Origin of the sequence: Pseudoalteromonas luteoviolacea NCIMB 1942 (assembly GCF_001625595.1) — a bacterium.
Taxonomy (GTDB): Bacteria; Pseudomonadota; Gammaproteobacteria; order Enterobacterales; family Alteromonadaceae; genus Pseudoalteromonas; species Pseudoalteromonas luteoviolacea_A.
Map to the genome: position 1 here is coordinate 1 of NZ_AUXT01000177.1, position 55,230 is coordinate 55,230.

Genomic DNA, 55,230 nt, shown 5'->3' on the forward strand with positions numbered 1-55,230 from the left:
TTAACTGATCGGCATTAAGCTAAGAGCTGGCTTTTTGTTTTTCTTCAAAACAACATTTATGGATCAAATCGGTGATTATCTTTTGGCTTGGTTTGATTTTTTCCATCTCTAAATGTTCATCAGGCTGGTGGGCTTGAATTATGGAGCCTGGGCCCATGACCAAGGTTTCACACCCTAGCTGTTGCAAGAACGGCGCTTCAGTGCAGTAGTTTACCGCAATCGCTTTTTGGCCCGAGAGCTTCTCAGCAAGTTTTATTAGGCCGCTGTCCGGTTTACCATTAAATGCGGGGATCGGATCATGGAGGTCGATGACATCAACACTCCGTGGGTATTGTTCATTAATAGGTTGAATGGCTGCTAGCAGCATTTGCTGGAGTTCTACAATACTTAGACCTGGCAGTGGGCGGATATCGATATGAAGTTCGCAACAGCCACAGATCCTGTTTGCATTGTCCCCACCATGAATATGTCCTAAATTGAGAGTGGGGTAGGGTACAGAAAAATGCTCTATTGAATATTTATTCTTTAATTCTTCTTTTAGTTGTAACAGCCTAGATGTGACTTGTTGCATGATCTCGATGGCGTTTAAACCGCGATCAGGATCTGAGCTGTGTCCCGAGCGCCCAGTAATACGAATAGCACTGCTCATATGACCTTTATGTGTAAACACAGGTACCATATCGGTAGGCTCGCCAATGACGCAATAGTCAGGTTTTAGTTGCTGGTGTTTGGCTACCTGTTGAGCACCCGCCATGGTTGTTTCTTCATCCGCAGTAGCTAATATCAAGACAGTTGACTTTTGTTTTGCGTGCTCAAGCTGTGCAACAGCCTCAAGCACAAAAGCGAAAAACCCCTTCATATCAATAGCGCCGAGACCATAGAGCTTATTCTCTTTTTGACTTAATTTAAATGGATCTGAACTCCATCTCGTGTCGTCGTATGGCACGGTATCGGTATGTCCTGCTAGCATAAGACCACCAGCAGTTGCAGGTTCATTGAGTGGAGCGCGTTTCGCAAGCAAGTTAAATTTACCTGGAGCATTTTCAAGTTCCGAGATTTCTACAGTAAATCCAAGTTCGCGACACCAAGTTGCCAAAGTCTCGATAACAGCTTTGTTACTTTGATCTAAGCGCTTATCAATTGCACTAATTGATGGCAGTTCAATGAGGTTTTTGTACATATCAATAAAGCTGGGAAGAGGCATAATACTCCAAAATATTTATTCAAAGATGTTGCATAAAAATTTATACTTGTTTAGTATGAATATCAATTCATTTTTAAAGAATAATTATTGAGGGTTGGCAAATGCGACGAACATTTCATCTTTAGCAAATTTGACCCCCTACTTAATCAAATAAACGAGTTATCGATGTTGAATGTTTCTATTATAGGCGCCAGTGGATATAGTGGTGCAGAATTAGCCCAATTATTAGCCAACCACCCCCTATTTTGTTTAAAAGGGTGTTTTGTTTCTCAACAAAGCTTGGATAAGGGTAAGCAGCTCAGTGAGTTGTACCCGGAACATGCTGGGTTGCTGGACATTACTTTGCAGCCTTTGAATGAAGAAAGTTTTGAGCAAATCTCAGCTGTTTCGGATTACGTCTGCTTGTGTACAGATCATAAAGTCAGCGTGGACTTGGCGCCGAAGTTTCTCGATTTAGGCGTGAAGGTATTTGATTTATCGGGCGGGTTTCGGTTAGCTAACTCGTCACTCTACGAGCAATATTACGGGTTTGCGCATGCCCATCAAGAGTTACTCGAACAAGCACAGTATGGACTTGTAGAGTGGAATCACGCAGGCATTAAGCAAGCGCAGCTGATTGCTGTTGCTGGCTGTTATCCTACGGCTGCACTCAATGCACTCAAGCCTTTAAAAAACGCGGGGTTAATTGCTGATGCGCAAATCATTATCAATGCTGTTTCAGGTGTTACTGGCGCAGGGAGAAAGGCCGCGCTTAAGACGCAGTTTTGTGAAGTTTCGCTATCACCTTACGGATTATTCAATCATCGTCATGGTCCAGAGATAACGCAGTATTTAGATCACCCAGTTTTGTTTACGCCACATTTAGGTAATTTTTCTCGTGGTATTCTCGAAACGATCTATGTTCAGCTTGCCGATAATGTTACTGAAAGTGATGTTACTGCTGCTTATCAAAGCCTTGCCGAAGAACCGCTCATCCGGTTGAAGGGTAGCGCGCTGCCTTCAATCAAAGGGGTCGCTGGCACTCCTTATGTTGACATTGGTTGGCAACAACAGGGAAAGCAACTCATTGTCATAGCTGCAATTGATAATTTACTTAAAGGTGCTGCTGGTCAGGCTTTACAGTGTATGAATATTGTCAGTGGTTTCGATGCGACTAAAGGATTAAAGGATTGATCATGAGCGACAAGCAAATATGGGTAGTTAAAGTGGGTGGCGCTGTACTTAATACTGAGCAAGCAGCGCTTGAGTTGTTTAAAGTACTGGCCCACGTGAGTGAACAAGAGGGTAAGCAATTTGTCATTGTGCATGGCGGTGGTGCTTTGGTTGATAGCTGGTTACAAGATGCTGGATTTGCAACTGCAAAGCATCAAGGGCTCAGAATAAGCCCAAAAGAGCAAATGCCATACATTGTTGGCGCACTGGCAGGGTGTGCAAATAAGCAATTAATGGGGCAAGCAATTGTGGCGGGTTTGAAGCCGGTTGGCACCTGTCTCTTTGAAGCTGGGCTGATGACTAAACAAAAGCTTAAGGCACTTGGGCAAGTAGGGACTTGTTACGCTGAGGAAGACCTTGGTTTGCTTGAGCAATTATTGAAATTTGGTCGGATCCCTTTAGTGAGTTCTGTTGGCATTGGTGAAAATGGCGCACTGTACAATGTTAATGCAGATGAAGCTGCTGCAGCCATTGCGCAAACTATTAATGGTGAGCTTATCTTAATGACTGATGTAGAAGCGGTTTTAGATGCGCAAAAGCAGCCATTACACACCTTAGACGCAAGTCAAATTTCTACGCTAATCGATGAGAAGGTTATTGTGGGCGGGATGGAGGTCAAAGTTAAGACCAGTCTTCACGCTGCCCAACATTTACGACGGGGTGTATACATTTCCAGCTGGCAAAAGCCAGAAAATTTAGTCGCCTTAATCAAAGGCGAACATGTCGGAACTCAAATTTTACCTTAGGAAAAATAATGGAAAATGTATTTATTAATGGCTTGGAGTTTGACCAAGCTGCGCTACTTAAACTGCTTTCTCTCGCGCATCAAATAAAAGCTCAGCCTCAGGATTTTGCTCAAGCTTTAGCGGGAAAATCCGTTGTAACTTTATTTGAAAAGCCCAGTTTGCGAACTCGCTTGTCCTTTGATATTGGTATTCATAAATTAGGTGGTCACGCAGTTTACTTGGATCAACAAAACGGGGCGATGGGCAGCAGGGAGTCAGTCAAAGACTTTGCGTTGAATATTTCAACGTGGGCTGATGCCATTGTAGCTCGAGTAAATCACCATAGTACACTGACAACCTTATCTGAGTATGCATCAGTTCCGGTGGTTAATAGCTTATGTGACCTATACCACCCTTGTCAGGCGTTAGCTGATTTCATGACGATACAGGAAGTATACGGCGATGTAAGCGGCTTGAAGCTCGCTTATCTTGGTGAAGGAAATAATGTGACTCACTCGCTCATGCTATTAGCCGCATGTTTAGGGACAGACTTTGTCTCTGTTTGTCCGAAAGGCCATTCGCCAGATGCGCAAATAGTGAAGCAAGCAGAGCAAATAGCAGCGGTAAATGGTGCCAGTATCATGGTAAGCGACCGCGTAGAGGCCGCAGCAGGCGCGAACATTTTGTACACGGATACTTGGGTATCTATGGGCAGTAACGTTACTTTGGAGCAAGCCAAAGAGGTGTTTATGCCCTACCAAATAAATCAACAGTTGGTGGAGCAAACTGGTGCTCAAACCATACTACATTGCCAACCAGCACACCGAGAGTATGAAATAACTTCTACGGTTATGGATGACGATAAGTCAAAAATTATTCAACAAGCAGAGAACCGGATGCATGCCCAGAATGCGCTACTGGTTACCTTGTTAAACAACCAATTTAAATAAAGGTTTCAAAGTTATGAGCGAAGTGAAAAAGGTAGTACTAGCGTATTCTGGTGGTTTGGATACGTCTGCAATCGTGCCTTGGTTAAAAGAACATTACGGTTGCGAAGTGGTCGCATTCGTCGCCGACGTCGGTCAAGGTGAAGAGGAGCTGGCTGGTGTAGAAGAAAAAGCGCTTGCTTCAGGTGCGAGTGAATGCCACATCGTAGATTTAAAAGAAGAGCTTGTAAGCGATTATATTTACCCCACTTTGCAAACTGGTGCGGTGTATGAAGGCACCTATTTACTGGGTACTTCTATGGCACGTCCTATTATTGCTAAAGCCCAAGTAGAGGTCGCTCGTAAAGTCGGGGCTGATGCTTTGTCACATGGGTGTACAGGTAAAGGTAATGACCAAGTTCGATTTGAATCTTGCTTTTCCGCACTGGCCCCAGATCTTCATGTGATTGCACCTTGGCGGGAATGGGAGTTATCCAGTCGAGAATCGCTATTGGACTACCTGGCTCAGAGACAAATTCCTTGTTCAGCATCTGCGACGAAGATTTACAGCCGAGATGCAAACATTTGGCATATTTCTCATGAAGGTGGCGAGCTTGAAAACCCATGGAATCAGCCAAGCGATCAAGTCTGGACTTTAACAACTTCCCCAGAGCAAGCGCCAGATCAAGCTGAATTTGTATCCTTATCCATTGAACAGGGGCAAGTCGTTGCTGTTAATGGAGAGCGTTATAGTCCATATCAATGTTTAGTGAAGCTCAATGATATTGCCGCTGCACACGGTGTTGGACGTGTTGATATTGTTGAAAACCGTCTAGTCGGCATGAAGTCCAGAGGTTGCTATGAAACGCCGGGAGGCACTGTGATCATGGCTGCACTTCAAGCAATTGACGAATTAGTGCTAGATAAATCAAGCCGCAAGTGGAAAGAAACGCTCTCTAGCGAGTTTTCTCATTTGGTTTATGACGGGCGCTGGTTTACGCCACTGAAAGACTCCATTTTAGCTGCTGCACAGGCTTTGGCGGTACCAGCCTCCGGGGAGGTTGTATTAAAGCTATACAAAGGCCAAGTTACAGCTGTACAGAAGCAGTCTACAAATAGTCTTTACAGTGAAGACTTTGCGACATTTGGAGAAGATGATGTTTACGACCAATCTCATGCTGAGGGATTCATTCGTTTGTTCTCATTATCAAGCCGTATTGCAGCGCTGAATAAACAGAAATCGTAGTAGAGGAGTAAGATAATGGCATTATGGGGAGGTCGTTTCTCTACAGGACCAGATGAAGCATTTAAGCAGTTTAATGATTCTTTGCCGTTTGATTATCAGCTAGTTGAGCAAGATATTATTGGCTCAATCGCATGGGCTGGTGCATTGAAGCAAGTTGAAGTGCTCTCACATGATGAGTGTGACACGGTAATAAGTGGTTTAAGTGCGTTACTAGAGGAAGCCAAGCAAGCACCTCAGCAAATTGCAAACAGTGGCTATGAAGATATCCACTCATATGTTGAGGCAAAATTGATAGAAAAGGTGGGGGAATTAGGGAAAAAACTACACACAGGACGTAGCCGTAACGATCAAGTCGCCACTGATTTTCGCCTCTGGAGCCGCCAAACCGCGCTACAGGTAATGCAAGCGATTGAAGATTTAAAAACAGAGTTTGTTGCGTTAGCGGAGCGTGAATTAGGTACGATTTTACCAGGTTACACCCACTTGCAACGAGCTCAACCTGTGTTATTCAGTCACTGGTGTCTCGCTTATGTTGAAATGCTCGAGCGTGATAAATCGCGCTTAGCCGACGCGATAGATAGACTAAATGAGTGCCCGTTAGGGAGTGGAGCTTTAGCTGGTACAGCGTATCCAATCGACAGAGAGAAACTTGCGCAAGAGTTGGGCTTTAGAAATGCTACACGTAACAGCTTAGATGCAGTTTCAGATAGAGACTTCGTCGTGGAATTACTTAGTTGCGCGTCAATATCTATGATGCACCTTTCTCGGTTGGCTGAAGACATGATTTTTTATAACAGTGGTGAATCAGGGTTTATTGAGTTATCGGACAACGTTACATCTGGGTCATCACTGATGCCGCAAAAGAAAAACCCTGATGCATTAGAGCTGATCCGTGGAAAAACGGGTCGTGTTTTCGGGGCATTTAGTGCCATGATGATGACATTAAAAGCATTGCCTCTAGCCTATAACAAAGATATGCAGGAAGACAAAGAGGGTTTGTTTGACGCTTTACCTACTTGGATTGCATCTCTTCATATGGCACAAGCGTGTATTAAAGGTGTCAAGGTTAATGGTGAAGCGACATTAGCAGCTGCTAAAGGTGGTCATGCAAATGCCACTGAGCTTGCAGATTATCTCGTCGCTAAAAACATCCCATTCAGAGAAGGGCATCATATTGTGGGTCAAATGGTACAACAAGCCATTGCGCAAGGTAAAAACCTCGAAGAGCTTACGCTTGACGAATTCCAAAGCATTTGTCCACAAATTGAAGAAGATGTTTATCCGCGGCTAGAAATTGCCGCATGTATTTCTGCGCGACAAGCATTGGGCGGCACATCTTTGCCGCAAGTCAAAAAAGCGCTTGAGTTTACAAAGTCTTGAGGATTCCCCCCTGACATTGCACAAAATTATAAGGTGCCGCTATAAGTGTTCTTAATTTGAGAAATGACTTATCTGCGGGGCCTTTTATTTTCGAGCAGGCCAGCTCTTATCGTGGTTGTATGGTGAGTTGTTTTTAGTGCGTTTTATAAACATGTTTGTGTTTTTTAACTTAGGTGAACTTTTTGTTTTTTTTATATATCATGTGGCCTGGGTATTGCAGTGTATTACCCATCAATATAGCTATCCGTATGAATTATTTCATATGATAAAATAGCCTTAATATTTATAAAGGGAAAACAATGTCTATTTTTAAGCGTAAGCGTACCAATTCATCTAATAGTACTAGCAAAGCTAAGGTGCTTTCTGATAATGTTATTGAAAGTGAAGCAAATTTAAGAGCAGTTACAGGCTCTCGCGGTAGTGGAATTTACCCCAAACCGCCGCATGGGGGCTAACTGTAATACAGCTAATGGCATACGATTATTTCGGATTAAGTATCGGAGCCCTTGTTATTTGGGGCTTCGTCATGGCAAGTTTAATGAACATATTTTTTTATGTGCTTGCCATTAATAAAAATTTACAAACCCTGTCTTGCTCCGTTATATTGGCAACATCTTATGGTATAAGCGACCTTTCTTTATCAACACAATTTCACTCGAGTGATTTTGGCGTCTTACTAGCATATGACGTGATCACGATTGTTTGTTTGTTGATTGCGCGGCAAATTTTATTTAAGCGCGAAAAAGTTCAGCCTGTTATTGTATATTGTTGTCTTGGGTTGATGATTAACTCAGCCCTTTTTCTGGCTATGTTTGTCGATTCCCATTTACTAGGAAACTACCAACCTTGGGGATTATGGTATTTCTATTCGACAACGGTAAATGTAATCGATTTAATTATGGTGGGTGTTGTTATCTTAAATCGAGATTTACTCGGTATTCAACTTATCACAAGGAAGTTAGGGCGAGATAAGGCTGCTGCATAATTTAATTGCTAGGGTTATACCGCTCGGCAGCCTATCAGACGTTAGTATTGATACTCCCAACTAAACGTAAACGCGTGTTCTGTTTCGCTTTGTTGTGGTGTTTTGTCTTGCCAGAAACTAAAACTGGCTTTCATTAACCCATTAAACACACCTTGTTGATACCCAACCTCTAATAATGTTCGGTCAAGTTGCAAAGCTTCAAACTCCGAGCGTTTAAATTTGGTATAACCGCCCACACCATTCGTTTGAAAATAGTCAGCAGCAATGGTTAAACTTTTAGCTTGTGGGCCAATCGAAGCTCCGAGCCATTGCTCTCGTTCGGTATAATCAGAACCACTACCTGGGGTTTGAAAGTTGCACTGAAAATTGAACGTTTGTGTCTGGCAGTCTGTAATTGTATCGCTGTATTCAATGTAGGCTTTTGTCCTGCTGTCTTTTTGGGACCAAAAACTTTCTAGACCAACGGTAAACAAAGGTTGGTCTGGCAACGCACCAGATTCATTGTCGCCTGTGTATTCACCATAAACAGCGATAGGTTGGTTATTTATTACTGTTGAGTACTTAAAGTCTACGCTAGTGAGGCGTTGTTTTTTAATCTTTTTAGAATTGTCTTGAGTGGAGTAGATAAAATCACTGCCAGTGGTTGCAAAGCCTATCTCTAAACCTTGCAAAGGTGATGCTGAAAAGCGTGCACCCCAAAAATCACCTTCTTCTTTGGCAGGCTGCTGCCTTGCTGCAATGGCGGTAATTTGCCAAGGGCCGATAAAAGATAAGAAACTTGGGCCGCTGTAATTTGTATTTGCCCTGCTTAACCTTACAGCTTTCATTGGAGGCGCATTGTTTGAAAGAAGTAAGGCTGTTTCATTACCAGGGCCCCACCAGTAGTCTAATCGCTCGGCACTTAAGGCCCAGTCCCCCAGCAGCACTGCGACATGACTACCATGATAGTTAACGTGTTTGCCATCTAATCCGTCATCTGCATAATTGACTTGTACGCGGGCACTGACATTGCTGCCTGTCAGCTCTCCAAATGATTGAATTCCTGATTTTGCTCGGGTGTTTTCTCCCATACCTGATTTTATGCCAGGCTCACTATTATAGTGTGCTTTAACCCCTGAACGCATGGCCCTTTTATCGGTATTTAGGGTGTGGCGTAAATGGTTGACCGCAAATGCTGTTTGCTCAGTTAGCATGTCCGGAGAAATTTTGCTCAAGTCATAAGCAATACCTTGCCATAGTAATGGGTATTGATTGACGGGGCGGTTAATTAGTCCATAGCTAACAAGGAGATCAATAGAGTGCTTGGTTGCGCTATCTTGTGCTGAGATCCATGGGCTTGCGTTTACTTGTAAAGACATTACGCACAGGCAAGCAACCGTTATAGGTCTAAGTTTCATTTATGTAGCTTCTCCACAAGTGCACTAGCAACGATAGGGTCAACAAACTCGCTAACATCGCCGTGATGAAGCGCCACTTCTTTAACCAGTGTTGATGAAATGAATGAGTTTCTCTCCGAAGGCGTTAAAAATACGCTTTCCAATTGAGGATAAAGTCTGCGGTTCATGTTCGCTAATTGAAATTCATAGTCAAAGTCAGAGACTGCGCGGATCCCCCTGATAAGGACGTTGGCATTTTGTGCTTTGGCCAGGTCGACTAATAAACCTGAAAATCCAATGACTTTAACATTCGGTATATCACCAAGGACTTGCTCAGCCAGCTCAACACGTTCATCTAGTGTAAAACATGGCTTTTTAGATGGGTTGTGGGCAATGGCGAGTAACACAGTATCAAACATTTTTGCAGCACGTTTGATAAGATCTGAATGTCCATTGGTCAGTGGGTCGAATGTACCTGGATAGAGAGCTATTACTTTCATGGAATTGTTGCAACGCAAAAAATTTTTGCTATGTTAGCAAGCTTCACAATCAAATTCACTGGTCTGCTTTCAAATTTGCTCATTTAACCTTGTATATGTTTAGTGCTATTTTCAGATAACCAAGCGGGCAAGTGAACCCACTAATTCAATTAAGCGTGTAAAGAGAGTTGGATATGAATACCAAGGAAAAAATAATTCGTACGAGCATTGCGTTGTTCAATCTGCATGGGGAGCGAGCAATAACAACTAACCATATTGCCTCTAACATGGGAATAAGCCCTGGCAATTTGTATTATCACTTTAAAAATAAAGAAGACATTATTCGGCATATTTTTTCCCTATATAGTGAGCACTTAAGAACGCACTTTAAGCCGCTTAGTATTGAACATGAGCCACTTGAGCAGCTTACCCAGTACCTTGACTCTTTGTTCGAACTGATGTGGCGTTACCACTTCTTCTACGACAATTTAACGGATATATTGGCACGTGATAAAGTGCTGAAAAATGATTATATTGAGTTTCAAGCACACTTATTTGAGCAAGTAAAAGCGGTTGTCGTCGGACTACGCGACGCTGGCGTTATCGATATTGAAGATACTGATACGGACGAGTTAGCTCATATGTTGAAAATGGTGGTGAGTTTTTGGACACCTTATGTCAAAGCGCGCAGAATGACAGGGGTGCTTGAACAGAAAGATATATACAATGGCATAGTCAAAGTTCTTATGTTGTTTAAGCCTTACTCCACTGATTTAAGTCGAGAAAAAATCGCGCAATTAAGAGATTATTACCAAGAGCAAGCAGATACGACTTTACCCAGTATCGCGTAACCTGTTATTGCTGCAAGCGAATGGGGCGTGTTGTGACATTGCCCCTGTATATGTATGTTGCATACAAAGTTGTCAATCCGATTGTTTATTTCCTAGTCTTTAATAAGTTTGTTATAATCCCGCGCCTTAAAATGATTGGACGTTTAGTACGTTTGTAGTTTCACACCAATGAGTGACTTCTTATGCTTAAATTTATCGTCAAGCTCCACCCTGAAATTGTTATTAAAAGCAAATCGGTGCGAAAGCGCTTTACAAAAATTTTGGAAAAAAACATCAAGTTGCTGCTGGGTCGCATTGACGAAGCTATAACAGTAAAAAACAACTGGGACAACATTACAGTTGTGAGTCAGCTCGGTGATGAAGATACGCGCTTGGCTTTGATTGATGGCTTAAAACGCGTGCCGGGTATCGTGTTATTTCTTGAAGTACAAGAAGAGCGCTTTGAAACGCTTGACGATATTTACCAGCATACCTTACCACTGGTAAAAGAGCAGATTAAAAACAAAACGTTTTGCGTTAGGGTGAAACGTCAAGGTAAGCATGATTTTACCTCTAGCGATGTAGAGCGCTATGTAGGTGGTGGTTTGAATCAAAATGTTGAGTCAGCTAGCGTTAAATTAAGTAAGCCGCAAGAAACTGTAAAGATAGAAATCAAAGATCAGTTTGCCTATATCGTAAGAAGCCAACACCGTGGTCTAGGTGGATTCCCGCTTCCTACTCAAGAAAATGTTTTATCATTGGTTTCGGGTGGTTTTGATTCTGGCGTCGCCACATATCAAATGATTAGAAAAGGCGCTCGAACGCACTTCTTGTTTTTTAACTTAGGTGGAGCTGCTCATGAGATCGGCGTAAAACAAGTCAGTCATTATTTGTGGAAACAATATAGCTCAACACACCGCGTTAAGTTCATTACAGTTGATTTTGAACCTGTTGTGGCTGAAATTCTGGAAAACGTAGAAAATAGCCAAATGGGCGTCGTACTAAAGCGTATGATGATGCGAGCGGGTAGTTCGGTTGCTCAAAAGTTAGGTATACAGGCGCTGGTTACCGGCGAAAGCATTGGTCAAGTATCAAGCCAAACATTGGCTAATTTGAGTGTGATTGATAGAGTGACAGAGACCTTGATCCTACGACCTCTCATTCAACATGACAAAGAAGAGATCATTCGTATTGCCAGAGAGATTGGCACATGCGAGATGGCTGAAGCGATGCCCGAGTATTGTGGCGTCATCTCTAAGAAACCTACAGTTAAAGCTGTTCTAGAAAAAATCGAAGCAGAAGAAGCCAATTTTGACTTTGATGTTTTAGATACAGTGGTGAATAACGCAACAATAAAAGATATTCGTGAAATAGAAGAAGAAGCTAAAGAAGAAGTGAAAGAAGCAGAAAATGTCTCTGAGCTTCCTGCTAATGCGGTTGTTGTGGATATTCGATCCCCCGAAGAAGAAGACGCAGATCCATTTGAGCTTGAGAACATTGAGGTGATCCACTTACCGTTCTTCCGTCTCGCGACGAAATTCGGTGACTTACCTCAGGACAAAGACTACTACCTGTATTGTAGCAAAGGCGTAATGAGTCAGCTTCAAGCGCTGATCCTACACGAAAACGGCTTTACCAAAGTAAAGGTATACAGACCATAGTAAAGAGCGGGCTTATGCCCGCTCTTTTCGTTTTATTTGTTGCCACATCCATTCGTTCTCTGGCACGCTGACTCCATGTCTGTTGGCTCTAGAGACAATAAACCCACATATCGCATCTATTTCAGTGCGTCGTCCGATCTTAATATCCTGTGCCATGGAGGAGTTATTTTCCGCAGTTAGTTTCATGACTTGATATGCACGCATTAACTCTGAAGATAACTTTAACTCTACGCCGTCAAGCCCAGCGACAAAGCAAGCCTCATTAAGAAGAGAAAGAACTTGTCTTGCATATGCTGGAGCACGAAGCTTTCCATTCTTGCACTGTAACAGCGCACTAAGTGGATTGATGGCAATGTTGACACACAGCTTTTGCCAGCGTATTTCATTGATGTCATCAACGGGTTGTGCCTGAGACAGACAAGGCTGAATGAGTCCTTGGAATAAGCTTGGCAGGCGAGCTTGTGCAATTTGATTACAGGCACCTATCTGAGTTAGCCCAGCCCCTGTGTACTTAACGGTATTGGCAAGCGGTTTCATGCCTCCCATTGAGGTAGTTAAAAAATACAGTGCCTGGTTAGTTTTGAGTGATTGGATGATTTCAGATACATCACTCATGCCGTTGTGGCTAAGTATAATGTTTGCATCATCATGTAAGTGGGGTGCCAGTGCGTGTAAAGCTTGGGAGAGTTGATAAGCCTTAACTGGTACGATACAGTGGGTGATTTTCGAGCGTAATGAGTCAAAGGTCGTTTGACTGACAGGTATTGCATGGGACTTTTCATTGTCGATGAGGTGGTAGTCGTCGAAATCATCATCACGGGTAATGAGGGTCACTTGGGTGTGTTGTGCAAGTTTATTGGCAAGCAGTAACCCAATTGCACCTCTACCTACAATATGAACTTGGTTCACAGCTCAGCTCTGCGCATTCGATATTTGCGCACTAACCAAAGTAAGATAAAGTAGCTGAGTGCACCGAGTACATCAGCGATAAAATCCCCTAGTGATGCTTGGCGATAAGGCAAGGTAGATTGCATCCATTCAACGCAAGCCCCGTAGTTGGCCAACAAGATCATGTGGAACCATGGCTTGAATTTAAATGCATGGTAAGAGAAAAATGCGAGCACGAAGAACACCACAAAGTGCGCAATTTTGTCCAAATGAGGGATTCGAATTCCTTGGACCTGAACCTCTTTCGCAAACAGATAAGTAATCGCTATCAAAAATAATAATAAAAGTGTTTGATATACTCGTCTTGTCACAACCACTCCAACTTCAACTTGATGGAAATCCAGTATAACATCGAAAACTGAAAAATGGATTAACGTTAAGTGGCTTAATTTTAAACCTAAAATGTTACTCACTGCTTCTGGTAACTGCTTACAAATAAGTTCGTCAATAAAACGGTATCTTATTGCTAAAGAGCATTGTTATAATTCGAGGCAAATTTGAATTGAGGAGAGAGCAATGCCTTCTTTTGATATTGTATCTGAAATAGAAATGACAGAGGCTACAAACACAGTCGACAACGCGAACAGAGAATTAGAAACTCGCTATGATTTTCGAGGTGTTGAAGCATCGATTGAACTAAAAGATGAAGTAATCCAATTAAAGTCTGAGTCAGAACAGCAAGTGATGCAGTTGTTTGACATAGTTGTTGGTAAAGCCGCAAAACGTGGTTTGGATGTTGGTAGCTTTGAGCTAAAAGACGTTGAGCGCAGTGGTAAAACATTTGCTCGTAAAGTTGCGTTGAAGCAAGGCATTGATAAAGATATGGCTAAAAAGGTAGTCAAACTTATCAAGGATTCAAAGCTAAAAGTTCAGGCAGCAATTCAAGGTGAAGAAGTACGTGTAACTGGTAAAAAGCGAGATGACTTGCAAGAAGTTATGCAACTAATTCGCACTGCTGAGTTGGGCCAGCCTTTTCAGTTTAAAAACTTCAGAGATTAATCTTTGATCCAGTTAGAGTTCCAAGCATAAATTCCTTACTGGAACTCTAGACGTCCATTGACATCCCCCCTATAAATCCCCGACAATATGCGCTGAATTTCGAGGTGCCAAGCTACAGCTGTTAGCTGATTGGATAATCGGGAAGTTGGTGCGCACTTGTAGTGTATTAGCAAACCCAACGCTGCCCCCGCAACGGTAGGACTACATTCGCGTAGTTGAGCCCGGAGACCGGCCTTGAACCAGACTCATTGATTGAACTTTGTGCGGTGGGCACGAAGTAGGGGAAACCATGTTTAAAAAATCTGCTCTAAGCCTTGCTGTACTAGCTGCGGCTTCTTTTAACGTATCTGCAAATCAAGATATTGAACGCATCACCGTCACTGCGAATAAATTCGAACAACCGATAGAAAATACGTTGGCGAGCGTATCTATTATTGATCGTGTTCAGATTGAAAAACGCAATGTACGCGATATTGCGTCACTCTTAAATACTTTACCTGGTGTTGATGTCGTAAGAAATGGCGGGTTTGGTCAAATCGCGAGTGTCTTTGTACGCGGCGCGTCAATGAAGCGCACACTTGTACTTATCGATGGTGTAAGGGTAAGTGATGCCAATTCTGGCAGCGTTTCATTTACTAATATCCCAGTAAACAGCATTGAGCGCATTGAAGTGGTAAAAGGTGCGCGTGCAGCGATATATGGTTCAGATGCGGTATCGGGTGTCATCAACATCATCACGCGTGAGTCTCTAACAAACCAAATTGCACTTACATCGGGCAGTAATAATTATGTCGAAGCGCAAGCTGCCGGTCACTTTAAATCTGGTAAATTGCGTTTGAGCTACAACCTTGGGTATCAAGAAACCGATGGCTACGATGTGATTGAAAAAGATCCAAGCGTGCCAAGAGGTAAAAATCACGATAGAGATGGATATGAAAACGAAAATGTCGGCTTCAACCTAGCGTATGATTTTGAAGAGTATGGCGAACTTTCGGCTTTGGGCCAATTTAGCCAAGGTGAGGCGCAGTACGATAGCAATTGGGGTAACGATGAGTATGAGTTTGATAACTATACAGCCAAAGTCGCTTGGCAAAAGGGCTCTGAGCGCTTAACCCAAAATGCATCTGTCAGTGTTTCTCAAGAAGAAAATACTCAGATGGGAAGCGATACTGTCAATATCTACAGCACAGAGCGTGAAGAAATTGAATATCGTGCCCGTTTCGAAGTGATTGAATCACTACAAGGCACTGCTGGGATCTCGCATTTGCGCGAAGATGTATCAAAGTCTACTGCAAAGTTTGCTCAGACAGACCGCGATAATACGGCTATTTTTGCCGGTGCTTTTTATGATGACAGCAAGTGGTTAGCCAATATTGCTGTACGTTCAGATGACTACGAATTTCATGGTAGAGCTAATACCTATACGACTAGCTTTGGCGTAAAGCCACATCAGAATGTAGCGTTCAGATTCAATCATGGCACAGCATTTCGTGCGCCAACTTTAAATGATGCATTCGTTGCTGATAGTCTTTGGTATGCGCCGAACATTGATATCGAGCCGGAAGAAGCTGAAAACAATGAGCTAGGTCTAACCGTGACGTCCTCATGGGGTCGATATGATGTTGCAATCTTTGAAAACCGAATTACTAACTTAATCTCTAATAAGCTAGATGCCGAGACTCAAAAGTATGTGGCATACAATGTAGATAAAGCAACGATGAGGGGCATTGAGCTAAGTGCTCAGTTTGATGCTTTTGGGTTGAATCACTCTACAAACCTAACGCTGTTAGATGCCAAAGACAACTCAACCAGTGAACCAAAAGATTTACCACGTCGTCCTTCAAAGACATTTAATTACACACTGACCAAGCAATGGGACAACCTAGACGTAAATTTAACAATGATTTATCGTTCTGATAGACCATCGATTGATTTCTATAATACGACGTTAAGTGCATACACGTTATTTAACTTATCTGCAAATTACCAATTGCTAGATGGTATTGAATTGAATGCACGTTTAGAAAACTTAACTGACAAAGAGTACTTTACAGCCGGCGCTGGGTTTACGGCAGATAGTAGCCGTTTGTTTGGTTACAAACCACTGGGCCGTCAACTTTACGTTGGTGCAAGAGTCGAGTTTTAATTGCTGATGGGGCTAGCAATTGCTAGCCCCATTATTTGCTAGTTATCACAAGTAGTCTGCAAAGTTTTGCTCAAACTTTGCGATTTTAGGCGCAATCATAATACTGCAATAACCTTGGTTAGGGTTTTCATTGAAATAATCTTGGTGATACCGCTCAGCGTCATAAAATGGGCTTATGGCACTCACCTCTGTGACAATGGGATCTTTAAAGCTTCCTTTAATATCAGAAATCACCTGCTTTGCCTGAGTCATTTGTTCATCGGAATGACAAAAAATAACACTGCGGTACTGCGTGCCTACATCGTTGCCTTGGCGATTTAATTGCGTTGGGTCATGTAGTGCAAAAAACATAGCTAAGAGCGTTTTAAACGAGACAACGTCTGGGTCAAATTCTAATTGCACGACTTCTGCGTGGCCGGTCATCCCGGTACAGATCTCTTTATAGGTAGGGTCTAATGTCTCCCCGCCGCTGTATCCAGAAACGACTTTGTGGATCCCTTTGACCTTGCGAAAAGCTGCGTCAATACACCAAAAACAACCCCCACCAAATGTGGCTAACTGCATTTTACTCATCATTTTACTCCCTCATTATGCTCTTGGATTGGATAGGCACTATGCTGCGAATCTAGTACGGCAGCGGTATGCTCTGGTGAGCGAGTGTGCCTAGCCAATATGCTATAAGCAGTTGGGATAACAAACAAGGTTAAGATGGTTGCTAAGCTGACACCAGCAAATATGACAATGCCAATAACCATCCTGCTCTCAGAACCCGGGCCACTTGCTAATACAAGAGGAATTGCGCTCATAACCGTTGTCAAAGAGGTCATGATAATGGGCCTTAAACGCTGAGAGGCAGCTTCAACAATAGCCTCTTCAAACGGGAGCCCTTTATCGCGCAACTGATTAGCAAATTCAACAATTAAGATACCATTTTTTGCGCTAAGACCGATGAGCATCACAATACCTATTTGGCTGTAGATATTTAATGAACTGTCGCTCAAATACAATCCAAGCATAGCGCCTATTAACCCAAGTGGCACAGTTAACATAATCACAAAAGGGTGCACAAAGCTTTCGAATTGTGCAGCAAGTACCAAGAAAGTCACAACCAAAGCTAAGATAAACACATAAGTCATAGCTGATGCGCCCTCATAAAACAGCTGAGATTCGCCTTTATAGTCTATTGCACCGTCATGAAGATTTTCTTCGTCAGCAACTTGGTTCAAAAAGTTCAAAGCTTGCTCAAGGGTATATCCCTCAGCGAGATTCGCAGTGATAGTGATTGAACGCATACGGTTGTATCGGTTTAGGCGTGCCGAGGTCGCTTCTTCTTTAATGCTAATCAGGCTGTCCAAAGGAATTAATCTCCCTGAGCGTGAAGATACAAACACATCATTAATATCCGTTGGTGCTGTAAAATCGGCTTTGGTGCCCTTGAGTATGACATCATATTCTTCCCCTCTATCAATAAAGGTTGTCACACGCCTTTGCCCAAGCATAGTTTCTAGCGTGCGACCTATATCGTCGGTAGACACGCCCATATCAGCTGCTTTGAGTTTATCGATGCTAATTAAGAACTGTGGAAATGTCTCTTTGAAGTCATGATCTAAACGCACTAAGCCAGGGTTGTTTCTTGCTCTTGCAAAGATTTTGTCACGCCATTGAGCCAATTCTTGGTAGTCATTACCTTGAAGTACAAACTCAACGGGTCGCGAGGAACCGCCACCACCAATACCCCGACGCATGATTGCAAAGGCCCTCACATCAGTAACTTGTTGCATTTTACCACTTATCTCGGCCATAACCTGCCAAGTGGAACGCTTACGCTCGTCCCAATCAGGCATGCCGACGATAGCAACACCGCCCATACCGCCCCAGCCTGGAACGCGTATTAATACTCTGCTTAGCTCTTTGTTTTCTACATATGGCATGAGGTGTTGTTCTATTTCGGCCATATTTTGTGCATTGTTCTCGTAGCTTGCGCCTTCAGGGCCACTCATCATAATGAAAAAGGTGCCTCGGTCTTCTTTGGGCGTTAACTCTGATGGTATTTTGTTGAACAGCCCATAGCTGGCCACTGCTGTTAATGACAAAATTAGTAAAAGGGCAATCCTGCTTCGAATGTTTTGAATCAAAACTCGTTTATAAGCTGACTCAAGTCGTGTGAACTGTCTATTCATCCAACTAGAAAAGCGGCCTTCTTCTTGGTCTTGCTTTAACACTTTTGAGCATAGTGCTGGTGATAAGGTCAGGGCGGTAATACTCGAAAATATCACGGCTGCACTCACTGCCAGCGCAAATTCGCTAAACAACGCACCAATTCGTCCATCCATAAAGACTAGAGGAACGAACACCGACACTAGGACTAAGGTGGTTGCAATAATGGCAAAACCGACTTCACGGGCACCTCTGAATGCTGCTAGTAACCTAGGTTCTCCTTGCTCAATTCGGCGGTGGATGTTTTCGAGCATTACGATGGCGTCATCAACTACTAAGCCGATAGCGAGCACCAATGCAAGTAAGGTCAATAAATTGATGGAATAGTCCATTGCCAACAAAAACATAAATGTCGCGACAAGCGCTACCGGTACAGTCACAGCTGGAACGAGCGTAGCGCGAACATTGCCTAAGAATATGAAAATAATCAACACCACCAAACCCATAGCGATTGCGAGCGTTCGGTATACCTCAGTGATCGACTCACGAATGAAAATCGAAGAGTCATAACTGTCTTGTATCTGTGTGCCTTCAGGTAGGTTTCGTTTTATCGTCACAAGCTCTGTTTTGACATTGTCGACAACATCTAAGGTATTGGCTTTGGCTTGTTTTACGATGCCTAGGCCAATCATATTGATCCCATTGCCTCTAAATGTACTTTCGTCATCTTGCGCTTCTAGCGATACTTTGGCGACTTCGCTCAGTCTTATTTGGTAGCCGTTTTCGCCACGCTTAATGACGAGGTTTTGGAAATCTCTTTGCGTGGTGTAGCCACGAGCGATCCGAACCGCAAAGTCTCGGTCTTGCGATTCAATTTCGCCAGCGGGTAATTCGACATTTTCACTTCGCAATACATTTTCGATGTCTGAGCTAGTCACGCCCCGCGCGGCCATAGCTTGTCTGTCTAACCAGATTTTCATGGCATACCTGCGTTCACCACCGATAATGACGCGAGATACACCGTCTACGACCGCCAGACGGTCTACAATAAAACGCTGGGCATAATCTGATAATTGTAAAGTGTCCATTGACGTACTATTGAGAACAAACCAAGCAATGGCATTTTCATCATCACTTGATTTGGATACTTCTGGCGGACGCACTTGTTCAGGAAGCCGATCTAATGCGCGAGAAACGCGTTCGCGCACATCGTTAGCCGCAGCATCGATATCTCTGTCGATATTAAATTCAATGGTGATATTTGAGCGTCCATTTCGGCTTGAAGAATTTATACTTTTTATCCCTTCGATGCCTGATATGCGGTTTTCCAACACCTGCGTAATTTTGGCTTCGACAACCGCTGCAGAAGCACCCGTATAATCGGTACTTACATTGACTATTGGTGTTTCTATATCAGGGTACTCACGCAGCGGAAGCATAGTAAAAGCCACGATGCCAAAGGTAAGTAAAAGTAAGTTTATAACAATGGCAAAAACTGGGCGTTTGACTGCGGTATCTGTTATTTTCACGAATTACCCCTTCACAGTAACTTGGCTGCCATTACGTACTTTTGTGGTGCCTTCTGTGACAATCAATTGGCCCACTTGTATTCCTTCTATTGCAACCCAGCCTTTGAATCGGTTAAGTAGGGTAACTTGTTGCTGATGCACTTTATTATCTTCAACAACATAGACAAAGTGTTTATCTTGCCTAGGGATAATACTTTTTTCTGGTAACATAAGCGCATTGAGCTGTTGCAGTTGCACAGCCACATTGAGCAACATACCTGGACGCAATTGTTGTTCTGAGTTTTCGAAGTCAGCAGTTACTTGTATACTGCGCGTTGTTTCATCAATACGCGGATCAATGTGTGATATTTGACCGATAAACTTGATGCCTTGATATGCCTCATTGGTTACTGATGTTTGCATGCCTAGTTGAATTTTCGCGAGGTATTTTTCTGGTAATTGAAAGTCGACTTTGATAGTACTTATGTTATCTAAAGTGGTCAGTGGTGTATTGTCATCGACATAGCTACCCACTGAAATGAAACGCTTACCAAGCACGCCATTAAATGGAGCATAGACTGCCATTTCAGAGAGTTTTAACTTAGTGGCTTGTAGCTGTGTGGATAGTGCGTCAACTTTAGAGCGCTGGGCATCAAGCTGAGAGCGAGCTGTTGATTGTGTTTTCGAAAGTTCAGTGAGGCGTAGCAGTTGTCTCTGTTGTTCTTTGACATTTATCGTCAACTCTTTGACTGCCAGTAACTCTTGCTGGTTTTGTAATTGAACGAGCTTTTGGCCGCGCGAGACCGATTGACCATCGATAAATAAAATCTCACTGATATAGTCACTGTGAGAGCTGGTGATATCAATTGCTTGATTAGCTCTGGCTGAGCCAATGGCATTGGCAGTAATAGAACGATTCTGTGTGGTGGCTTTATAAACGGCAACTTGAACAGTTCTGGACACATGCTTTGTATCCTCGCCTTGTGAAGCTGGGAAATAGAGATAGCCGCATAATGCGATTAGCATTAAAATGAAAGTAGGAAAGAGGGCTTTGCCCGACTGGTTTGCACGCATAAATTAATCTCACTGTTTGTAGATGATTAGTGTACAAAAATTCCTGAATGAGAAAATCGCGGATATCTTGTATATTTGTGCATTAAACGAAAATCTAACAGGGATTTTCACTGTGTACCTAAAAGGTTACTAAAATGAGTAAAGTAAAGCCCTGTAAAAGGTGTATGCAGATACGTAAATTATTAGTTTGGCTGGTGGCCATGCTAATATTTTATTGGTGGTTTTACTATGCATAAAGTGTCTTTACGTGCACAGGCAAATCGTCACAGTATTGAATTTATGCTCGCAGGTGCTGTGTGCTTGGTTATTATCATGGTGTTTGTCACGCTTAGGGCAACCCCACCTACGGTATTGGAACTCGCATTCTCTGCTGCTGCTATATGCTCGATATTACTGGGCTTTTTAAAAAGCCAGCAGCCTTATTATAGTATTGAGCTAAGTACAGAAGCCCTGAATTATGTCCATAAGTTTGGAGTTATGCGGGTTTCTCATTCTAACTTTCACTCTAGCGGTGTCCCTTTTGTGACTCAAGGAGTTGAAAACCTTGAGTTAAATGCTGTAGGTATTAAACTAAACAGTATTGATGAGTTTTTGGCAGAGTTAACCCCCCGTTTGGCTGGGAAACTGCTAATAGAACAGCGGCATATTTTTTTACAAGCTGTTAAAATACATTGCGCAAATGGCAATTGTCCATCAGAATGGCTGATTGAAGAGACCAGTTATCTGTCGCCCAAAAGGCGAAATTACACCGGTTTAATGGCTATGTTTGCAAATAGGATGCAAAACTTAAAAACCGTCACTGGTTACGATTTGATTCTGCCAGCGAACGTGTTGGACAGGGATATTTGGCAATTTGCTAACATTTTAAACCACTGGAAATCAAATCCAGAAAAGGTGGTAAAAGACTTGCATGAGCAAGTGGCCACCGCTAAGTGAAGTAACAGGATATATACATGAGCTTCGATAAAGCCTTTATTAAAAGTGGTCGTAATACCATTATCCATAAAGATAAAAAGCTCGATTTAGTGATCGTGAATGGGGAAACTCACCCCAAGATTAAGGTAACTGCAACAGGTTTAATCCCGTTTAAAGAAGAGTTGCCAAGAAATCGTCGGGAAGCTAAAGAGCGTTATTTAGAGGTGGTGCAAATATCAAGTGCCGATGTTTTCAGCGAAGTAAAAAGGCTACTATTTATTCAGTCTTTAGACGGGCGCGAATACAAAGTCGATTACAGTAAAGTTGGCACTAAGTTATTTGTTCGTATTCACCAAGATAGCTACCTCTAAAATGACAATGGGGGTAGTCAGTTAGGAGTTGTAATGCTAAAAAAATCGCTCGTGTTACTCGGCATTAGCAGCGCATTGAGCGGCTGTGGCGGATCCGGCGGATCCGCTCAAGAGGTCGTAGGTGCCAGCATCAATGCTGGAAAAGATGTCACCGTTATAGAAAAAAACGAGTTTACACTCAAAGCGGTAGCTTCACCTTCGGGCGGTACGTTTAATTGGCAAATTGTTTCTGGTCCTTCTATTGCTGGGTTTCCACAAACTGGTGAAGAGTTAACCGTGGCTGCGCCGGACGTAAAAAGTGACAGTGTTGTGGTGTTGAAAGTCGATTACCTTACAACAACAGGTGCATTAGTCAGTGATACCTTAAACGTAAATATTACTTCGAATAACCAGTTGCCTGTTGCTGTTATAACGCAAACAGCACCGGATCCCTTACCCTCGAAATACTTAGATACCATTGTTTTATCTGCTGCGGACTCAACAGATCCTGACTCTAATGGTCAAGTGGTAGGCTACAAGTGGGAGCTAATATCTGGGCCCAGCACAATTAAAGTAGAAGACACAGGCTCTGTTACTTTAAGTTTTGTACACCCATTGCTAGCACAAACTCAAACAGCGCTTTGGCGCGTTACAATCACCGACGATGAAGGCGGGAGTGCGACAACTGATGCTAGTGTGGGATTGGCCAAAAACTCACAAGTAGTATTGGCAAATGCAGGATCTGACCAACAGGTTTTAGAGTTTGACGAAGTTACCTTAGATGCTACAAGCAGTGTAACTGTGGATGGTCAGTACAACTGTACTTGGGAGCAAACAAGTTCTGGTTCAACCATTACTTTGACGGATGCGTCGGAGTGTAAGACCACATTTCGAGCGCCAAATATTACCGATATCATATCGGCGACGTTTAAGGTTACCGTAACCGATTCTGCTAATAGAACTGGTGAAGACGAAGTCAAAGTAACCATTTCGAAAAAGCCACTCAGTAATTTGAACGACTCCGGTGCAGGACTTTGCTTTAATAATACCGAATCAATAACGTGTGGTAATGATGACTTTGCGGGCCAGGATGCAGATCTTGGAAGAGACAGTGTTTCGCAATTGATTGCAAAAGAAGGCAAGGGCAACTTAGCTTTTGACTTTACTAAACTTGATGCTGATGGCAAAGAGCTGAATAACGATGCGACCGAGTTCAGTTGTGTAAGAGATAATATTACTGGGCTAGTTTGGGAAGTTAAAGAAGCAAGCGCAGGTACTCTGCCTAATACTTCCATCAGAAATGCCCAAAATCACTACACGTGGGCAGTAAGAGATCCTGATGATATGGATGATTTAATTCACAGCAATACTGTGATGCCAAATCCAGTGCCGTGCCCACATTCAGATCACTGCGGGATCAAAAACCTAGTCAGCGCGGTAAACGAGCAAGCAGGTGACCCTTATTGTGGTGGTAGAACTTGGCGTTTGCCGAGTTACTCTGAGTTAATGAGTATTGTCGATTTTGGCCGACAAGGTGCACATGTCTTAGATCCTGAACTCTTCCCGAATATGCCTGATGTGACTTTATTAAATCACTTACATTACTGGACTATTCAAACCTATGTGGGCGGAACAGAAGGTATCGATGCTAAGCTGACAAGTGCCTATGTTGTTGATATGGCAACCGGTAACACGGTGCATGAATCAAAAGGTAACACGGCTTATGTGAGACTAGTACGAGGAGATGAAGATGCGAACTAAACTTATTTTGTCGTGCATACTGTTTAGTGGTTCTGCACTATCTCAAGACTGTGCCACAGAAACATCTGTACCTTTCACAACACCTGAATCTCGCTTTGTTGTTAACAATGATGGCACAGTATGCGATAAAAAAACGGAAATAATGTGGCAGCGTTGTACTTTTGGGTTCGTATACAACGCAACTAGTGAGACGTGTGACAACGAAGAGCAAAAGTTAAGCTGGCAAGAGGCATTGTCTGCTGCCAAGAGTAGCCGCGTTGCAAACTTTGATGATTGGCAATTACCAAATGTGAAAGAACTGTCGTCCATTGTAGAGCGTAGTTGCGAAGATCCAACCATAAATGCGACGGTATTTTTAGGCAACCATAGCGGTAATTATTGGAGCAGCACAACCAATATTAATGACCCAAGCAGAGCGTGGACCTATCAATTCCAAGATGGTCTAAATGACAGCTCCAGCAGTAAATCTTCAGACGCGTTTGTGCGTTTAATGCGTTATGCTGCATGCGAGTAAATAAAAAATAGGTTTGGTTAAAATTTAAAATTTGCTACCCTCGTAGTGTCAAAGTTGGGGGTAGTATGAGTTTGTCCATATCTAAAGTTAAGTCTGGGTTATTCAGTTTGCTCATTGGCATATCGGCGCAGGCTTATGCTGATGAGAAATGTGATGTTGAATTAGGCCACGGTTTAATTATCACCGACTCGGTTATTCGTATCCTCGATAATGGTCAAACCCGAGTACAGATCAACAATGACAATCAACTCTTAGTTCGAGGGCGATGGGTCAAATTAGACGAGCAAGAAACTCAGGTATTGCATGAGTATGCTAAAGGGATCCGCGATACAGTCCCTGAGCTTGTCAATCTTGCCACTGATGGTGTTAACCTAGGCCTCAGTGCTATTGAACAAGTCGTTGAAGGGATGTCAGACAATAACCCTGAAGTACTTAAAACACAGCTCCAGTATGTAGAGCGGGCTTTGATGGATAAGTTTAAACGTGGAGAAGACTTCTATTTCATCGCGCCCCAATCACTCTCCAAAATTGATGATTTTTTTACGAAAGAAATTAGCGGAAAGATCCATTCGGCCGTTCATGGATCTTTGGGGGCAATTTTGGTCTCTGTTGGTGATGCATTTAAATCCAGAGAAGGTAATATCGAGAGCCGGTTCTCGGATATGGGGCAAAGAATGGAAATCATCTCTAAAGAAATCGACAAATCATTGCAGCAAAAGGCTTACCAGTTAGAAGAAAAAGCCAATGAGTACTGTGAGTGCTTGAATTCATTAGATGATACTGAGAAAAGGCTCCAAGACATCGTGCCTAGCTTAGCTGCATTCGACTTAGTACAGATCCGCTCTTAGCATGTAAACCGATAAATTCGCTGGGCATTATCATAGCTAAGTTTTTGCCATGTACTCGGTGCAGTTTCGCTAACTACCTCAAAATAATGTTGCCACTGTTGCTCAAAGCTGCGCAAAATTAAGCATACAGGGTGATTCGACGCCAACATCACTCTGTCTTCGCCAAATGAATCGAGCAAAACAGCAAGTTGTTCTTTAGAACACATTGGCGAATTGAGCATCTCATGACCAGAAAATTTAACCACACAGTTTTTAAGGCCAGCCAACGTATCTAAAGCACTTTGCCACGACTGCGAACGCTCCATAAACCCAGCGTGGTTTATGACTAAGGTCGCATTAGGTAAAGCGCTATAAATATCAAACAACCTTTGCGCAATGGGCTGGTTAACTAATTCAAACTGTGCCTCAAAATGACAACCTCGTTGACGAAGTAATGCAATGTTATCAGCCACATTATTAGACAATAGGCGTGCGGCATCTGAGCCTTCTGTAATATCTCTAACTGCGACAAGGCTGGTGTGTGATAGAGCATCTAACTTGTTACAAAACTCCGCTTTTTCAGCATCAATGGGAGCATAAGCGACAGCCTTGTAAAGTAGCTCTGGCATGACTTCCTTTAACCAGTCGAGCTCCCTTCGTGGATTGTTATTATCAAACCCTGCTTCTACATGGACGCAGGCACTTAATTTAAACTGAGTGCTGCTACACAAGGCATCGGGAAGATGATTTTGGCGAATCTTTTCAATATTAGGCCAATTAGGTGGGTTGTCTTTCAACCAAGCATAATCACCTTTAATTAAGTCGAAAAAATGTAGATGAGGGTCGATAATGTTCATTAGCGTGCCGTGTAACCACCGTCAATTGTTTGCAGACTGCCGGTAATAAATGCCGCATCATCGCTCAATAAGAATGCGACCAGTGCAGCTACTTCATTTGGTTGACCTAACCTTCCCAAAGGCTGTAACGCCGCTTCTTCTGCCACAATAAGCGCTTTGTCTGCACCGCTTTTGGCACAGTATTTATCAATGGCATTATGAAATAAAGGCGTTTCTATGGTGCCTGGGCAAACAGCATTGGCGCGAATGTTAAACGATGCGTAGTCTAACGCGGTGGTTTTGGTCATAGAGGCGAGGGCGTGCTTTGTCAGATTGTAAGCAAAAGAGTTCGGCTTGCCAACATGGGCTTGATCCGACGAAATGAAAACAATTTTACCATCTTGCTGTTGCTTCATTGTTGGTAATACTGTTTGAACTGCCGCATATGCGCCTTTTACATTAAGCGCAAATAATGCATCTAATGTTGCTTCATCAGTATCTTCAATTGTCGCACTCAAATGTTTGCCAGCATTCGAAATCAGGGCATCGACTCGGCCTGTTTCCACAATAATCTCTTGGATGACTTTCTGGACTTGTTCAACTTGGCTGACATCACAGTAGCGATGTTCTCCAAGCTCACTGGCTTCTATATCCAAGTTAAAAACCCGATACTTTTGACTTTGCAGCTTCTCTACAATGGCTTTGCCAATGCCGAAGCTGCCACCGGTTATGATGGCAACTGGTTGCATATTTCTTCCTTAGTGACTGTGCCCACAACCACCTGCGCCATGCACGTGACCATGTGATAATTCTTCAGCTGTAGCCTCTCGTACACTCACTACTTCAACGTCAAAAGTTAAAGTCTTACCTGCAAAAGGGTGGTTTAGATCGCAATCGGCATTAAAGCGGCCCACTTTTACAATCGTTACTTGGTGTCTGCCTTGATTAGACTCAACAATGGCACTCATACCCGGTTTCCACACTTTGTTGTTTCCTAAACCTTGTAAGTGCTTAATTGGAATGCGCTGCACAAGGCCTTCTTGATATTCACCGTAACTGTCTTTTGGTTCAAGTGTTACTGTGAACTTATCGCCTGCTGCTTTACCTTCTAGTGCTTGCTCTAAGCCCGGTAGCATACCCTCTTGGTTATGTAGGTAACTTAATGGTTCGCCATTTGTGCTTGACTCGATTTGTTCACTTCCTTCACTTAGTGTGTAGTGAAACTCTACTGCTGAATCTTTAGTAATTTGCATATCTGTTCTTATTTAGTCTCTATCATGTGAGCCTATATTCTACGTCACAGCCTGTCATTGGGGCAAGTTAGGTACAGTGGAGCTGGGGATTTCAGTGGCGTTTACGGCATTTTCCAATTTATCTAAGTAGGTTGGCATATTTGTTGGTGTCACCGGATCGGCTGTTTGTTTCGCTGGTAGGTGTAAAATCAATACATTGCCTAGAGACAAAATACTTGCCGCTTGCAGATTGTTCCAATCCAGTAAATCTTTTAGAGGGACTTGGTAGTGCCTACTTAAATCCCACAAAGAGTCACCCGATACGATTGTATGGTGGTGCTCTATTGTTGCTTGTTTAATGGGCATTTGTTCCTGTAAATAGGGACTTATCTGATAGTCAACGGTTAATGAGCGGTTGACGTTTGCTTGATTGATAAGTAACCGCTCACCGACGTGAATCAAGCTGTTCTGTTTGTCATTCAACAGCTTTATCTTATTAACAGTTGTGTTAAATCGCCTAGCTATGCCATACAGAGTATCATTTTTTACAACGGTATAGTTGTGACTTAATTGTTCACGATAAAAGGTGCTTTTTAGCAAGGCTTGCTCACTCAATGGTACCAATACCTTATGCGGACCATCGATTGGGCTTTGATGTCTTAAAAATCCAGGGTTTAAGGTGTGTAGTAGTTGTTTATTTACTTCTAACAAGTTGGCCAAAATGCCAAAGTTAAACTCTTGGCCAACATCCAATATTGTCGTAGTCGCATGGTTTGCCAGTGTTGGCCTTTTAAACCCTGTTTCGGGGTGTTGCAATAAATAACTCAAGGCCAGCAACTTTGGTACGTATTCAGACGTTTCTTTGGGGAGCGATAAGTGCCAGTAATGCGTGCTTTTTCGTAACTTACGGTTTTTTTTAATCGCGCTTTTGACACGACCTTCACCTGAGTTGTAGGCGGCTATCGCATGTAGCCAATTGCCTTTGAAGGTTTTATTGAGGTATTTAAGGTACGCGAGCGCAGCATCTGTTGCTGACAGTACATCTTTTCTACCATCGTACCAGTCATTACTTTCAAGGCCAAAATGATAGGCTGTCGCATCAACCAGTTGCCAAGCACCAACAGCTTGTTGTTTAGATATGGCATGGGGTCGGAAATCACTCTCAACAAAAGGCAGCAGGGCCAGCTCTAAAGGGAGCTTTTGCAGTTCTACTTTCTTAACGATGTGGTAAAGATAGGGCGCTGCGCGCGCATTTACTTTGAGTAAGTAGTCAGGCTGCGAGAGGTACCAATCTATACGCTTTTTCAGTCGTGGGTGCGGTGAGATCTCAAACTTCAAATTAAGGGCTATATGTTGCCACAAGTCTTCTTCGATATACGGTTTTGGTGTTTTCTGCTCAGCTTTTTCAGGTGTTGGTTGAATGATCTTTTGTTCTGGAAGAGGCATAGCCAAAGTGAGCGCATTCAGTACTTCCTGTTTTGTCGCACTTTGAAGCTGAGTTTGAAGGCACCCTGGTAACAAAAAAAGTAACGATAGTGTCACAAGCAATGCCGATACGTGATTTGCTCTTACTAAACAAACGCATCGGACAGCATACAATTGCATCATATAAAAGATGGTATAGTTCATGAGGAATACTATACCTTTTGATGGTTATTTGTTCAAAACCTTGTTCGTTTTTTTTGTTTCAATGCTTGTTGATAGTAAGCTGTAAATCTTTCTGATGAAATTTTATTTAGTTCATAAGCTTTAATTAGGTCATTTAACATAGCGGGGGAGGTTGGCTCATTTACAACCGTAAAAAACCTATTTGGCAAATTTAATTGCTCGAATTTATATGGTTTTCCGAACCCTGGTAGAATCCAATTGATATTTTTCCGTAGTGAGAGTTGAGCTAAACTTAAACGCCAGCTTTCTGTCTCGCGTTGCGCAATATAGGGCAGTAAATCTAAGTTATGTCCCCCAAAAACAGCTCTATTCTGTGGGCTGTAAACCCGCAATGCAGCACCTTTATAGCCACTCATGAGTTCTAATTTGAGTGTATAGTCACCTAAATCTAGCTCGGTATTCAGGACTAGCGGTTTTATTTCAATAGGGGAAAGTGCCGACCATCGAGATAGGCGTTGCTCAGCTTGTTGTAGCTTTGCGTGCCAACGCAGTTGCTGCTCTGTGTTCGCTTGTGCAATGCGCTTTTTACTCAATTCAAGGCTTTGTGCAAACCCTTCTAACTTATATTCAGTTTCGTTATCAATTGCATGTATAAGAGTTTGGGTGCTCAAGATGCCGTTACCGGGAATAATTACTTGTGCGTCAGCAAAGGCGCTCTGTAATAGGCGCATGCCAGAAAGTTGGCCAACATCTAAGTTGGTGGCAATCAAATAGCACAAAGGTACAGGTAACTTTGTACGCATTTTCGCTATTAAGAGCTCTAATGCTACAAAATCTCCATGACTATCGATTAAGGCTGCGCACTTATTCCCTCGAATGAGTACCTGATTAGGAAGCAAGTATTGTGCTTGTTTATTGGGTTCGAGTAATGTGAGGTTTTTATCTAGGGTATGCCATTGGGTCGCGTTTACGGTGAAGGAGGTGGCTAACAGAGTGAAAAGTAAGAGGCAGACTTTTACCAAGCGTGTCATCTTACTTGTCCTCAAGGTGTTCACTGAGTCGAGCTACCAGTTGCTGTCCTGATTGCTGCACAGATTGCCGTTCTTGAAGTAGAGCTTGATACTCATGGCACAAATGTAAAGCAGCCATCAGCAAGGCGTTTTGATCGGTACGAACAGTGTCTCTGCGCTTCATTTCGTCTACTCTGTCATTGAGTAAAGTCACGGCGTCAACGAGCGCTTGCTCTTGTCCTTCAGAACATGAAAACTGGTGGCTTTTACCAAGTAAGGTAACAGCCACCTGGCTTACTTTATCGGTCATTAGCTAGCCTGATGGGCACTCTGTAATTTATCTAATAGACTACTAAGCGTGGTGCTAGTTTCTTTCTGTTTTTCTTCTCGCTCTAGTAGCTCAAGTTGGAGTGTTTCATTCTCATCAACTAGCTTGCTATTTTGTTCTTTTAGCGTCGCAATTTGTTGTTCAAGTTGTTCATTTTTACCAATGAGTTGATCGATCAGTTGTTCGAGTTGTGGAAGAATATCGTTCATTTTAAATGCGCTCTTATCACTGTGATTTGTCATGCAAATGTAAAACAAAGCGGGCCCTATTACCAGTAATTACGTAGCTTAATACTGATTTTTGCGTCGTTTTAAGAGATAATTCCGATAACTCCGTATTTTGTTCATTTGTCATTCACTAAAGCGGCTATATTTCGTACATAGTGAATTGAGACTAATTTTCAAAAAGCAATTATGTTCAGCATATAAGGCTCCTTATGCTCAGTTATAGACATTCTTTCCATGCTGGTAACCCAGCTGACGTTATAAAGCACCTGGTTTTGGCTGAAGTGCTATCTTACATGACCCGTAAGGATAAGCCTTTTGACTATATTGATACACACTCTGGCGCTGGACTATTTGAGCTTGCCTCAAACGATGCTCAAAAAACGCAGGAATTTGCTGATGGGATTGGCAAATTAATGAATTACAGTGGCAGTAATGAAGCTATCCTACGTTATGTAGACATGGTACGTGGTTTTAATAAAGATAAACTCGCGTTTTACCCAGGGTCGCCGAAAGTGGCTGAACAGTATTTGAGAAAGCAAGATAACGGGTGGTTTTTTGAGCTTCATCCACAAGACTTACCTATGTTGAAAAAAAATACCGAACATAAGCGCTCTTTGCGTGTCAAAGGAGAAGATGGCTTTATAGGTTTAATCGGACTCGTTCCTCCTTTATCAAGGCGTGCTGTGGTACTGATGGATCCTCCTTACGAAATAAAAACAGACTATCAAAAAGCAGTCAAAACCATTGTAAAGGCACACAAAAGTTTCACTTCAGGCACTTATATGATCTGGTACCCTGTGGTTGACAGAGTGCGCATCGACCAAATGGAAGAAGCGCTCAAAGCTTCTGGTATCAGAAATATTCAATTGTTTGAGCTGGCTACGTCAGCAGATACTGAAGAACGAGGGATGACAGCTTCAGGCATGATTGTGATTAACCCTCCTTATGTACTGAAGCAAACAATGGCAGATGTTTTACCTGAATTGGTTAAAGAGCTGGCCGAGCCAGATGGTTTCTTCCGATGCGAAGAGTTAGTGTCTGAGTAACCCTCAGACGCGGATAAGTTAACTTGTAAAGCGACCTATTTAGAATAAGCGATACAAGTTGTCATCAGTGCAGCGTAATAAGCCTAGGCTAAAAACTCAATCTAGTTTATGTTGTCTAGGTATTTTATTTGCTCCACAGAGCAACTTCTCATATGCTGAAGTTATGGAAGCCACTTATGCGTGCACAGAGTGAAGGATGTTAATGAGTAGCGAAACAGCCAAGGTAAAGAACAACGCCGTTCAGTATATTGCCCGTCAAGCGATTTTAAACGGTGAGCAACAAGTGCATGCTTACGAGTTATTGTACCGAGATTCACACAACAATGTCTTTCCAAGCGGTGTGAGCGATGGGCTCGCAACGGGGCGTCTATTTTTTAATTCCTTGCTGTTTATTGGCTTAGATAGGCTGGCTGCTGGTTCACTTGCCTTTGTTAATTTCTCAGATGAAACTTTAATACAAGAGCTCCCCAAGTTATTGCGTCCACAAGGTCTAGTTGTTGAAATAGTTGAGCGCTCTAAAGACATTGAGAGCTTGACTAAAACAGTGAGCAAACTCGCTCAAGTAGGGTACCGATTTGCGCTAGACGACTATGATGGCTCCCTTCGCTGGGAGCCATTACTTGAGGTTGTGGACTTTGTAAAAATTGAAGTTGAATTACCCATTATTAAAACGACGATGATGGTCAAGAAGTTAAAAAGACAATATCCCCGTCTAAAAGTAGTGGTTGAGCGTATCGAAACACTAGAGCAGTTTAACTTTATCCGCAGTGCAGGCGCTGATTATTTTCAGGGCTTCTTTTTTGCTAAACCAGAAATGCTTAATCATGGCAATGTTGAACCTTCTAAAATGGCGGTGTTTGACCTGCTACGTTGTACGGCAAAAAAATCGTTGTGTTTTAAAGAAGTGCAAGCACGTGTTGCAAAAGATCTAAGCTTAACGGCAAGGGTTCTGAAACTTGCTAATGCTAAAGCTGGTGAAGAGCGCATTGAAATACGTTCAATTTCTCAGGCTGTGATCTACCTTGGGGAAGATGCTATTCGCCAGTTTGTAAAAGTACTTGCCTTGAGTGAGTTGGGCGCAGACAAACCAACTGAGTTGACTAAATTAGGTCTTAATCGGGCCAAATTCTTAGAACTATTTTTAAAGCCAGGTGGGGATGAAATGGCCGAACAGGGCTATTTGATTGGTTTGATGTCGGTGCTAGATGCTATTTTAGACGTGGAGTTATCGGTTATCGTTGATGAGTTCTCGCTCGACCCCAATTTAAGTAGCGCGCTGTTAAATTATAAAGGGTTAATTGGCGGGGCTCTGCGTCTTGCGATAGAAGTGGAACGTAATAATCTAACTGAGGCTGAGTTAATACTTAATGCGATACGACCAGCTACTGAAGTTCAAATGCTATTTGAGCTGATTATTCAAAGTCGTGCATATGGTGATGAAATGTTCGCAGTTGCCAGAGAAATAGACGAGTAAAATTCGTCTATTAAGCTGCCTGTAAAGCCTAACTGAGCGCTTCACAAGCGTGAATTGTTAAATTCACATCCAGTGACTTCCAGTAATGTTGCTCTTGTTCCAGATCTGCTGAAAATAACGAATGTTCTTCTAACCATGCACTTTCAAACTGCAAGATGACTTCATTGGCCAGAATCTTCAATTCATGCTTTGGTACTTGTGTTTTTTGTCGTTTTTGATGGAATAAAATGGCCAGTCTCAACAAGGTCAGCAGTTGGGCAAATCGAGTCTGAGAATCAGTCTCTACCAGTTCATTGAGATCGTGTGATTTTATCTTTTTACGGTGAAAGCGAATAAGCGCACCAAGTTGTTGTTGCTGATCTTGTGTAAACCCGGGAAGCTGGCTATTCATCACTATATAAGCGCTGTGTTTATGGATCCCTGAAGAATTAATCGCGATACCGACTTCATGAAGATATACAGCCCATTTTAGCAGTTCTAGATCTCCTTTCTCTAGTTGCCACGCTGATTTGGCAACCTTGAAAAAATGTGTCAACGTTTGACAAATATGTTTGGCATGCTGCGCATCGACGGTGTACTGCTCTGCAAATGAGTCTATGGTACGCGTGCGAATATCAAACTCTTCATTTTGTGCCAACTCGTGAAGCAGACCCTCACGAAGCGAGTAATCGCAGTATTCTAACTTTTCGATGCCAAGCTGATTGAAAGCGGCGATTAAAATGGCCAGTCCTCCAGCAATACTAGATTTACGCTCGTCGGGCAGAGCTTTGATGGTAATATTGCTCAATTCACCTGCCGATACTAAGTGACCTTGAATGTCCCTTAGCGAGTCAAGGGTAAGGGTTTTGGACTGAAACAACTCGTCGTTGATGGCACTCAGCGTTTTGATGGTGCCAGAAGTCCCTAAACAGGACTGCCAGCCTGTTTTTTGATAGATAGACGTAATTGGCTCAATATGTTGTTCGGCATGAATAATGGCTTTTTTAAATCGTTTTTCGGTGAGTTTAGCGTCACAGAAATACAGTTTACTCATGGTAACACAGCCAATATTTCTACTAGTTAGCAGTTTGTGTGATTGATGCTTACCTATGATCACTTCGGTACTACCACCACCAATATCAACGACTAAGCGGTTGCTGTCGTCATGCACGTAGTTGGCGACTCCCTGATAGATTAATCGCGCCTCTTCCTGCCCTGAAATAACGTTAATTTTATAAGGGAAGACAGCTTTAGCTTGTTTGACAAAGTGGCGTAAGTTTTTACAACTACGTAATGTGTAAGTCGCTGCTACTTCGACATTATTTTTATCAAAACCGGCAAGGGTGGCAGCAAACTGTTTAAGCACATGAAGCGCTCTTTCTATAGCTTCATCATCTAACATGTAGTCTTCATCTAACCCTGCTGCGAGATAGACGCGATGCTTTTCTTTATGTAGTAGTTGCAACCTACCATCGACCTCCCTTGCTACCACTAAATGAAAACTGTTGGAGCCTAAATCTACGGCAGCAAAAGAGGGGTATTTTGTCATATCAAGTCCTGCTACTTTCCCATTTCTTTATGTGATCATAAATCGCGATCTGTGAACGGATCTTCTTTTTATTGCCTCGGTTCACATAGTTATTTTTCTGTTCACTATCAATAAGTCGTGCCTTTACACGATCTCGGAATTGTAGTTCCAATGTGTCAATGATCAACTGTTTTAACGTATCTTCATAAATTGGCACGCCAACTTCAACACGGTGATCTAAGTTGCGTGTCATCCAATCAGCTGATGAAATATACACTTGTGGATCGCCTGCGTTTTCAAACACCATGACTCTTGGGTGTTCTAAAAACCTGTCTACAATACTGATAACGCGGATGTTTTCACTGAAACGTGGTAAGCCAGGGACCAAAGCGCACATGCCACGAATAATCATGCGGATTTTGACCCCTGTGCGTGCTGCTAAGTACAGCTTATCAATTAACTCTTTGTCTACGAGGTTATTGACTTTTACGGTGATCCTAGCAACTTTACCTGCTTTTGCATTGGCAACTTCTTGATCTATTAAAGCGTAGATTTTTTCACGGGCATTGAGTGGTGAAATCATCAAATGTTTGAAGTTGAAAGGCCGGTAGCTGGTCTCAATAAACTTAAAAACATCATCGCATTCGTTACAAATTTCAGGGTGCTTAGTGAACAAACTAAAGTCGGTATAAATTCGCGCTGTTTTTTCGTGAAAGTTACCTGTTCCCACATGCGCATACTTGACGATTTTGCCTTTTTCTTTACGGTGAATAACGCATAGTTTGCTGTGAACTTTGAGTGCTGGTAAGCCAACCATGACTTTAATGCCATATTCACTGAGCATTTTTGCCCACTCAATATTGTTTTGCTCATCGAAGCGGGCTTTAAGCTCAACCATGACTGTGACTTTTTTGCCATTTTTGGCCGCATTGATCAGTGATGCAATTAATTGTGAGCGGCTGGCAACGCGGTAAATGTTGATTTTAATTTGAGTAACTTTGGGATCGAAAGCTGCCTGACGCACATATTGCAACATATGATTAAACGTATGGTAGGGGTAGTAAAGCAGGATATCTTGCTCTGAAATGGCTTTAAATACGCTGTCTTGTTGGTCGAATGCTAAGCTCTTTAGCGGTGGGAGTGGTTTATTTTCTAGATAGCCTCTACCAACATTGGGAAAAGCGATGAAATCTCGAAAGTTTCTGTAGCTACCGCCTGGGATCAAGGCATCTTGCTGCGTCACCCCTAAGCGTTTTTTCATCATTTTCATGATACTTTCTGGCATTGCTTCGTCGTATGTGAGTCTTACTGGCTTGGCATATAAACGTTGTTTAAGGCCCTTTGACATTTTGTCTAATAAACCCTCTTCCAACTCGTCGTCTAGGTTGTACTCTGCGTCACGTGTTAGTTTTATCTCATAGCCCACGATATGCTCAAATGATAAGAAGTTACTGAACACGTCTCGTAGGTAAAACTTGACCACATCATCTAATAGCATGAGCGTTTTTTGTCGCCGAGTTTTCTCTGGTGGCAAGATCACAAACCGTTCTAATCTATCAGTTGGTAACTCCAGTAACGCATGGTGGTGCTTATCATTCTCACTGCTCATCTCGACGAATAGGTATGTCATGGTGTCGTTGATAAGATCCGAATAGTCTTTATTTTCTGTCAGTAATATGGGTGACAAGTACTGCAAAACTTGATCGTTAAAATAATCTCTAAGCCATTTTTGGTGAAATTCAGATAACTCATCGGGTTGTTTTACATGAATATTATGTGCGTTTAAATCACTAAAAATTTGCTTGTGGATGTGATTAAACTTTTTACCCAATGACAATACTTTCTTTTGTATCTGGCTGAGGAGTGCTTCATTCTCTTCAAAGTTTGCATCTGGTAAATTGCTCAGTAGGATCCGACGTTTAACATCCGCGACGCGCACACGGAAAAATTCATCTAGATTATTTGAGAAAATTCCCAAAAATCGAATACGCTCAATTATTGGGTTGTTTTTATCTTTCGCCTCTTGAAGGACGCGTTCATTAAATGAGAGCCAACTAAGCTCTTTAGCAAAAAAGCTGATTGCTTTCGGATCACTAGATAATGCTTGCATTTTTCATTCCGTCGTAACAGGTGCTTTTTCTAGGGTATGCCCACAATGTGACACTTATATGACATTGGGTACAGCTAATGTTAATGTGCAAAAGGGGGAGGGTAATATGGCAGCGGTTCCTTACCTCTGCCATATGAGTTTATTGTATATTTGAAAGACTTCGTTGTTTGATATCAATGTCAGTCTGGTTCGATATCTACAATGAGGTCACTGGTAATTGCTTCTAATGCGTCAACAACGTTTTCTTTGTGCGTACCTGGAGCCAAGCTCACTGTTGCAAATGCGCTAAATATAGGAACTCCCCAATTAGGTGCGCTTTGCTGTCTTGAATTTAGATGCGTAATATTCGCGCCTTTGTGGCGAATAACGCTTGATAGCTCTTGAATGATTCCGGGGCGATCATTGCCCGTAATAACTAGGTTGAGTTTCTCTATCTTAAATTCTTTTTGGTCTTGTTCACCGTGTTCAATTCGGACCTCTAGCTCTGGTATTTCGTGAAGTGCATCTTGCAATGACTGTAAGTGCTCATCAGCAACTTCGACGAGTACAATCCCCGCAAACTGACCTGCCAGATGGCTTAGGTTACTGGTAGCCCAATTGCCATGGTGTTGCAAAATAGTGGCAGAAATTTGCTCTACGAGACCAGGTCGGTCCTTACCTATAAGTGTTAATACTAACTGCTTCATATCACATGTCTCTTATTATTAATAATGCCTTTACGGCGGTGGTGGAAAAGCGAAATATCGCCTGTTAAGCCTAGTAAACATGGGAGAATTGTCCAACAAGATAGCCGTTGCTTTGTAAACAAATGCAAATGAAAACTAGCAGCATTAAAAAAAACTTTTGCTGTTAATGATAAAAGTTAAAAAAAGCAACAATTTCATCATGGGTCATGTAACATAACTGTCATCTTGATGAAATATAATGCGCCGCAACTTGATAATAAAAAGGTGTTTTGATGACTTCCAATCCGCAAAAACCGTCCTTTAAAACGGATAGAAGCCGTCTCTTTAAAGACCGCTTTGCCCAATTCGGAATTACCTCGGGAGGGGTAATGGTTTTGGTTGCTTTGCTATTAATCTTCTTTTACTTACTTTATGTTGTGCAGCCAATATTCGAATCTGCGAGCGTAACTAAACGTACTGATATTGCTCTAAAAGACAACAAAACTTATTTCGGTATGGGTATGGAAGAACAAACCGAAATTGCATATTTACTTGATGATAAAGGCTTAGTCGATTTCTATCAGATCAAAGGTCAAAATTCAGGTGACAAGCTAAATACACTGGCAGTTGACTTGGACGGTCAGGTGACTAGCTTCTCTCAAAGTGCACCATTTTTAGGTATTTATGCTTACGGTTTAGACAACGGACAAATTCAGTTAGTAAAGCCAAGTTTTTTGATTTCATTCCCTGGTAACCAACGTGTTATGCAGCCTAGATTGAGCTACCCACTTGAAGGTGTTCAGCTAGAGGTTGATGACCAAGGCCAGGCAATTAAGCAGTTTGCATTTAGTCACTATGAAGACAAAACCGCTGTGGTTGCTCAAACTGCTGACAAGCGTGTCGTTTTTGCATCATTCAGTGCTGAAGAAAATATGTTCAGCGGTGAAATTGAATGGACAGTAGAGCGCAGTATCTTGCCGATTGAGGGGCGTGTTGACGATATGTTGATTTCCCCGGATACAACACGTGTATTTGTTCGTTCTGCAAATCAAGTTTATGTGTTTGATACGCGCTTTGCTGATGAAGTTAAGCAGTTCCAGTTATTAGCTGCTAACGAAGAGAATGCGAACCTCGTTAATATGAATTTACTAGCAGGCGCAAACTCGTTGATGCTGAGCAATGATAATGGTGAAGTGTCGCAGTGGTTTGAAGTGAATACCGACGAAGGCCGCCAGTTCGCTAAAATCCGCTCATTCGAGAGCGTAAAAAGCGCACAAGTTGATATTTTTAGTGAATTCTATCGTCGTACTTTCTTTACTACGACAAATACGGGCGAACTAGGCCTTTACTATACCACCAGCGAAGCACACTTATGGCAAGGTAAAGTAGTTGATGGCGCTATCGAAAAGTTTGCAGTATCTCCGCGATCGAATGCGGCATTGCTTTTATCTGATAACACACTAAATGTCGTCGAGCTACATAACGAACACCCTGAAGTAACTTGGTCAGCACTATGGCAAGAAGTATGGTATGAAGGCTACCCAGAACCTGCTTATACGTGGCAGTCAACTTCTGCAAGTGATGACTTTGAGTCTAAGTTTTCTTTGGTACCAATTTCATTTGGTACGATTAAAGCAGCTATGTATGCGATGTTATTTGCCGTACCAATTGCGCTTTCGGCAGCAATATATACAGCATACTTCATGTCTCCAGAGCTTCGTCGTGTGGTAAAGCCAACGGTTGAAATTATGGAAGCCTTACCAACGGTTATTTTAGGTTTCTTAGCTGGTCTTTGGCTTGCGCCGCTTATTGAGGAACATTTACCAGCAATTGTTGCCCTGTTGGTACTGCTACCTATTGCGATTATTGGCACTGCATTTGGTTGGACCAAATTGCCAAAACAAATTCGCCATTTACTGCCTGACGGTTGGCACTCAGTGTTACTGATTCCAGTTGTACTGATTGTTGGCTGGTTGTCTTTTGCTATCAGCGACAGCATCGAAGTGTGGATGTTTGGCGGTAATGTACGGCAGTACTTAACTAATGAACTTGGCTTGACGTTTGACCAGCGTAACTCGCTCGTTGTGGGTATCGCGATGGGTTTCGCAGTTATTCCAACAATTTTCTCTATTGCAGAAGATGCCGTATTCAGTGTGCCAAAGCATTTATCAAACGGATCACTGGCACTTGGTGCGACACAGTGGCAGACATTAGTGCGAGTCATATTGTTAACAGCAAGCCCTGGTATTTTCTCTGCCGTGATGATGGGATTGGGTCGTGCGGTAGGTGAAACCATGATTGTATTGATGGCGACAGGTAACACGCCAATTATGGACTGGAGTATTTTCCAAGGTATGCGTACGTTAGCTGCAAACATTGCGGTCGAAATGCCAGAATCAGAGGTAGGTAGCTCCCACTACCGGATCCTGTTCCTAGCTGCATTTGTACTGTTTATTTTTACATTTATCTTTAACACAGTGGCTGAGTTTGTTCGTCAGCAGCTGCGTGAAAAGTACAGCTCAATGTAATTGGAGAGAGATGACATGGTAAGACAATGGTTTAAGTCAGGATCTCCTTGGATCTGGATGACAGGTGGTGCAGTAAGCATCAGTTTAATCTCGGTAATTGGTTTGTTAGCAATGATTGCTTGGAAGGGGCTTAGCTTCTTCTGGCCAACCGAGGTAGTAGAATTCGAATTAGAAGGTTCAGTTGCAAAGCAAACTGTAATTGGTGAAATCTATGACCGTGAGATGGTACCTAAAGCGCGTTTAGAAGCGGCAGGTTACGATTTTTCGGATTATCAAGACGAGTACATTGAGCGCCTATTGGTCAAAACGGGTAACCGTGAATATGTTGAACTAGACTTTCGATGGATTTTGACGACAGATATTCAAAGTCGCACAGTGCCAGAAGACATGGCGGTATTTGAGCGTAGCAAAAACGGTAACTTTTATGGTTATGTTGTACGTGTAATTGAAGATGGTAAAGTCGTCACACAACAACCTGTTGAGCGTCTAGAGTTCCTTGTTGAGCGTGCAGTAGAGCTAAATGAAGAGGCCTTAGATCTACAAAATGGTGACATTGGCCACATTAACTATGAATTAGAAAGGCTTCGCCTTAAGGAACGTGGTTACCAGTTAGATAATGAGCTAACCGATAAAGTAAAGGCTGAACTAGAAGCGCAAAGAGCACAGCTAAGAGAAGAGTATAAAGTATTTGAAAAGCGCTTATTCGAGCTACGCGCTGATGCAAAGCGTGACTATGTTGTTGTTAGAGACATGCGCGGCGAAGAAGTGACATTGCCACTTTACCAAGTATTGGATGTATGGTTTCCGAACAATATGGGCTTCTTCTCTAAAGTTGGTCACTATTTTTCACAAACGGGTAAGTTTATCAGCGACGACCCACGTGAAGCGAATACGGAAGGTGGGGTGTTCCCTGCAATCTTCGGTACTGTATTTATGGTGATGCTGATGGCTGTTATCGTGACGCCATTTGGTGTTATTGCTGCGATTTACTTACATGAATATGCCGCGAAGAATGCAGTCACTAAGATGATCCGCATCGCGGTTATTAACTTAGCGGGTGTCCCTTCAATTGTTTATGGTGTATTTGGCCTTGGCTTCTTCGTTTATATGTTGGGTGGCTCGATTGACCAATTATTCTATCCTGAAGCAGCACCAAGCCCTGTATTTGGTACTCCGGGTGTTATTTGGTCAGCATTAACGTTGGCGATTTTGACTTTACCAGTTGTGATCGTATCTACCGAAGAAGGTTTATCACGTATTCCAAGTTCTGTACGCCACGGCTCTTTAGCTTTAGGGGCAACAAAAGCTGAAACGCTATGGCGTATTATTGTACCAATGGCAAGCCCTGCCATTATGACGGGGTTGATTCTTGCGGTTGCGCGTGCAGCGGGTGAGGTTGCGCCTCTGATGCTGGTGGGCGTGGTTAAGATGGCTCCGACACTACCGTTAGATGGTAACTTTCCATATATTCATTTAGATCGTAAGTTTATGCACCTAGGTTTCCACATCTATGATGTTGGCTTCCAAAGCCCGAATGTAGAAGCAGCACGTCCGTTAGTGTACGCGACTGCTTTCTTACTTGTTACAGTGATCATTGCGCTTAACATTACCGCAATTGGTATTCGTAACCACTTACGTGAAAAATTCAGAGCTCTAGAGCACTAATAGTACAGATTTTAAATAGGTATCCCTTTATGATTACAGTAGCGCCACAAGTAAATAACGCAGATGCTAACAATAAATTAGATCTTGCAAACTTGAGCCCAGAGCAAACAGCTTTAGAGATCAAAGACCTTGACCTTTACTATGGTGACAAGCAGGCTCTGAGTAAAATCAACATGTTAATTCCAAAAGGCGAAGTTACCGCCTTTATCGGTCCATCAGGTTGCGGTAAGTCAACACTGTTGCGTTGTATTAACCGCATGAATGACTTGGTGGACAGTTGTCGAATTGAAGGTGAAATTAACCTTCAAGGACAAAATATCTATGATAAGAGTGTCGATGTTGCAGCTTTACGCCGTAACGTCGGTATGGTGTTCCAAAGACCAAACCCATTTCCAAAGTCTATTTACGAAAATGTCGTATATGGTCTTCGCCTTCAAGGCATCAAAGATAAGCGTAAGCTAGATGAAGTGGTTGAGCGCTCTTTACGCGGTGCGGCACTTTGGGACGAAGTAAAAGACCGCTTACATGACAGTGCATTTGGCTTGTCAGGTGGTCAGCAACAACGTTTAGTGATTGCGCGTTCGATTGCCATTGAACCAGAAGTATTGTTACTTGATGAACCAACGTCAGCGCTAGATCCAATCTCAACATTGGTAATTGAAGAGCTGATAAATGACCTGAAAGACAAGTATACTGTTGTTATTGTTACACATAACATGCAACAGGCTGCGCGTGTATCTGATCAAACTGCGTTCATGTATATGGGTGAACTAATCGAGTATTCAGATACAAATACATTATTCACAACACCAACGAAGAAAAAGACTGAAGACTACATCACAGGTCGTTACGGCTAAGGTCTGACAGTGAAGGCTGCTCGTGCAATGGGCAGCATCGGTTTGGGTTGGTATAAAAGGTAGGTTTTAGATGGAACACAATATTAATAAGCACATTTCTGGTCGCTTCAACGAAGAGCTAGAAAACGTAAGAAACCATGTATTAAGCATGGGCGGGTTGGTTGAACAGCAACTAAACCTTGCACTTGACGCTGTGAGCACGAGTGATGCTGATAAAGCGCGTAAAGTGAGTGAAAATGATTACAAAGTAAATGCAATGGAAGTGAACATTGATGAAGAGTGTACACGCATCATTGCTAAAAGGCAGCCGGCGGCAAGTGACTTAAGGCTGGTTGTTGCAATTGCTAAAACTATCGCTGATTTAGAACGTATTGGCGATGAAGCCGAGCGCATTGCAAAAGTTGCGTTGGACTCTTTCACCAAAGATCAGCAGCACCTTCTTGTGAATGTTGAGAACATGGGAAGATTGGTTTCTAAGATGCTACACGACGTATTGGACTCGTTTGCTAGAATGGATGCTCAACGTGCATTTGAAGTACACAAAGAAGATGCAAAAGTAGACAGAGAATACGAAGCGCTAACACGTCAAATTATGACTTACATGATGGAAGACCCACGTTCTATTCCAAAAATTATGGATCTGGTTTGGTCTGTACGTTCATTGGAAAGAATTGGTGACCGTTGCCAAAATATCGCAGAATACGTTATTTACTTTGTAAACGGTAAAGATATTCGTCATACCTCTCAAGAAGATATCGAAAAATCGCTATAGTTTTATTGGGGATTAATTGTGGCAAGGTGAACGATTAATCCCTAGTTCATGATAAAAATCGTTCACAAATTCGGTTAATGCTGTAAACTTGGCCTCTGCACATGCATATTAATATGATTTAAGGGTCAGTTATGCCTAGTAATGCGTTTTTAGGAGTGTTTGCAAAATCTCCTATAAAGCCGATTGAAGAGCACATTAAGATAGTGCATCAAGCCAGTGAAAGCTTGATCCCGTTCTTTGAACATGTCTTCAAAGGGGAGTGGACTGAAGCGGATGCACTTCGCGTTAATATTCGTAACCTAGAACGTGAAGCGGATGCGTTAAAACGAGAAGTACGTTTACAACTTCCTCGCGGTTTATTCATGCCAGTTGAACGGACTGATTTACTGGAACTTATTACCCATCAAGATAAAATTGCCAATAAAGCCAAAGACATCGCAGGACGAGTCGTTGGTCGAGAAATGGTGATCCCCGAATCTATTCAAAAAGACTTTGTTGCTTATCTATCACGCTGTGTAGATGCAACGAAACAAGCCTCTAAAGCGATTAACGAACTGGATGAGCTACTGGAAACAGGGTTCAGAGGTCGTGAAGTTGCCTTGGTCGAGAAAATGTTAGTTGAGCTTGATGCGATTGAGCAAGATACCGATGACATGCAAATAAAAATTCGCCAAGAACTTCGTCAGGTAGAAGCTGATCTTAACCCTATTGATGTGATGTTCTTATATAAGATCATTGAATGGGTGGGTGAGCTTGCCGATATCGCTGAACGTGTTGGTGCTCGCCTTGAGGTGATGCTAGCACGCTGATTCTTAATCAGCGAAACGAGTTAAATAGTTGTACACTGTGATTACTCTCCAAGCGAGTTAATGCTAGAGAGGACAGTGTTGTGTTTGTTTAATAGTTATTTGTGGGTCGTTTAATCAATTAAAGTAGACAACGTGAACACAAATACAAAAACAGTGCTGAAACAGCACTAAAGGTTTTTCAATGGAATTCATTGCTTCCTATGGCTCGATGCTAGTCATCATCGCAGCTGCAGTTGGTTTCTTTATGGCTTATGGTATTGGTGCGAATGACGTTGCCAATGCAATGGGTACGTCGGTCGGTTCTAAAGCGCTGACAATTAAACAAGCGATTATCATCGCGATGATTTTTGAGTTTGCAGGTGCATATCTTGCTGGTGGCGAAGTTACGTCGACTATACGTAAAGGCATCATCGACGCTACGCCATTTGCAGAAATCCCTGAATTAATGATACTGGGCATGATCTCGGCACTATTTGCCGCTGGTGCGTGGTTACTATTAGCTTCAGTACTAGGCTGGCCTGTATCAACAACACACTCGATTATTGGTGCAATCATTGGTTTTGCGCTCGTTGCGGTGGGTAGCGAAGCGATTCAGTGGGGTAAAGTGGCCGGCATCGTCGGAAGCTGGGTAGTCACACCGGCTATTTCTGGTTTTATCGCTTACTTGATTTTTATGAGCGCACAAAAGCTGATATTTGATACAGATAAACCACTGAGCAATGCGAAGCGCTTTGTACCTTTTTACATGGGCTTAGCTGGCTTTGTAATGTCGCTAGTAACCATCAAAAAAGGTCTAAAGCACATTGGTGTTAATCTAGGTACGTTCGAAGGTTATGCACTGGCTATTGGTATTGCAGTATTAATTGGTCTAATCGGTAAAGTAGTAATTTCTCGCATGAAGATGGACCCGAATGCTGACAAACAAATGCAGTTCAATAACGTTGAGAAAGTGTTTGCAGTACTGATGGTACTGACGGCATGTTGTATGGCGTTCGCACATGGTTCGAATGACGTAGCTAATGCAATCGGCCCACTCGCAGCGGTAGTCAATATTGTTGAAAACAATGGCGAGATGACCAAGAAAGCCGCGCTTGCATGGTGGATTTTACCACTTGGTGGTCTTGGTATTGTCGTCGGTCTAGCGGTGCTTGGTAAGAAAGTAATTAAAACAATCGGTGAAGGCATTACGCACTTAACACCAAGTCGTGGCTTCGCAGCTGAACTAGCAGCGGCTTCTACCGTGGTAATTGCTTCTGGTACTGGTTTGCCAATTTCAACGACACAGACGCTTGTAGGTGCTGTTTTAGGTGTAGGTATGGCACGCGGTATCGCTGCACTTAACATGGGTGTGATAAGAAACATTGTGGTTTCTTGGGTGATCACATTGCCAGTCGGTGCTGCCCTTGCTATTGTTATATTCTATATTCTACGAACCGCGTTCGGCGTTTAATAGAAGACAGACTTTTAGCTTGAAAAGATCTCAGCGCCCTTGGTGCTGGGGTCTTTTTATTTATGGGTATACAAGTGAATAACTTACCAAGTATAAAACAATTACAATATCTCATCGCTGTACATCAACAACAACATTTCGGGCGTGCAGCAGAGGCCTGCTTTGTCGGCCAGTCTACACTCAGTAGCGCGATTCAAAATCTAGAAGAAACACTCGGTTGTCAGTTAATCGAGCGTGAAAACCGCAGCTTAATGTTTACCGATGTTGGTGAAGAAGTTGTTGAGCGAGCAAAGAAAATCATCGACGATTCAATTAGTGTTGTCGAGCTCACAAAAAGTTATAAAAATCCGCTCTCTGGTAAATTGGTGTTGGGCATGATCCCAACGATTGCCAGCTTTATTGCCGCGCCTTTATATCAATTTTGCCAAGAAGCATTTCCAGATTTAAAGCTTGTCCTTGTTGAAGATACCAGCGACCGTTTACTTGATAAGCTTGAGCAAGGTCATATCGATATGGGTATGCTTGCGCTACCATATAGAACGGAGAAGTTTCATACTCAAGTATTGGCAAAAGATCACTTTTCACTGGTGCGTCATCAGGACTATCACATTCCAGAAATCTTGGAAGATTTCAACTTATTGCCTGAAGATAGTGTCTTTTTACTTGAGAGAGAGCATTGTATGACGGGGCACGCATTAAGTGCATGTCACTTGAATCGCAGTGAATGTATCAACCCTTTTGAGGCTGCCAATTTACATACTTTATTGAGTATGGTGGAATATCAAAACGGCGTGACTTTTTTACCGCAAATGGCTCTCAATGCCGGTATTCTGGAAGGTAAGCCAATGGTTACGCTATCACCACAAGCTGAAGCGTATCGAGAGATAGGGCTATTGTGGCGTAAAACCACAGGCCGGATACGAGACTTTAAAATGTTTAGTAATCAGGTGGGTGATTTCATTAAAAAGCAGTGTCAATGACACTGCTTTTTAATATTAGTACAGTTAGTTTGCAGACTAAGCACTGAATGTTTAAGTAGAGCTGAGTCTGCTCTGTGACATAATGTTGGGTAGAAACAACAAATATACCCAAACAACTAAATTAAAATATGGAATAAAGCCCAATAAAGTGAATAACTTAGTTGGATACCCTTTTTGTTTAGCGCAGCGGTAACATTGCAAAGCAATTAAACAATGTACCAGTGATAAAAACAGAATAAACTGAAACATACTTAGCTCCTCGAATTCCATTGCGAGACGTGCTCAAATCCATTAGATGTCGTCTAGTTTTGTGTAAGTAACTTAAACTAGATGACATTTTGTTGCGAGCTTTAATTATAGTTGAGTTTTTATTTTACTGCAGCGACTTTTTTACCCATTTTGGTTAGCACGCTGTTTTTAGTGATAAAATAGTTTCTAGGGCAAGCTTGAGTTGCTCTATTGGTAACGGGCGAGAGATGAAGTAGCCTTGACCATAGTCGACACCAATCTCCTTGAGTGCTTCAAAAATTTCTTTATTTTCAACATATTCTGCAACAGAACTCTTATCTAAAGAGTGGCTAATATCGTTGACTGCTTTTACAAGTGCGAGGTCAATTGGGTCATTCAACATGTCTCTAACGAATGAACCGTCGATTTTAACATGCTGTGCAGGCAGCTGTTTTAGGTAACTAAATGTACTAAATCCAGTGCCAAAATCATCAATAGAAAAATGGCAGCCCAATTGATTAAGCCGTTTTATCATCGCTTGAGTTGCTGCGAGATTATTAATACTCGCTGATTCTGTAATTTCAAAAATAATGCAATGTGCTGGGACTTGAAAGTCTCGTAAACAACTTTGAATATGGGGCATTAACCGCTCATCCAGAAAGGATTGCGCAGACAGGTTCAATGAAACCTGGTGAAGCTCTGGGTGTGTTGCCACTGCTTTAATACTCTCTCTGATAACTGATTGGTCCATCAAGTAAGTATCATTGAGTAACTCTAAAGCTGGTATAAACTGGTTGGGATAGATGAGTTTGTCGTCAATGACCAAGCGCAGTAATGTCTCATAGTAAGCAATCGAGCTATTTTTAAAGTCCCAAATAGGCTGATAATGCAGCTCCAGTTGATTGTTTTTTAACGCTTCTCGAACACTATGACCCCATTCTAAACCAGTCTGTAACGTACTGTTTTTATCGTCTTCTTTGCTATAACAATGTACTAAGTTACGGCCAAGGTTTTTGGCAATATATAGTGCAATATCTGACTGTTTTAAACATTCATTCGGATCGCTGTTGGTTTGTGTAATTTGTGTCAGTCCGATAGAGCAGCTGATAGTATAACTAGCTTCTTCTGAATGAAAACGGTGGTTTTCAATGGAACTACAAATACTTTCAGCCATCATATGTGCTTCAAGTAGTGATTTATTTTTGAGGAGTACCGCAAATTCATCGCCACCGATCCGAAAGATTAGGTGCTCTTGGTTGATATGTTCACCAAACAACTGCGCGACTTCTTGCAGTACAATGTCACCTTGTTGGTGGCCTTTACTGTCATTGATAATCTTAAAGTGATCTAGATCGATGTAGATCAGAGCATGCTCTATATCATTCTGTAATTTTGCCTGTTGGCAAAGCAGGTTAAGCTGTTGGTCAAAGTAATACCTATTGTGTAAACCCGTGAGGGTATCGTGCAGCGCTAAGTGTCTCAGCTGTAACTCCGCCTCTTTACGCTCATGAATATTGTCTATGGTGGCAGTAATTGTCGTTGTACTTGTACTTGTTTTATTTTTGATTAACTGAAAACGGCACTCTACCCAAACCGCAGTCCCTGAGTGATGTCTCATCCGAAGCTCAAATGTTGAAGATTGAGCCCCTGCCAATATCTCTTTAACGATAAGGTGCAATTTAGGTGAGTACTCGGGCAGTACATAATCACACAGCTGGGTCGAGAGTGTTGATTTCAGCTTATGGCCTGTTAGTTGCTCCCATGCCGGGTTAATGAATCGGATTGTGCCTTTCGCATCTAATTCGAGGACCACGGTGTTTAAGTGAAGTAGGATCCGTTGGTGGGCAGAAAATAGTTCCTTATAGCTTTGCTCACTGCGACTAAGTTGTTCGACTTTGTTGGCAAACTCGGCATAGCTCACCATAAAATCTTCACGGCGCGCGGCGTGATCGCACACCTTACTTAAAAGAGATAAGTTATAAGGGGAGCGGACAAAATCAGTAACCCCTAGTAGCAATAACTGCTCAGCATAATCCGCATCTTGATTGTCGATAATTGTTACGATAGCTTGACTAGGCTTGTGTTGTAATATGTTTGCAACCAGCTCTTTGGTGGTTTCTGCGCGAGTAGATGTTGCGTCTAGTAATACAATAGCGTAATCACTCTGTAAAAACTCAGAGAGTGCGGCATTCGCAGAGATCACATGTTTGGTAGTAAAGCTCAGTGCTAAATGATCGACAATCTCCGCTGCTTTTTTTTCGTTGTGCTCTAACAGCAGTAAGTTCAGTCGACTACTTTTTTGCAAGTGAGTTGACAATACATTGGCCAAAACTTGTGGTAGCACATCGTGGCGCTCTAACGGTAATACAGCGTCAATGCTGTAACTGCGGGCTGTGGTTTCAGCAATGCGTTCGCAGTAAGTCGGAGGTATGAGCACGATAGGTGTATTCTTTGGCGTTTTGAGTAACCCTGAACGGATCATACGAGAAAAACGCCAGCCATCGATTTTCCCCACATTCAGACCACTGATCACCAGATCAACGGCCTGTTGCTTCAATAATTGCAGTGCCGCCTGAGTATCACTGAGCTCAATAATTTGGAATACATTTAGCTTTTGTAACGTTCTTATTACGGTCTGGCGCTCAATATGATCCGCATTGACGAGTAATAAAGTAAGCTGTTTTGCCATGGCGTTACTACCTCAAACCCATGTTTCTAGTTCGTATTCTACTACCCATATCAATTTATTAGATTGTTTTATATTGCCTTTTTGGCAATACTGCACTCAATTTGCTATGGCTGGTTTACGCGCGCATGGGCGCGTAATAGCCAGTAGAGTAAAGCTATTTGACACAGCTGACAAGGGCCTAAAAAGTATGAATAGATATCTTATGTTGCTTGATTTCATTTCCGTGCAGCACTAGACTTGCCGCCAACTTGCACGAATATGAGGTCTACATGCGCGTAGCTGACTTTAGTTTTGAACTTCCCGATGAATTGATTGCTCGTCACCCAAAAGCGGAACGTACGAGTAGCCGCTTACTCACTCTCAATGGTGACAGTGGTAAGCTAGAACACAAGATATTCAAAGATATTATTGATCTAATTGAGCCAGAAGATCTGATCATTTTCAATAATACTAAAGTGATCCCGGCTCGCATGTTCGGCCAAAAGGCGACGGGCGGTAAAGTTGAGGTGTTGGTCGAGCGTATTCTAGATGAACATAGAGTACTTGCCCACATTCGCTCAAGTAAGTCACCTAAGCCAGGGGCTGAGTTAATTTTAGAAGGCAAAGCACAGGCGACAATGGTTGCGCGCCACGGTGAACTGTTTGAGCTTGCATTTGAAGGCGAACATTCTGTATTGACTATTCTAGATGAAATTGGTCATATGCCGTTACCACCTTACATAGATCGTCCCGATGAAGAGGGCGACAAAGAAAGGTATCAAACAGTTTACAGTGAAAAGCCGGGTGCCGTAGCTGCGCCCACAGCAGGTTTACACTTTGATGATACCTTAATGGCTCAGCTGAAAGACAAAGGCGTGGATATGGCTTTTGTAACACTACATGTAGGGGCTGGCACATTTCAGCCGGTGCGTGTAGATGATGTTAAAGACCACAATATGCATTCAGAGTACATTGAAGTGCCCGAAGATGTAGTTGATGCGGTTACGCGTTGTAAGCAGCTAGGCGGTCGCGTGATTGCCGTAGGTACAACCTCTGTGCGCTCGTTAGAGTCTGCTGCAAAAGTACATGGCGGCGAATTGAAAACTTTTTATGGCGATACAGACATCTTCATCTTCCCTGGTTATCAGTTCAGTGTTGTTGATGTGATGATCACCAACTTCCATTTACCTGAATCGACACTGATTATGTTGGTCAGTGCCTTCTCTGGGCAAGAGTACATCATGAACGCCTATGAAACGGCGATAGAAGAACGCTATCGCTTTTTCAGTTATGGTGATGCGATGTTCTTGACCAGACAAAATAAAGCATAAAAATACAGCCCGGCGAAATGCCGGGTTTTTTGTTTTTAATATGTGCCTTTTTTAACTGTGACTTTATTTATCGCTTTTTAGCCCCAATATTAGAATTGCTCGGTCTTTATTGGTAGAATCTGACGGTTTATATGACCCCTACATGGGAAAAAGTCATTGGTTAAGAATTGTTGGACTGTTTTTCCGACACGAGGTAGATATGAAATTTGAATTAGATTGTACGCATGGCAAAGCCCGTCGTGGACGTTTGGTTTTTGATCGTGGTGTTGTAGAAACACCTGCGTTTATGCCGGTAGGTACCTACGGCACAGTAAAAGGCATGACGCCAGACGAATTGAAAGAAACGGGTGCGCACATCTGTCTTGGCAACACGTTCCACCTAATGTTACGTCCAGGCACAGAAATTATTAAACAACATGGTGACTTACATGATTTTATGAATTGGGATAAACCAATTCTGACCGATTCAGGTGGTTTCCAAGTATTCAGTTTAGGCGCAATGCGTAAAATTTCTGAAGAGGGCGTACTATTCAAATCACCAGTAAATGGTGAAAAGATCATGCTCTCTCCAGAAAAAGCAATGGAGGTTCAGCGTGATTTAGGCTCAGACATCGTGATGATATTTGACGAATGTACACCTTACCCTGCAACAGAAAAAGAAGCGAAAGACTCTATGGAGCTGTCGTTACGCTGGGCTAAACGCTCTAAAGAAGCACATGGTGATAATCCATCTGCGCTATTCGGCATTATCCAAGGCGGTATGTACCCTGAACTGCGGGCAGAATCGCAAAAAGGCCTTGAAAATATTGGTTTTGACGGTTATGCGTTAGGCGGTTTATCAGTCGGTGAGCCAAAAGAAGAAATGGTTAAAATTCTTGACCATTGTGCTTACAAAATGCCTGAGCAAAAGCCGCGTTACTTAATGGGTGTGGGTAAGCCGGAAGACTTAGTTGAAGCCGTACGTCGAGGCATCGATATGTTCGACTGCGTAATGCCTACGCGAAACGCGCGAAATGGACACTTGTTTGTTACAGATGGTGTGATTAAAATCCGTAACGCAGTTCACAAAACAGATACAAGTCCTTTGGACGCAGAGTGTGATTGTCACACATGTAAGAACTATTCTCGTGCCTATTTACATCACTTAGACAAGTGTAATGAGATTTTAGGAGCAAGATTAAATACCATTCACAATTTACGCTATTACCAGCGTTTGATGGAAGGTATGAGAAACGCCCTGAGCGAAGGGACATTTGAAGAATTTGTCGCTGACTTTTATGAACGTAGAGGCTTAACAGTACCGCCTCTAGCTGACGTAGAAGCAGAGTAAACGTTTTATCAAAATTAAATGAGGAAAAGCAATGAGCTTATTTATTTCTAACGCCCATGCAAGTACAGCGGCTGCGGCCCCAGCTGGTGGTGGTATGGAAATGCTTATTATGTTAGCTATTTTTGGTTTGGTATTTTATTTCTTAATTTACCGTCCACAAGCTAAGCGTGTGAAAGAGCATAAAAACCTTATGGGGGCTTTGGGCAAAGGTGATGAAGTACTTACTTCGGGTGGCCTTGTCGGTAAAGTTTCGAAAGTTGCAGAAGACAAAGATTTCGTGGTAATCGCCCTGAATGACCAAGTTGAAGTAACAGTTCAAAAATCAGCGGTTGCAGCAGTTTTACCTAAGGGTACAATGAAGTCGCTATAACAATAAGAAAGGGATAATCCAGTGCTAAACAAGTATCCAATGTGGAAATATTTACTTGTACTCGCTGTATTGGCCGTTGGCATTCTCTATGCTACCCCTAATATGTATGGTCGTGATCCGGCCATACAAATTTCTGGTACGAAAGGAGCTGACGCTGATTTAAGCGTGCTTGATCAAGCAAATAAAACACTTCAAACAAACAACTTACCAATTAAATCTGCCGTTCTTGAAGAAGGGCAAGTGCTTATTCGCTTTAAAAACGTTGAAGATCAGCTAAAAGCGCAGGATATCCTACGTGACACACTAAGCGAAGATTACATCTCAGCAATTAACATGTCTCCAGCGCAGCCAGATTGGCTGAAAAACATTGGTGCGAACCCAATGAAGCTTGGCTTGGACTTGAGCGGTGGTGTTCACTTTACCATGGAAGTGGATATGGCAACTGCGATGGGCAAAGCGCTTGAGCAGATGGAGCAAGACTTTAAGAGTGACCTACGTGAAGAGAAATTACGTTATGGTTCGATTCGCCAAGTTGCTAATAGTGAACGTATCCAAGTGGTCATGCGTTCAGAAGAAGACAAAAAAGCCGCTGAGCGTTTTTTGAAAAGCCGTTACCCAGGCAATGTATTTGTCAATGACAGCAGCAACGACCTAGCGTTTTTCTCTAGCTTGAGCGATATGAAAAAGCGTGAGTTACGCGATTACGCAATCAAGCAAAATGAAACCATCATTCGTAACCGAATTAATCAGCTAGGGGTTGCTGAACCAAACGTGCAACGTCAAGGCTCTGAGCGAATTATCGTTCAACTTCCTGGTGTACAAGATACAGCGCGTGCAAAAGAAATTTTAGGTGCAACAGCGACTTTAGAATTCCGTGAAGTAGATGAACGTGCGGATACGCGTACAGCTGCGCAAGGTAGAGTGCCAGGTGGTAGCGAAGTACTGTATCACAAAGATGGTTACCCGGTTGTATTGAAAAAGCGCGTGATTTTGGAAGGCTCACACATTACCGGTGCACAATCGGGCATGGATGAGTATCAACGTCCTCAGGTAAGCATTAACCTTGATAGCAAAGGTGGCGCTAAAATGAGTGCCTTTACCAAACGAGCAGTTGGTAAGAGCATGGCAACGGTATTTATTGAATACAAGCCTTCAGGCAAAGTCGATGCTGAAGGAAAAGCGCTTCCGCCTATTAAAGTTGAAGAAGTGATTAATGTCGCGACCATTCAGTCACGTTTAAATAATTCATTCCGTATTACCGGTATAGATAACCCAGCAGAAGCACATAATCTGAGCTTACTTTTACGTGCAGGTGCGCTGGTTGCTCCAATCCAGATCGTGGAAGAGCGAACGGTAGGTCCTAGCCTTGGTCAAGAAAACATTGAAGCGGGTATGACCGCTGTTGTACTTGGTTTCTCTTTTGTTCTTGCATTTATGTTGATGTACTACAAAGGGTTTGGCCTAGTTGCTAATTTAGCGTTGGCTGCAAACCTTGTAATGATCATTGGTGTGATGTCAATGATCAGTGGTGCGACACTGACGCTACCAGGTATTGCGGGTATTGTACTGACTGTTGGTATGGCAGTAGATGCGAACGTACTGATTTTTGAGCGTATTCGAGAAGAGTTGGCGGATGGGCGCAGCCCCCAGCAAGCAGTTCACTTTGGCTATGACAGCGCCTTCAGTACAATCTTTGACGCGAATATCACGACACTAATAGCTGCGGTTATTTTGTTCTCAGTGGGAACAGGCCCAATAGCAGGCTTCGCCGTGACATTAGCAATCGGTATTTTGACATCTATGTTTACAGCGATTATTGGTACTCGTGCCGTGATCAATGCCTTTATTGGCGGTAAACGTATCAACAAGTTATCGATTTAGGAGCGAATATGCAGTTATTAAAATTATCAAGCACCATCCGCTTTATGTCGGCACGCAAGTTGTCGATGGCTTTCTCAGCGTTACTGATTTTGGCTTCGATTGCATCGTTTATGGTCAAAGGCCTGAACTTTGGTTTGGATTTCACAGGCGGTACAGCGGTAGAAGTTGGTTTTTCACAGCCTGCTGATTTACCAAAGATCCGCAAAGTACTTGCTGAGAATGGATTTGCAGATGCCGCAGTAACACTATTTGGTTCAAGCCAAGAGGTATTGGTTCGTATCGCACCCCGTGAAGACGTTAAGGCGGAGACCATTGGCAATCAGCTGATTGATGCGTTAAAACTGGCTGACAGTAGCGTTGAGATGCGTCGTATTGAGTTTGTTGGCCCAAGTGTGGGTGAAGATCTAAAAGAGCAGGGCGGCTTGGCGATGCTGACTGCACTGCTGTGTATTTTGGTCTACGTCGCGTTTCGTTTCGAATGGCGTTTTGCGGTTGGTGCGGTTGCAGCCCTATTTCATGATGTGATTCTAACAATGGGTCTGTTCTCTATACTTGAGCTTGAATTTGACTTAACCATTTTGGCGGCAATTTTGGCGGTAATAGGTTACTCACTCAATGACACCATTGTTGTATCTGACCGTATTCGTGAAAACTTCCGTAAGGTACGTATCGACGATACGATTGAGATCATCGATATTTCACTGACACAAACTATGAACCGTACACTTGTGACATCAATTACGACTATCCTTGTATTGATCGCACTATTTGTATGGGGTGGCCAAACCATTCATGGTTTCGCAACTGCACTATTATTTGGTGTGTTTATTGGTACTTACTCTTCTGTTTATGTGGCAAGTTCTGTAGCGGTGGCTATGGGTGTCAGTAAAGAAGATTTAATCCCAGTGGAAGTGGAAAAAGAAGGTGCAGATTTGGATGCAATGCCTTAACTTTAGGCACCGTCTGAAGTCGTTTAACTATATATTAAATGTAATAAACGCTATCTTCTCGATCAGAATTTAAAAGGCCACAGTTAATGTGCAATGCTGATCTATTAAGAACATGATCAGCTGACCGATCCAAAAGGTCATGAAA

The 55,230-nt window shown here is 42.6% G+C and carries 49 protein-coding genes, 1 pseudogene and 1 riboswitch; of the genes and pseudogenes, 30 read left to right on the plus strand and 20 right to left on the minus strand.

Features of this window, described 5'->3' with window-relative positions:
- Positions 1-19 precede the first annotated feature (19 nt).
- Positions 20-1,204 (minus strand): acetylornithine deacetylase, encoded by a 1,185-nt coding sequence (gene argE / locus N482_RS15105; protein WP_063377819.1) that lies wholly within the window; start codon positions 1,202-1,204, stop codon positions 20-22.
- Between the two features lie 168 nt (positions 1,205-1,372).
- Between argE and argC the strand changes: the two genes are divergently transcribed.
- The 7 genes and pseudogenes from argC (at position 1,373) to N482_RS15135 (ending at position 7,678) form a co-directional block, all read left to right on the plus strand.
- A complete protein-coding gene (gene argC, locus N482_RS15110; RefSeq protein ID WP_196765344.1) occupies positions 1,373-2,377 on the plus strand; it encodes an N-acetyl-gamma-glutamyl-phosphate reductase in 1,005 nt (334 codons plus the stop codon).
- 2 nt (positions 2,378-2,379) lie between these two features.
- Positions 2,380-3,162 (plus strand): acetylglutamate kinase, encoded by a 783-nt coding sequence (gene argB / locus N482_RS15115; protein ID WP_063377820.1) that lies wholly within the window; start codon positions 2,380-2,382, stop codon positions 3,160-3,162.
- 8 nt (positions 3,163-3,170) lie between these two features.
- Complete coding sequence (locus N482_RS15120) at positions 3,171-4,091, plus strand: ornithine carbamoyltransferase (protein WP_063377821.1); 921 nt, start codon at positions 3,171-3,173, stop codon at positions 4,089-4,091.
- 13 nt (positions 4,092-4,104) lie between these two features.
- Positions 4,105-5,313 carry an argininosuccinate synthase gene (locus tag N482_RS15125; protein WP_063377822.1) on the plus strand — a complete coding sequence of 403 codons (1,209 nt, stop codon included), beginning with the start codon at positions 4,105-4,107 and terminating at the stop codon, positions 5,311-5,313.
- A 15-nt stretch (positions 5,314-5,328) separates the two neighbouring features.
- Positions 5,329-6,687 (plus strand): annotated as a pseudogene (gene argH / locus N482_RS15130) (argininosuccinate lyase); the annotation flags it as partial.
- Positions 6,688-6,992: 305 nt separating this feature from the next.
- A complete protein-coding gene (locus tag N482_RS24915; protein WP_155730605.1) occupies positions 6,993-7,148 on the plus strand; it encodes a hypothetical protein in 156 nt (51 codons plus the stop codon).
- A 14-nt stretch (positions 7,149-7,162) separates the two neighbouring features.
- Positions 7,163-7,678 (plus strand): hypothetical protein, encoded by a 516-nt coding sequence (locus N482_RS15135; RefSeq protein WP_063377824.1) that lies wholly within the window; start codon positions 7,163-7,165, stop codon positions 7,676-7,678.
- A 41-nt stretch (positions 7,679-7,719) separates the two neighbouring features.
- Here the strand turns inward: N482_RS15135 and N482_RS15140 are convergent, their stop codons facing one another.
- Both N482_RS15140 and coaD read right to left on the minus strand, forming a co-directional pair.
- Complete coding sequence (locus tag N482_RS15140; protein WP_063377825.1) at positions 7,720-9,075, minus strand: capsule assembly Wzi family protein; 1,356 nt, start codon at positions 9,073-9,075, stop codon at positions 7,720-7,722.
- On the minus strand, positions 9,072-9,554 hold the full coding sequence (coaD, locus tag N482_RS15145) for a pantetheine-phosphate adenylyltransferase (protein WP_063374452.1): 483 nt from the start codon (positions 9,552-9,554) through the stop codon (positions 9,072-9,074). The genes N482_RS15140 and coaD overlap by 4 nt, the downstream gene beginning before the upstream one ends.
- Before the next feature lie 173 nt (positions 9,555-9,727).
- Between coaD and N482_RS15150 the strand changes: the two genes are divergently transcribed.
- Together N482_RS15150 and thiI are read left to right on the plus strand one after the other, a co-directional pair.
- Positions 9,728-10,384: a TetR/AcrR family transcriptional regulator gene (locus tag N482_RS15150; protein WP_063377826.1), complete on the plus strand. Its 657-nt coding sequence runs from the start codon at positions 9,728-9,730 to the stop codon at positions 10,382-10,384.
- Positions 10,385-10,566: 182 nt separating this feature from the next.
- A complete protein-coding gene (thiI, locus tag N482_RS15155) occupies positions 10,567-12,024 on the plus strand; it encodes a tRNA uracil 4-sulfurtransferase ThiI (protein WP_063377827.1) in 1,458 nt (485 codons plus the stop codon).
- Between the two features lie 12 nt (positions 12,025-12,036).
- Here thiI and N482_RS15160 read toward each other — a convergent pair whose 3' ends face one another.
- Positions 12,037-12,933 (minus strand): ketopantoate reductase family protein, encoded by an 897-nt coding sequence (locus N482_RS15160; protein ID WP_063377828.1) that lies wholly within the window; start codon positions 12,931-12,933, stop codon positions 12,037-12,039.
- Entirely contained in the window at positions 12,930-13,283 is a 354-nt protein-coding gene (locus N482_RS15165; RefSeq protein ID WP_063377861.1) for a VanZ family protein, read from the minus strand. The genes N482_RS15160 and N482_RS15165 overlap by 4 nt, the downstream gene beginning before the upstream one ends.
- Positions 13,284-13,488: 205 nt before the next feature.
- On the opposite strand from N482_RS15165, the gene N482_RS15170 reads away from it, so the two are divergent.
- Both N482_RS15170 and N482_RS15175 read left to right on the plus strand, forming a co-directional pair.
- A complete protein-coding gene (locus N482_RS15170; RefSeq protein ID WP_063377829.1) occupies positions 13,489-13,971 on the plus strand; it encodes a YajQ family cyclic di-GMP-binding protein in 483 nt (160 codons plus the stop codon).
- Positions 13,972-14,056: 85 nt separating this feature from the next.
- A riboswitch (cobalamin riboswitch) is annotated at positions 14,057-14,223 on the plus strand.
- A 37-nt stretch (positions 14,224-14,260) separates the two neighbouring features.
- Positions 14,261-16,117, plus strand: coding sequence for a TonB-dependent receptor domain-containing protein (locus tag N482_RS15175; protein WP_063377830.1), 1,857 nt, complete (start codon positions 14,261-14,263; stop codon positions 16,115-16,117).
- 45 nt (positions 16,118-16,162) lie between these two features.
- Here the strand turns inward: N482_RS15175 and msrA are convergent, their stop codons facing one another.
- Genes msrA through N482_RS15190 form a run of 3 tightly spaced genes read right to left on the minus strand, consistent with a single transcriptional unit; the run spans position 16,163 to position 20,856 of the window.
- Positions 16,163-16,693 carry a peptide-methionine (S)-S-oxide reductase MsrA gene (gene msrA / locus N482_RS15180; protein ID WP_063377831.1) on the minus strand — a complete coding sequence of 177 codons (531 nt, stop codon included), beginning with the start codon at positions 16,691-16,693 and terminating at the stop codon, positions 16,163-16,165.
- Positions 16,690-19,803 carry an efflux RND transporter permease subunit gene (locus tag N482_RS15185; protein ID WP_063377832.1) on the minus strand — a complete coding sequence of 1,038 codons (3,114 nt, stop codon included), beginning with the start codon at positions 19,801-19,803 and terminating at the stop codon, positions 16,690-16,692. The genes msrA and N482_RS15185 overlap by 4 nt, the downstream gene beginning before the upstream one ends.
- Positions 19,804-19,806: 3 nt before the next feature.
- Entirely contained in the window at positions 19,807-20,856 is a 1,050-nt protein-coding gene (locus tag N482_RS15190) for an efflux RND transporter periplasmic adaptor subunit (protein ID WP_063377833.1), read from the minus strand.
- Positions 20,857-21,084: 228 nt separating this feature from the next.
- On the opposite strand from N482_RS15190, the gene N482_RS15195 reads away from it, so the two are divergent.
- From N482_RS15195 to N482_RS15215, 5 genes are all read left to right on the plus strand, one after another.
- Positions 21,085-21,792: a DUF2982 domain-containing protein gene (locus tag N482_RS15195; protein ID WP_063377834.1), complete on the plus strand. Its 708-nt coding sequence runs from the start codon at positions 21,085-21,087 to the stop codon at positions 21,790-21,792.
- Between the two features lie 17 nt (positions 21,793-21,809).
- Positions 21,810-22,142, plus strand: a complete 333-nt coding sequence (locus N482_RS15200) for a hypothetical protein (RefSeq protein ID WP_063377835.1) — start codon at positions 21,810-21,812, stop codon at positions 22,140-22,142.
- Positions 22,143-22,175: 33 nt separating this feature from the next.
- Positions 22,176-23,882: a DUF1566 domain-containing protein gene (locus tag N482_RS15205; RefSeq protein WP_063377836.1), complete on the plus strand. Its 1,707-nt coding sequence runs from the start codon at positions 22,176-22,178 to the stop codon at positions 23,880-23,882.
- Entirely contained in the window at positions 23,872-24,396 is a 525-nt protein-coding gene (locus N482_RS15210; protein ID WP_081227977.1) for a DUF1566 domain-containing protein, read from the plus strand. The genes N482_RS15205 and N482_RS15210 overlap by 11 nt, the downstream gene beginning before the upstream one ends.
- A gap of 65 nt (positions 24,397-24,461) precedes the next feature.
- Positions 24,462-25,244 carry a YggN family protein gene (locus N482_RS15215; protein ID WP_155730606.1) on the plus strand — a complete coding sequence of 261 codons (783 nt, stop codon included), beginning with the start codon at positions 24,462-24,464 and terminating at the stop codon, positions 25,242-25,244.
- Here N482_RS15215 and N482_RS15220 read toward each other — a convergent pair.
- From N482_RS15220 to N482_RS15250, 7 genes are read right to left on the minus strand one after another with little or no spacing between them, the layout of a single operon-like run.
- Complete coding sequence (locus N482_RS15220) at positions 25,241-26,080, minus strand: amidohydrolase family protein (RefSeq protein ID WP_063377838.1); 840 nt, start codon at positions 26,078-26,080, stop codon at positions 25,241-25,243. The two genes, N482_RS15215 and N482_RS15220, sit on opposite strands and share 4 nt — an antisense overlap.
- Positions 26,080-26,808, minus strand: a complete 729-nt coding sequence (locus tag N482_RS15225; protein WP_063377839.1) for an SDR family NAD(P)-dependent oxidoreductase — start codon at positions 26,806-26,808, stop codon at positions 26,080-26,082. Before N482_RS15225 ends, N482_RS15220 begins: the two co-directional genes overlap by 1 nt.
- A gap of 9 nt (positions 26,809-26,817) precedes the next feature.
- Complete coding sequence (locus tag N482_RS15230) at positions 26,818-27,312, minus strand: FKBP-type peptidyl-prolyl cis-trans isomerase (protein ID WP_063377840.1); 495 nt, start codon at positions 27,310-27,312, stop codon at positions 26,818-26,820.
- A gap of 54 nt (positions 27,313-27,366) precedes the next feature.
- Positions 27,367-28,920 (minus strand): transglycosylase SLT domain-containing protein, encoded by a 1,554-nt coding sequence (locus N482_RS15235; protein ID WP_063377841.1) that lies wholly within the window; start codon positions 28,918-28,920, stop codon positions 27,367-27,369.
- A gap of 32 nt (positions 28,921-28,952) precedes the next feature.
- Positions 28,953-29,930, minus strand: a complete 978-nt coding sequence (locus N482_RS15240; protein WP_063377842.1) for a hypothetical protein — start codon at positions 29,928-29,930, stop codon at positions 28,953-28,955.
- 1 nt (position 29,931) lies between these two features.
- Positions 29,932-30,219, minus strand: a complete 288-nt coding sequence (locus N482_RS15245) for a cell division protein ZapA (RefSeq protein WP_063377843.1) — start codon at positions 30,217-30,219, stop codon at positions 29,932-29,934.
- Entirely contained in the window at positions 30,219-30,446 is a 228-nt protein-coding gene (locus N482_RS15250) for a hypothetical protein (RefSeq protein ID WP_063374472.1), read from the minus strand. Before N482_RS15250 ends, N482_RS15245 begins: the two co-directional genes overlap by 1 nt.
- Positions 30,447-30,673: 227 nt before the next feature.
- Here N482_RS15250 and N482_RS15255 point away from each other — a divergent pair, with 227 nt between their 5' ends.
- Both N482_RS15255 and N482_RS15260 read left to right on the plus strand, forming a co-directional pair.
- Positions 30,674-31,510, plus strand: a complete 837-nt coding sequence (locus N482_RS15255) for a 23S rRNA (adenine(2030)-N(6))-methyltransferase RlmJ (RefSeq protein WP_063377844.1) — start codon at positions 30,674-30,676, stop codon at positions 31,508-31,510.
- A 196-nt stretch (positions 31,511-31,706) separates the two neighbouring features.
- Positions 31,707-32,984 carry an EAL and HDOD domain-containing protein gene (locus tag N482_RS15260; protein WP_063377845.1) on the plus strand — a complete coding sequence of 426 codons (1,278 nt, stop codon included), beginning with the start codon at positions 31,707-31,709 and terminating at the stop codon, positions 32,982-32,984.
- 28 nt (positions 32,985-33,012) lie between these two features.
- On the opposite strand, the gene N482_RS15265 is transcribed toward N482_RS15260, so the two are convergent.
- The 3 genes from N482_RS15265 to N482_RS15275 form a co-directional block, all read right to left on the minus strand.
- A complete protein-coding gene (locus N482_RS15265; protein WP_063377846.1) occupies positions 33,013-34,512 on the minus strand; it encodes an exopolyphosphatase in 1,500 nt (499 codons plus the stop codon).
- Position 34,513: 1 nt separating this feature from the next.
- A complete protein-coding gene (gene ppk1, locus N482_RS15270; RefSeq protein ID WP_063377847.1) occupies positions 34,514-36,601 on the minus strand; it encodes a polyphosphate kinase 1 in 2,088 nt (695 codons plus the stop codon).
- 179 nt (positions 36,602-36,780) lie between these two features.
- A complete protein-coding gene (locus N482_RS15275) occupies positions 36,781-37,287 on the minus strand; it encodes a glycine cleavage system protein R (protein WP_063377848.1) in 507 nt (168 codons plus the stop codon).
- 272 nt (positions 37,288-37,559) lie between these two features.
- Here N482_RS15275 and N482_RS15280 point away from each other — a divergent pair, with 272 nt between their 5' ends.
- The 7 genes from N482_RS15280 (at position 37,560) to N482_RS15310 (ending at position 46,327) form a co-directional block, all read left to right on the plus strand.
- Positions 37,560-39,794: an ABC transporter permease subunit gene (locus N482_RS15280; RefSeq protein ID WP_063377849.1), complete on the plus strand. Its 2,235-nt coding sequence runs from the start codon at positions 37,560-37,562 to the stop codon at positions 39,792-39,794.
- 15 nt (positions 39,795-39,809) lie between these two features.
- Positions 39,810-41,459, plus strand: coding sequence for a phosphate ABC transporter permease PstA (gene pstA / locus N482_RS15285; protein ID WP_063377850.1), 1,650 nt, complete (start codon positions 39,810-39,812; stop codon positions 41,457-41,459).
- A 29-nt stretch (positions 41,460-41,488) separates the two neighbouring features.
- Positions 41,489-42,316, plus strand: coding sequence for a phosphate ABC transporter ATP-binding protein PstB (gene pstB, locus N482_RS15290; RefSeq protein WP_063377851.1), 828 nt, complete (start codon positions 41,489-41,491; stop codon positions 42,314-42,316).
- 70 nt (positions 42,317-42,386) lie between these two features.
- A complete protein-coding gene (gene phoU / locus N482_RS15295; RefSeq protein WP_063374480.1) occupies positions 42,387-43,088 on the plus strand; it encodes a phosphate signaling complex protein PhoU in 702 nt (233 codons plus the stop codon).
- A 131-nt stretch (positions 43,089-43,219) separates the two neighbouring features.
- Positions 43,220-43,897 carry a TIGR00153 family protein gene (locus N482_RS15300; protein ID WP_063358702.1) on the plus strand — a complete coding sequence of 226 codons (678 nt, stop codon included), beginning with the start codon at positions 43,220-43,222 and terminating at the stop codon, positions 43,895-43,897.
- 181 nt (positions 43,898-44,078) lie between these two features.
- The gene (locus N482_RS15305; RefSeq protein ID WP_063377852.1) at positions 44,079-45,347 is read left to right on the plus strand and encodes an inorganic phosphate transporter; all 1,269 of its coding nucleotides are present in this window, start codon (positions 44,079-44,081) and stop codon (positions 45,345-45,347) included.
- Between the two features lie 74 nt (positions 45,348-45,421).
- The gene (locus tag N482_RS15310; protein ID WP_063377863.1) at positions 45,422-46,327 is read left to right on the plus strand and encodes a hydrogen peroxide-inducible genes activator; all 906 of its coding nucleotides are present in this window, start codon (positions 45,422-45,424) and stop codon (positions 46,325-46,327) included.
- Positions 46,328-46,378: 51 nt separating this feature from the next.
- Here the strand turns inward: N482_RS15310 and N482_RS25690 are convergent, their stop codons facing one another.
- Together N482_RS25690 and N482_RS15315 are read right to left on the minus strand one after the other, a co-directional pair.
- The gene (locus N482_RS25690) at positions 46,379-46,576 is read right to left on the minus strand and encodes a hypothetical protein (protein WP_065791601.1); all 198 of its coding nucleotides are present in this window, start codon (positions 46,574-46,576) and stop codon (positions 46,379-46,381) included.
- Between the two features lie 154 nt (positions 46,577-46,730).
- Complete coding sequence (locus tag N482_RS15315) at positions 46,731-49,244, minus strand: EAL domain-containing protein (RefSeq protein ID WP_063377853.1); 2,514 nt, start codon at positions 49,242-49,244, stop codon at positions 46,731-46,733.
- Positions 49,245-49,513: 269 nt separating this feature from the next.
- Between N482_RS15315 and queA the strand changes: the two genes are divergently transcribed.
- The 5 genes from queA (at position 49,514) to secF (ending at position 55,085) form a co-directional block, all read left to right on the plus strand.
- Positions 49,514-50,554: a tRNA preQ1(34) S-adenosylmethionine ribosyltransferase-isomerase QueA gene (queA, locus tag N482_RS15325; protein ID WP_063377855.1), complete on the plus strand. Its 1,041-nt coding sequence runs from the start codon at positions 49,514-49,516 to the stop codon at positions 50,552-50,554.
- Between the two features lie 199 nt (positions 50,555-50,753).
- Entirely contained in the window at positions 50,754-51,884 is a 1,131-nt protein-coding gene (tgt, locus tag N482_RS15330) for a tRNA guanosine(34) transglycosylase Tgt (RefSeq protein ID WP_063377856.1), read from the plus strand.
- 31 nt (positions 51,885-51,915) lie between these two features.
- Positions 51,916-52,254 carry a preprotein translocase subunit YajC gene (gene yajC / locus N482_RS15335; protein ID WP_063377857.1) on the plus strand — a complete coding sequence of 113 codons (339 nt, stop codon included), beginning with the start codon at positions 51,916-51,918 and terminating at the stop codon, positions 52,252-52,254.
- A 21-nt stretch (positions 52,255-52,275) separates the two neighbouring features.
- Complete coding sequence (gene secD, locus N482_RS15340) at positions 52,276-54,135, plus strand: protein translocase subunit SecD (RefSeq protein ID WP_063377858.1); 1,860 nt, start codon at positions 52,276-52,278, stop codon at positions 54,133-54,135.
- Positions 54,136-54,143: 8 nt separating this feature from the next.
- Positions 54,144-55,085, plus strand: coding sequence for a protein translocase subunit SecF (secF, locus tag N482_RS15345; protein WP_063377859.1), 942 nt, complete (start codon positions 54,144-54,146; stop codon positions 55,083-55,085).
- Positions 55,086-55,230 lie beyond the last annotated feature (145 nt).

Bases quoted from the DNA above. Each gene is read 5' to 3' on its own strand.
- argE (WP_063377819.1), bottom strand. From the start codon at position 1,204: ATGCCTCTTCCCAGCTTTATTGATATGTACAAAAACCTCATTGAACTG.
- argB (WP_063377820.1), top strand. From the start codon at position 2,380: ATGAGCGACAAGCAAATATGGGTAGTTAAAGTGGGTGGCGCTGTACTT.
- N482_RS15120 (WP_063377821.1), top strand. From the start codon at position 3,171: ATGGAAAATGTATTTATTAATGGCTTGGAGTTTGACCAAGCTGCGCTA.
- N482_RS15125 (WP_063377822.1), top strand. From the start codon at position 4,105: ATGAGCGAAGTGAAAAAGGTAGTACTAGCGTATTCTGGTGGTTTGGAT.
- N482_RS24915 (WP_155730605.1), top strand. From the start codon at position 6,993: ATGTCTATTTTTAAGCGTAAGCGTACCAATTCATCTAATAGTACTAGC.
- N482_RS15135 (WP_063377824.1), top strand. From the start codon at position 7,163: ATGGCATACGATTATTTCGGATTAAGTATCGGAGCCCTTGTTATTTGG.
- N482_RS15140 (WP_063377825.1), bottom strand. From the start codon at position 9,075: ATGAAACTTAGACCTATAACGGTTGCTTGCCTGTGCGTAATGTCTTTA.
- coaD (WP_063374452.1), bottom strand. From the start codon at position 9,554: ATGAAAGTAATAGCTCTCTATCCAGGTACATTCGACCCACTGACCAAT.
- N482_RS15150 (WP_063377826.1), top strand. From the start codon at position 9,728: ATGAATACCAAGGAAAAAATAATTCGTACGAGCATTGCGTTGTTCAAT.
- thiI (WP_063377827.1), top strand. From the start codon at position 10,567: ATGCTTAAATTTATCGTCAAGCTCCACCCTGAAATTGTTATTAAAAGC.
- N482_RS15170 (WP_063377829.1), top strand. From the start codon at position 13,489: ATGCCTTCTTTTGATATTGTATCTGAAATAGAAATGACAGAGGCTACA.
- N482_RS15175 (WP_063377830.1), top strand. From the start codon at position 14,261: ATGTTTAAAAAATCTGCTCTAAGCCTTGCTGTACTAGCTGCGGCTTCT.
- msrA (WP_063377831.1), bottom strand. From the start codon at position 16,693: ATGATGAGTAAAATGCAGTTAGCCACATTTGGTGGGGGTTGTTTTTGG.
- N482_RS15190 (WP_063377833.1), bottom strand. From the start codon at position 20,856: ATGCGTGCAAACCAGTCGGGCAAAGCCCTCTTTCCTACTTTCATTTTA.
- N482_RS15195 (WP_063377834.1), top strand. From the start codon at position 21,085: ATGCATAAAGTGTCTTTACGTGCACAGGCAAATCGTCACAGTATTGAA.
- N482_RS15200 (WP_063377835.1), top strand. From the start codon at position 21,810: ATGAGCTTCGATAAAGCCTTTATTAAAAGTGGTCGTAATACCATTATC.
- N482_RS15205 (WP_063377836.1), top strand. From the start codon at position 22,176: ATGCTAAAAAAATCGCTCGTGTTACTCGGCATTAGCAGCGCATTGAGC.
- N482_RS15210 (WP_081227977.1), top strand. From the start codon at position 23,872: ATGCGAACTAAACTTATTTTGTCGTGCATACTGTTTAGTGGTTCTGCA.
- N482_RS15215 (WP_155730606.1), top strand. From the start codon at position 24,462: ATGAGTTTGTCCATATCTAAAGTTAAGTCTGGGTTATTCAGTTTGCTC.
- N482_RS15220 (WP_063377838.1), bottom strand. From the start codon at position 26,080: ATGAACATTATCGACCCTCATCTACATTTTTTCGACTTAATTAAAGGT.
- N482_RS15225 (WP_063377839.1), bottom strand. From the start codon at position 26,808: ATGCAACCAGTTGCCATCATAACCGGTGGCAGCTTCGGCATTGGCAAA.
- N482_RS15230 (WP_063377840.1), bottom strand. From the start codon at position 27,312: ATGCAAATTACTAAAGATTCAGCAGTAGAGTTTCACTACACACTAAGT.
- N482_RS15235 (WP_063377841.1), bottom strand. From the start codon at position 28,920: ATGAACTATACCATCTTTTATATGATGCAATTGTATGCTGTCCGATGC.
- N482_RS15240 (WP_063377842.1), bottom strand. From the start codon at position 29,930: ATGACACGCTTGGTAAAAGTCTGCCTCTTACTTTTCACTCTGTTAGCC.
- N482_RS15245 (WP_063377843.1), bottom strand. From the start codon at position 30,219: ATGACCGATAAAGTAAGCCAGGTGGCTGTTACCTTACTTGGTAAAAGC.
- N482_RS15250 (WP_063374472.1), bottom strand. From the start codon at position 30,446: ATGAACGATATTCTTCCACAACTCGAACAACTGATCGATCAACTCATT.
- N482_RS15255 (WP_063377844.1), top strand. From the start codon at position 30,674: ATGCTCAGTTATAGACATTCTTTCCATGCTGGTAACCCAGCTGACGTT.
- N482_RS15260 (WP_063377845.1), top strand. From the start codon at position 31,707: ATGTTAATGAGTAGCGAAACAGCCAAGGTAAAGAACAACGCCGTTCAG.
- N482_RS15265 (WP_063377846.1), bottom strand. From the start codon at position 34,512: ATGACAAAATACCCCTCTTTTGCTGCCGTAGATTTAGGCTCCAACAGT.
- ppk1 (WP_063377847.1), bottom strand. From the start codon at position 36,601: ATGCAAGCATTATCTAGTGATCCGAAAGCAATCAGCTTTTTTGCTAAA.
- N482_RS15275 (WP_063377848.1), bottom strand. From the start codon at position 37,287: ATGAAGCAGTTAGTATTAACACTTATAGGTAAGGACCGACCTGGTCTC.
- N482_RS15280 (WP_063377849.1), top strand. From the start codon at position 37,560: ATGACTTCCAATCCGCAAAAACCGTCCTTTAAAACGGATAGAAGCCGT.
- pstA (WP_063377850.1), top strand. From the start codon at position 39,810: ATGGTAAGACAATGGTTTAAGTCAGGATCTCCTTGGATCTGGATGACA.
- pstB (WP_063377851.1), top strand. From the start codon at position 41,489: ATGATTACAGTAGCGCCACAAGTAAATAACGCAGATGCTAACAATAAA.
- phoU (WP_063374480.1), top strand. From the start codon at position 42,387: ATGGAACACAATATTAATAAGCACATTTCTGGTCGCTTCAACGAAGAG.
- N482_RS15300 (WP_063358702.1), top strand. From the start codon at position 43,220: ATGCCTAGTAATGCGTTTTTAGGAGTGTTTGCAAAATCTCCTATAAAG.
- N482_RS15305 (WP_063377852.1), top strand. From the start codon at position 44,079: ATGGAATTCATTGCTTCCTATGGCTCGATGCTAGTCATCATCGCAGCT.
- N482_RS25690 (WP_065791601.1), bottom strand. From the start codon at position 46,576: ATGTTTCAGTTTATTCTGTTTTTATCACTGGTACATTGTTTAATTGCT.
- N482_RS15315 (WP_063377853.1), bottom strand. From the start codon at position 49,244: ATGGCAAAACAGCTTACTTTATTACTCGTCAATGCGGATCATATTGAG.
- queA (WP_063377855.1), top strand. From the start codon at position 49,514: ATGCGCGTAGCTGACTTTAGTTTTGAACTTCCCGATGAATTGATTGCT.
- tgt (WP_063377856.1), top strand. From the start codon at position 50,754: ATGAAATTTGAATTAGATTGTACGCATGGCAAAGCCCGTCGTGGACGT.
- yajC (WP_063377857.1), top strand. From the start codon at position 51,916: ATGAGCTTATTTATTTCTAACGCCCATGCAAGTACAGCGGCTGCGGCC.
- secF (WP_063377859.1), top strand. From the start codon at position 54,144: ATGCAGTTATTAAAATTATCAAGCACCATCCGCTTTATGTCGGCACGC.